Origin of the sequence: Streptomyces klenkii, from assembly GCF_003626645.1 — a bacterium.
Classification (GTDB): Bacteria; Actinomycetota; Actinomycetes; order Streptomycetales; family Streptomycetaceae; genus Streptomyces; species Streptomyces klenkii.
The window spans coordinates 461,374-519,044 of sequence record NZ_RBAM01000006.1 but is presented as its reverse complement, the minus strand read 5'-3'; the positions used below and the strand labels follow the sequence as shown (position 1 = coordinate 519,044).

46 protein-coding genes and 1 tRNA gene (2 of these 47 only partly in view) are annotated in these 57,671 nt (G+C 74.4%); 27 read left to right on the top strand and 20 right to left on the bottom strand.

What is annotated here, in order from left to right:
* The 7 genes from D7231_RS17535 to D7231_RS17505 all read left to right on the top strand — a co-directional run.
* Positions 1-1,034: the end of a non-ribosomal peptide synthetase gene (locus D7231_RS17535; RefSeq protein WP_120756385.1), read on the top strand. The gene continues 8,722 nt to the left of window position 1, outside the view; the window shows 1,034 of its 9,756 coding nt (coding positions 8,723-9,756); its start codon lies beyond the left edge, outside the window; its stop codon occupies positions 1,032-1,034.
* Between the two features lie 75 nt (positions 1,035-1,109).
* Complete coding sequence (locus tag D7231_RS17530; RefSeq protein ID WP_120756384.1) at positions 1,110-1,322, top strand: MbtH family protein; 213 nt, start codon at positions 1,110-1,112, stop codon at positions 1,320-1,322.
* Between the two features lie 104 nt (positions 1,323-1,426).
* The gene (locus D7231_RS17525) at positions 1,427-3,343 is read left to right on the top strand and encodes an ABC transporter ATP-binding protein (RefSeq protein ID WP_120756383.1); all 1,917 of its coding nucleotides are present in this window, start codon (positions 1,427-1,429) and stop codon (positions 3,341-3,343) included.
* Complete coding sequence (locus D7231_RS17520; RefSeq protein ID WP_120756382.1) at positions 3,336-5,078, top strand: ABC transporter ATP-binding protein; 1,743 nt, start codon at positions 3,336-3,338, stop codon at positions 5,076-5,078. The genes D7231_RS17525 and D7231_RS17520 overlap by 8 nt, the downstream gene beginning before the upstream one ends.
* Before the next feature lie 146 nt (positions 5,079-5,224).
* The gene (locus D7231_RS17515) at positions 5,225-6,058 is read left to right on the top strand and encodes a siderophore-interacting protein (protein ID WP_120756381.1); all 834 of its coding nucleotides are present in this window, start codon (positions 5,225-5,227) and stop codon (positions 6,056-6,058) included.
* On the top strand, positions 6,055-7,179 hold the full coding sequence (locus tag D7231_RS17510; RefSeq protein ID WP_120756380.1) for a FecCD family ABC transporter permease: 1,125 nt from the start codon (positions 6,055-6,057) through the stop codon (positions 7,177-7,179). Before D7231_RS17515 ends, D7231_RS17510 begins: the two co-directional genes overlap by 4 nt.
* Positions 7,176-8,303 (top strand): FecCD family ABC transporter permease, encoded by a 1,128-nt coding sequence (locus D7231_RS17505; protein ID WP_199739392.1) that lies wholly within the window; start codon positions 7,176-7,178, stop codon positions 8,301-8,303. The genes D7231_RS17510 and D7231_RS17505 overlap by 4 nt, the downstream gene beginning before the upstream one ends.
* Here the strand turns inward: D7231_RS17505 and D7231_RS17500 are convergent.
* A complete protein-coding gene (locus D7231_RS17500; protein ID WP_120756379.1) occupies positions 8,255-8,863 on the bottom strand; it encodes a GNAT family N-acetyltransferase in 609 nt (202 codons plus the stop codon). The genes D7231_RS17505 and D7231_RS17500 overlap by 49 nt on opposite strands.
* 213 nt (positions 8,864-9,076) lie before the next feature.
* Between D7231_RS17500 and D7231_RS17495 the strand changes: the two genes are divergently transcribed.
* The 4 genes from D7231_RS17495 (at position 9,077) to D7231_RS17480 (ending at position 11,363) form a co-directional block, all read left to right on the top strand.
* Positions 9,077-9,262, top strand: coding sequence for a hypothetical protein (locus tag D7231_RS17495; RefSeq protein ID WP_120756378.1), 186 nt, complete (start codon positions 9,077-9,079; stop codon positions 9,260-9,262).
* A 132-nt stretch (positions 9,263-9,394) separates the two neighbouring features.
* On the top strand, positions 9,395-10,279 hold the full coding sequence (locus tag D7231_RS17490) for a DUF2127 domain-containing protein (protein WP_120756377.1): 885 nt from the start codon (positions 9,395-9,397) through the stop codon (positions 10,277-10,279).
* Positions 10,276-11,085: a maleylpyruvate isomerase family mycothiol-dependent enzyme gene (locus tag D7231_RS17485; protein WP_120756376.1), complete on the top strand. Its 810-nt coding sequence runs from the start codon at positions 10,276-10,278 to the stop codon at positions 11,083-11,085. Before D7231_RS17490 ends, D7231_RS17485 begins: the two co-directional genes overlap by 4 nt.
* 107 nt (positions 11,086-11,192) lie before the next feature.
* Positions 11,193-11,363: a CsbD family protein gene (locus tag D7231_RS17480; protein WP_120756375.1), complete on the top strand. Its 171-nt coding sequence runs from the start codon at positions 11,193-11,195 to the stop codon at positions 11,361-11,363.
* Between the two features lie 91 nt (positions 11,364-11,454).
* On the opposite strand, the gene D7231_RS17475 is transcribed toward D7231_RS17480, so the two are convergent.
* Complete coding sequence (locus tag D7231_RS17475; RefSeq protein WP_391474372.1) at positions 11,455-14,055, bottom strand: SpoIIE family protein phosphatase; 2,601 nt, start codon at positions 14,053-14,055, stop codon at positions 11,455-11,457.
* Between the two features lie 373 nt (positions 14,056-14,428).
* Between D7231_RS17475 and D7231_RS17470 the strand changes: the two genes are divergently transcribed.
* Positions 14,429-15,871 carry an MFS transporter gene (locus tag D7231_RS17470; RefSeq protein ID WP_147449754.1) on the top strand — a complete coding sequence of 481 codons (1,443 nt, stop codon included), beginning with the start codon at positions 14,429-14,431 and terminating at the stop codon, positions 15,869-15,871.
* Here the strand turns inward: D7231_RS17470 and D7231_RS17465 are convergent.
* Positions 15,825-16,676 carry an enoyl-CoA hydratase/isomerase family protein gene (locus D7231_RS17465; protein WP_147449753.1) on the bottom strand — a complete coding sequence of 284 codons (852 nt, stop codon included), beginning with the start codon at positions 16,674-16,676 and terminating at the stop codon, positions 15,825-15,827. The genes D7231_RS17470 and D7231_RS17465 overlap by 47 nt on opposite strands.
* A 141-nt stretch (positions 16,677-16,817) precedes the next feature.
* Here D7231_RS17465 and fabG point away from each other — a divergent pair, with 141 nt between their 5' ends.
* The 9 genes from fabG (at position 16,818) to D7231_RS17420 (ending at position 25,985) form a co-directional block, all read left to right on the top strand.
* Positions 16,818-17,639 carry a 3-oxoacyl-ACP reductase FabG gene (gene fabG / locus D7231_RS17460; protein ID WP_120756371.1) on the top strand — a complete coding sequence of 274 codons (822 nt, stop codon included), beginning with the start codon at positions 16,818-16,820 and terminating at the stop codon, positions 17,637-17,639.
* A gap of 122 nt (positions 17,640-17,761) precedes the next feature.
* Positions 17,762-18,013: an acyl carrier protein gene (locus D7231_RS17455; RefSeq protein WP_120756370.1), complete on the top strand. Its 252-nt coding sequence runs from the start codon at positions 17,762-17,764 to the stop codon at positions 18,011-18,013.
* On the top strand, positions 18,013-19,236 hold the full coding sequence (locus D7231_RS17450; RefSeq protein WP_120756369.1) for a beta-ketoacyl-[acyl-carrier-protein] synthase family protein: 1,224 nt from the start codon (positions 18,013-18,015) through the stop codon (positions 19,234-19,236). The genes D7231_RS17455 and D7231_RS17450 overlap by 1 nt, the downstream gene beginning before the upstream one ends.
* Positions 19,233-20,117 carry an SDR family oxidoreductase gene (locus D7231_RS17445; RefSeq protein WP_120756368.1) on the top strand — a complete coding sequence of 295 codons (885 nt, stop codon included), beginning with the start codon at positions 19,233-19,235 and terminating at the stop codon, positions 20,115-20,117. Before D7231_RS17450 ends, D7231_RS17445 begins: the two co-directional genes overlap by 4 nt.
* Positions 20,114-21,175 (top strand): AfsA-related hotdog domain-containing protein, encoded by a 1,062-nt coding sequence (locus tag D7231_RS17440; protein ID WP_120756367.1) that lies wholly within the window; start codon positions 20,114-20,116, stop codon positions 21,173-21,175. The genes D7231_RS17445 and D7231_RS17440 overlap by 4 nt, the downstream gene beginning before the upstream one ends.
* On the top strand, positions 21,172-22,173 hold the full coding sequence (locus D7231_RS17435) for a beta-ketoacyl-ACP synthase III (RefSeq protein WP_120756366.1): 1,002 nt from the start codon (positions 21,172-21,174) through the stop codon (positions 22,171-22,173). The genes D7231_RS17440 and D7231_RS17435 overlap by 4 nt, the downstream gene beginning before the upstream one ends.
* Complete coding sequence (locus D7231_RS17430; RefSeq protein WP_120756365.1) at positions 22,161-23,666, top strand: coproporphyrinogen-III oxidase family protein; 1,506 nt, start codon at positions 22,161-22,163, stop codon at positions 23,664-23,666. The genes D7231_RS17435 and D7231_RS17430 overlap by 13 nt, the downstream gene beginning before the upstream one ends.
* A 5-nt stretch (positions 23,667-23,671) precedes the next feature.
* Positions 23,672-24,637, top strand: coding sequence for an alpha/beta hydrolase family protein (locus tag D7231_RS17425; RefSeq protein WP_147449752.1), 966 nt, complete (start codon positions 23,672-23,674; stop codon positions 24,635-24,637).
* Positions 24,627-25,985, top strand: coding sequence for an FAD-dependent oxidoreductase (locus D7231_RS17420; protein WP_120756363.1), 1,359 nt, complete (start codon positions 24,627-24,629; stop codon positions 25,983-25,985). Before D7231_RS17425 ends, D7231_RS17420 begins: the two co-directional genes overlap by 11 nt.
* On the opposite strand, the gene D7231_RS17415 is transcribed toward D7231_RS17420, so the two are convergent.
* The 4 genes from D7231_RS17415 to D7231_RS17400 form a co-directional block, all read right to left on the bottom strand.
* Positions 25,957-26,616, bottom strand: a complete 660-nt coding sequence (locus tag D7231_RS17415) for a 4'-phosphopantetheinyl transferase family protein (protein ID WP_120756362.1) — start codon at positions 26,614-26,616, stop codon at positions 25,957-25,959. The genes D7231_RS17420 and D7231_RS17415 overlap by 29 nt on opposite strands.
* Before the next feature lie 40 nt (positions 26,617-26,656).
* Positions 26,657-28,714 (bottom strand): phosphocholine-specific phospholipase C, encoded by a 2,058-nt coding sequence (locus D7231_RS17410; RefSeq protein WP_120756361.1) that lies wholly within the window; start codon positions 28,712-28,714, stop codon positions 26,657-26,659.
* Between the two features lie 184 nt (positions 28,715-28,898).
* The gene (locus D7231_RS17405) at positions 28,899-29,363 is read right to left on the bottom strand and encodes a hypothetical protein (protein WP_120756360.1); all 465 of its coding nucleotides are present in this window, start codon (positions 29,361-29,363) and stop codon (positions 28,899-28,901) included.
* A gap of 60 nt (positions 29,364-29,423) precedes the next feature.
* Complete coding sequence (locus tag D7231_RS17400) at positions 29,424-30,413, bottom strand: CapA family protein (protein ID WP_120756359.1); 990 nt, start codon at positions 30,411-30,413, stop codon at positions 29,424-29,426.
* Positions 30,414-30,532: 119 nt separating this feature from the next.
* Here D7231_RS17400 and polX point away from each other — a divergent pair, with 119 nt between their 5' ends.
* The 3 genes from polX (at position 30,533) to D7231_RS17385 (ending at position 32,870) form a co-directional block, all read left to right on the top strand.
* Entirely contained in the window at positions 30,533-32,257 is a 1,725-nt protein-coding gene (polX, locus tag D7231_RS17395) for a DNA polymerase/3'-5' exonuclease PolX (protein WP_120756358.1), read from the top strand.
* 121 nt (positions 32,258-32,378) lie between these two features.
* A complete protein-coding gene (locus D7231_RS17390) occupies positions 32,379-32,786 on the top strand; it encodes a septal ring lytic transglycosylase RlpA family protein (RefSeq protein WP_120756357.1) in 408 nt (135 codons plus the stop codon).
* A gap of 10 nt (positions 32,787-32,796) precedes the next feature.
* A tRNA-Lys gene (locus D7231_RS17385) sits at positions 32,797-32,870 on the top strand.
* Positions 32,871-32,929: 59 nt separating this feature from the next.
* On the opposite strand, the gene D7231_RS17380 is transcribed toward D7231_RS17385, so the two are convergent.
* Positions 32,930-33,916: a trypsin-like serine peptidase gene (locus D7231_RS17380; RefSeq protein ID WP_120756356.1), complete on the bottom strand. Its 987-nt coding sequence runs from the start codon at positions 33,914-33,916 to the stop codon at positions 32,930-32,932.
* A 221-nt stretch (positions 33,917-34,137) separates the two neighbouring features.
* On the opposite strand from D7231_RS17380, the gene D7231_RS17375 reads away from it, so the two are divergent.
* Both D7231_RS17375 and D7231_RS17370 read left to right on the top strand, forming a co-directional pair.
* Positions 34,138-36,114, top strand: coding sequence for an ABC transporter ATP-binding protein (locus D7231_RS17375; protein ID WP_120756355.1), 1,977 nt, complete (start codon positions 34,138-34,140; stop codon positions 36,112-36,114).
* 86 nt (positions 36,115-36,200) lie between these two features.
* Entirely contained in the window at positions 36,201-37,424 is a 1,224-nt protein-coding gene (locus tag D7231_RS17370) for a serine hydrolase domain-containing protein (protein ID WP_199739391.1), read from the top strand.
* Between the two features lie 18 nt (positions 37,425-37,442).
* Here D7231_RS17370 and D7231_RS17365 read toward each other — a convergent pair whose 3' ends face one another.
* The 4 genes from D7231_RS17365 to D7231_RS17350 all read right to left on the bottom strand — a co-directional run bounded on the left by D7231_RS17365 (position 37,443) and on the right by D7231_RS17350 (position 49,513).
* Positions 37,443-37,973, bottom strand: a complete 531-nt coding sequence (locus tag D7231_RS17365; protein WP_120756432.1) for a TerD family protein — start codon at positions 37,971-37,973, stop codon at positions 37,443-37,445.
* Positions 37,974-38,177: 204 nt separating this feature from the next.
* Positions 38,178-39,581 carry a condensation domain-containing protein gene (locus D7231_RS17360; protein WP_422396728.1) on the bottom strand — a complete coding sequence of 468 codons (1,404 nt, stop codon included), beginning with the start codon at positions 39,579-39,581 and terminating at the stop codon, positions 38,178-38,180.
* An 84-nt stretch (positions 39,582-39,665) separates the two neighbouring features.
* Positions 39,666-41,963 (bottom strand): MMPL family transporter, encoded by a 2,298-nt coding sequence (locus D7231_RS17355; protein WP_120756353.1) that lies wholly within the window; start codon positions 41,961-41,963, stop codon positions 39,666-39,668.
* Positions 41,957-49,513: a type I polyketide synthase gene (locus D7231_RS17350; RefSeq protein WP_241999771.1), complete on the bottom strand. Its 7,557-nt coding sequence runs from the start codon at positions 49,511-49,513 to the stop codon at positions 41,957-41,959. The genes D7231_RS17355 and D7231_RS17350 overlap by 7 nt, the downstream gene beginning before the upstream one ends.
* Positions 49,514-49,765: 252 nt before the next feature.
* Between D7231_RS17350 and D7231_RS17345 the strand changes: the two genes are divergently transcribed.
* Entirely contained in the window at positions 49,766-50,161 is a 396-nt protein-coding gene (locus D7231_RS17345; protein WP_194962682.1) for a rodlin, read from the top strand.
* A gap of 28 nt (positions 50,162-50,189) precedes the next feature.
* Here the strand turns inward: D7231_RS17345 and D7231_RS17340 are convergent, their stop codons facing one another.
* The 8 genes from D7231_RS17340 to lanKC all read right to left on the bottom strand — a co-directional run.
* On the bottom strand, positions 50,190-50,564 hold the full coding sequence (locus D7231_RS17340) for a hypothetical protein (RefSeq protein ID WP_120756352.1): 375 nt from the start codon (positions 50,562-50,564) through the stop codon (positions 50,190-50,192).
* Positions 50,561-51,049 (bottom strand): roadblock/LC7 domain-containing protein, encoded by a 489-nt coding sequence (locus tag D7231_RS17335; protein ID WP_120756351.1) that lies wholly within the window; start codon positions 51,047-51,049, stop codon positions 50,561-50,563. The genes D7231_RS17340 and D7231_RS17335 overlap by 4 nt, the downstream gene beginning before the upstream one ends.
* Positions 51,050-51,093: 44 nt before the next feature.
* Positions 51,094-51,903: a transcriptional regulator gene (locus tag D7231_RS17330; RefSeq protein ID WP_228775515.1), complete on the bottom strand. Its 810-nt coding sequence runs from the start codon at positions 51,901-51,903 to the stop codon at positions 51,094-51,096.
* Entirely contained in the window at positions 51,900-52,283 is a 384-nt protein-coding gene (locus D7231_RS17325; RefSeq protein ID WP_120756350.1) for a hypothetical protein, read from the bottom strand. The genes D7231_RS17330 and D7231_RS17325 overlap by 4 nt, the downstream gene beginning before the upstream one ends.
* A gap of 279 nt (positions 52,284-52,562) precedes the next feature.
* Positions 52,563-54,173, bottom strand: a complete 1,611-nt coding sequence (locus tag D7231_RS17320) for a M4 family metallopeptidase (RefSeq protein ID WP_120756349.1) — start codon at positions 54,171-54,173, stop codon at positions 52,563-52,565.
* A 230-nt stretch (positions 54,174-54,403) separates the two neighbouring features.
* Entirely contained in the window at positions 54,404-54,598 is a 195-nt protein-coding gene (iscX, locus tag D7231_RS17315) for a Fe-S cluster assembly protein IscX (protein ID WP_120756348.1), read from the bottom strand.
* The gene (locus D7231_RS17310; protein WP_120756347.1) at positions 54,585-55,868 is read right to left on the bottom strand and encodes an MFS transporter; all 1,284 of its coding nucleotides are present in this window, start codon (positions 55,866-55,868) and stop codon (positions 54,585-54,587) included. Before D7231_RS17310 ends, iscX begins: the two co-directional genes overlap by 14 nt.
* A gap of 7 nt (positions 55,869-55,875) precedes the next feature.
* A protein-coding gene (gene lanKC, locus D7231_RS17305; protein ID WP_120756346.1) for a class III lanthionine synthetase LanKC crosses the window boundary here: on the bottom strand, positions 55,876-57,671 show its 3' portion. 766 nt of this gene lie beyond the right edge of the window; only the last 1,796 of its 2,562 coding nucleotides appear in the window; the start codon falls outside the window, past its right edge — the gene reads right to left on this strand; it ends in the stop codon at positions 55,876-55,878.

Genomic DNA, 57,671 nt, shown 5'->3' with positions numbered 1-57,671 from the left:
AGTGCGGCCTGCTGGACGAGGGACGCCACCGCCCGGTGCTGGTCCTCCTCGGCGGCGAGGCTGTTCCCGAGTCGCTCTGGACCCGGCTCTGCGAGACGCCCGGCCTCATGGGCTACAACCTCTACGGTCCGACCGAGTACACCATCAACACCCTCGGCGGCGGCACGCTCGACAGCGACACCGCGACCGTAGGCCGCCCCATCTGGAACACCCGCGCCTACGTGCTCGACGCGCGGCTGCGCCCGGTGCCCGTCGGGGTTCCCGGCGAGCTGTACGTGTCCGGTGTCGGTCTGGCGCGCGGCTACCTCGGCCGCCCCGGGCTGACCGCCGGCCGGTTCCTCGCCGACCCCTTCGGCGCGGCGTTCGGCGATCCGGGCGCTCGCATGTACCGCACGGGCGATGTCGTGAGGTGGCGGCGGGACGGGCTGCTGGACTTCCTGGGCCGGGCCGACGACCAGGTGAAGATCCGTGGCTACCGCGTCGAGCCGGGCGAGATCGAGGACGCGCTGACGGGACGTCCGGCGGTCGCGCAGGCGGCGGTGGTGGTCCGTGAGGACACGCCGGGCGTCAAGCGGCTCGCCGCCTACCTCGTCCCCGCCTCCGCGGACGGCATCGATGCCGCTGTCATCCGCCGCTCGCTCGCCGAGTCCCTGCCGGAGTACATGGTCCCGTCGGCGTTCGTCGTGCTGGACGCGCTGCCGCTGACCGTCAACGGCAAGCTCGACCGCAAGGCCCTCCCCGCGCCGACCGCGGCCGACATGGCCGCCGGCGGCGCGGGCCGCGCCCCGCGCGACGTGACGGAGAAGACGCTGTGCGACGTCTTCGCCGACGTGCTCGGGCTGCCCGAGGTCACCCTCGACGACGGCTTCTTCGACCTCGGCGGCCACTCGCTGCTGGCGATGACGCTCGTGCTCCGCATCCGCGAGGCCTTCGGCACCGGCGAGGCCGGCCCGGGCATCGCGGACCTGCTGGCGGGGCCCACCGTCGCCGAACTCGCCGCCCGCATCCGGGAATCCGCACCCGCAACTTCCTGACTCGTATCACCTCATCCACTCACCTCATCCACCGATCCACTCATCCACTGATCCGCGTAAGAAGGAGCACTCACCATGAGCAACACCACCAACCCCTTCGAGGACAACGACGCCCGCTACTTCGTCCTCGTCAACGCCGAGAACCAGCACTCTCTGTGGCCCGCCTTCGCCGAGGTCCCCGGCGGCTGGACCACCGTCCACGGCGAGGACTCCCTTCAGGGCTGCACCGACTACGTCGACGCCCACTGGACCGACATGCGGCCGGCGAGCCTCGTCGCCCGGTCCTGACCGGACCCCTCCCGAAGACCCGCCGCCGCGGGCCCGGACCGGGCGCCCCGCCCGGTCCGCCCCGCGCGGCCGAGCCGACCTGCTGAGAGCGGATACCTGACGTCGTGAGCACCCAACACGCCAAGCCGGAGCACCATCCCGGCACTGCCGACGAGCCCCCGGGCCCGCCGCCCGCCGAGGACACCCCGGAGGAGGCCGGGGCCGCCGCGGAGGAGACGGAGCCCGGCCCGCGGGACCTCTCGCCCGAGCGGCGCGCCCGGGCCCGCGCCCTGCTGCGCGGCGCCCTGCGGCCGCACTGGGCGACGGTCGGCGCGGCCATGGCCGCCGCCGGCATCCGGCAGGTCGCCTTCCTCGCCGTCCCGTGGTGCATCCAGAAGGCGCTGGACGACGGCGTCACGGCCGAGGACGGCAACGCGCTGCTGGGGTGGGCCGCCGCCGCGCTGGCCGCCGCCGCCGTCCAGTTCGCCGGGCTGTACGGCTGGCAGTACTGGGCCGGCTCCGCCGACGCCAAGGTGGGCGCCGACCTGCGCTCCCGGCTGCTGCGGCACCTGGCCGGCCTGGACCGCGCCGCGCTCGCCTCGCGCGGCCACGGCGACCTGGCCATGCGCGCCGGCCGGGACACCGACCTGGTGCGCGAGTGGGTGCACGGCCTGGCGATCTGGGTCGTGCTCGGCACGACGTTCGTGGGCGTCCTGACCGGCATGGGCGTGCTCGACGTGTCGCTGCTGCTGGTGACGCTGGGCATGCTGCCGTTCCTGGTCTGGGTCAACCTGTACTTCCCGCGCCGCTTCGGCGCGGCCAGCGGCGAGCTGGCCGAGGCGCACGGCGTCCGCGCCGAGGCCGTCGCGGACCTGCTCCAGCTCGGCACCGGCCTGCGCGGCACGGGCGGCCACCGGCCGCTGGTGGACCGGCACGCCGCGGCCAGCGCCACCGTCACCGACCGGACCGTCAAGGCGGCCCGGATCGAGGCCTCCTGGGCGTCCGTCGCGCCCTTCGTGCCGCGCATGGCCGTGGCGATCGGCGTGGGCGTCGGCGGGCTCGCGGTCCTCGACGGCCGGCTGACCGTCGGCGGGCTGGTCGCCTTCACGTCCTGGATGGCGAGCATCACCCTCGCCACCCGGGTCCTCGTCGACCGGCTCCTCGCCCGCGGGCAGGCCGACGTGGCCGCCGCCCGCATCGACGAGGCGCTGTCCATCGAGGCCACCGTCGCCGACCCGGCCGAGCCGGTCGCACTCACCTCCGGCGGCGACCTGGAGCTGACCGGCGTCAGCGCGGTCCGCGACGGCGTCACCGTCCTCGCGCCGCTCGACCTGACCGTCCGGAAGGGCGAGTTCGTCGCCGTGGACGGCGCCACCGGCTCCGGCAAGAGCACACTGCTGCGGCTGCCCGTACGGCTCGACGACCCCGGCACCGGCACCGTCCGCTACGGCGGCACCGACCTGCGCGACGCCGCCCTCGACGACATCCGCGGGCGGATCGCGTACGTCGCCCAGCGGCCGATGCTGCTGTCCGGCACCGTCGCCGAAAACCTGCGGCTCGGCCGCGACCTGCCTGACGAGGCCCTGCACGACGCGTGCCGCACGGCCGGCATCCACGACCAGATCGCCGCGATGCCCGACGGCTACGCCACCGAACTCGGCGAGAGCGGCACGGCCCTGTCGGGCGGTCAGGTGCAGCGGCTGGCCATCGCCCGCGCGCTCCTCGGCGAACCGGAAGTGCTGATCCTGGACGACTCCACTTCCGCCCTGGACACCACCACGGAGCGGGCGGTCCTGGACCGCCTGCGCACGTGGGCAGCGGGCCGCACGATCGTCTTCGCCACGCACCGCACGGCGGTACTGGAAGCGGCCGACCGCGTCGTGACGCTGACGGCCACGGGCCGCGGGGGTGACGCCGGCGAGGCCCCGGGCAAGGGCCTCGACCCGGCAGGCGCCGACGCCGGCCCCGCCGCGTCCGAACCCGCATCCGCGGGCGTACCCGCATCCGTTCCCACCCCCACCCCGGAGGGTCCCCGTGGCTGAGACGGTTCTGCTCAACGAGCAGCCCGACGAGCGGCGCGTGCTGCGGCGGGCCGCCCCGTACTTGCGCCCGCACCGGCGGGCCCTCCTCGTCGCCGTCGTGGTCGGGCTGGCCGACTCCGCCGCGCTCGTGGCCGTCGCCCCGCTGATCGGGCGGGCGACGGACGCGCTGCTCGGCAAGGACCGCGGCGGGCTGCTGTCCGCCGCCGCGGTCCTCGTCCTCCTCGCCGTCCTCCAGCTCGGCCTGGCCCGCGCCGGCGAGCTGCTGCTGGCGAAGGCCGGCGAGAACGTGGTGCGCAGCCTGCGCGAGAAGTGCGTGGAGAACCTGGCGTCGGCGCCGCTGCGGTTCCTGGAGTCGCACCGCAGCGGCGACCTGCTGCGCCGCACGACGGGCGAAGTGGCCGCGCTGGCCTCGTTCGTCCGCATGCACCTGCGCAACCTGGTGTCGGCGACGGCGACGCTCCTCTTCACCCTCGTCGTCCTCTTCGGCTACTCGTGGCAGCTCGCGCTCGTGCAGCTCGCCGTCTTCGTGCCGCTGACGCTGCTGGTGATGCGCTGGTTCCAGCGGTCCGCGCCGCGCGCGTTCGGCGGGAAGGCTGCGGCGGAGGCGACGGTCGCGGCGACGTTCACCGAGACCCTGAACGTACGGGAGGCGCTCCAGAGCGCGCGCGGCCTGCCCGGCTGGCTGCGCCGCTTCGACCGGGAGAACACCGCGGCCGTCGGCGCCGCGCGCCGCGCGATCCGGGTGGAGAACCGCATCGACCTGGTGGGCCTCATCGAGGGGTTCGCGCTGGTCGTGCTGCTGCTGGTGGGCGGCTGGTCCGTCTCGCGCGGGGCGATGGGCGTCGGCACCGTCGTCGTGTTCGTCCTGGCGAGCCGCAACCTCTTCGACTCCTTCTCGGACATCTCGCAGCTCGTCGGCGAAGTGCAGACGGCCCGTACGGGCCTGGCCCGGCTGCTGGACCTGCTGGCGGCCACCGACCGGGCCGCGGCGCAGACCCCCGGAGCGGCCGGGACAGCCGCGGAGCCGCCCCTGCGCGGCGAACTCGTCTGCGAGGACCTCGGCTACTCCTACCGCGACGGTACGGAGGTGCTGCGCGGCGTCTCGCTGACCTTCCCGGTGGGCGACCGCACCGGCGTGGTCGGCGAGACCGGCTCGGGCAAGACGACGCTGTCGAAGCTGCTGTGCGGCCTGTACGCGCCCGACCGCGGCGTGGTGCGGTTCGCGGGCGTCGACCTGCGGGACATCCCGGAGGCGGAGCTGCGCCGGCGCGTCGTCCTGGTGCCGCAGGAGGTCCGCATGGTGACCGGCACGGTGGCGGCGAACCTGGAGCTGGTGCACACCACCCCGGACCGGGCCGCCATGGAACGGGCCGTCGCCGAACTGGGCCTGGAGGACTGGCTCCGTGACCTCGGCGGCCTCGACGCCGAGGTGGGCGTGCGCGGCTCCCGGCTGTCGGCGGGGGAGCGGCAGATCGTCGGGCTGCTGCGGGCCGCGCTCGCCGACCCCGCGGTGCTCGTCCTGGACGAGGCGACCGCGGACATCGACCCGGTGACGGCGGGCCGGCTGGAGCACGCGCTGGACGGGATGCGCGGCGACCGCACGATCGTCGTCGTCGCGCACCGGCCGGCGACCATCGCCCGCCTGCCGCGGGTGATCGCGCTGGACGGCGGCCGGGTGGCCGGAACGACGGCCGACGCAACGATGGCCCGTACAACGATGGTCAATGCATCATGAGTTAGGTTAGGGTTGCCTAAGTTCGGCCCGGGGGGTGTTCTCCGGCCGTACACGTGAAGCCCGGTGGCCCCCGCACGCCCGTGCGCGGGGGCCACCGCAACGCGGTGCCGGTCCCGCGGCACACCCCCGCCAGATTGGGATGATCGATGACCATTGAGACGCTCCCGCCGCGCGTGCGCATCGTCCGCCACCCCCTCAAGTACCGCCTGCTGGAGGTGCGCAGGGTCGACCGCATCACCCCCTCCACGGTCCGGGTGACGCTCGCCGGACCGGCTCTGGAGGGGTTCTGCGAACAGGCGCCCACCGACCACGTGAAGCTCTGCTTCGCCGAGGCCGGCACCGAACTGCCCGTCGAGCCGGTCATCCGCGACGACACCTGGATGGACGCCCCCGTGGAGCCCATCACCCGCGACTACACCGTCCGTCACTACCGCCCCGAAGCGCAGGAGCTGGACGTCGACATGGTCCTGCACGGCGACGGCGTGGGCTCCGCGTGGGCCGCGCGCGCGGAGCCCGGCATGCGGCTCGGCGTCCTCGGCCCGCGCGGCTCCGAGATCCTGCCGATGGTCCACGACTGGTACCTGCTGGCCGCCGAGGAGACCGCCCTGCCCGCGCTCGGCCGCTGGCTGGAGGTGCTGCCCGCCGGCGCCCGCGTCCTCGCCTTCGCCGAAGTGCCCGGCCCCGAGGACGAGCAGCACTTCACCACCGCCGCCGACTGCACCCTGACCTGGCTGCACCGCGGCGACGCCCCGCCCGGCACGAGCGACCTGCTGGAGCGGGCCGTGCGCGCCGCCGAACTGCCCGCCGCCGGGCTCGGCTACGCGTGGATCGCCGGCGAGGCCGGCACCCTCAAGCCCATCCGCCGCTACCTGCGCCGCGAGCTCGGCATGGCCAAGGAGCAGGTCGACATCGACGGCTACTGGAAGCGCGGCGTGGAGAACCACGACCACCACGCGGACGACGAGCACGAGCACGCGTGACCAACACCGCCCCTCCCGCCCGGACCGCCTCTCCCGACACGACCGCCGCTCCGGCCGCGGCGGACGGCCCCCGTCCCGCGCAGCACGCCGCGGGCGAGGGGCCGTCCCCGGCCCGCCGCGCTCAGCACGCGCGGCGGGCCGCCGGGCTGCTCGCCTGCACCGCCCTCGTCGCCGTCCTCGCCGTGCTGAGCATCGGCATCGGCGCCAAGACGATCCCGCCCGGCGACGTCCTGCACGCCCTCCTGCACCACGACCCCGGCAACGACGACTGGATCGTCGTGCGCACCTCCCGGCTGCCGCGCAGCCTCCTGGGCATCGGCGTCGGCATCGCCCTCGGCCTGTCGGGCGCCCTCATGCAGGCCCTCACCCGCAACCCGCTCGCCGACCCCGGCCTGCTCGGCGTCAACGCCGGCGCCGCGGCCGCCGTCGCCGCCGCGACCGCCCTCCTCGACCTCGGCGCCTTCACCTCCTACGTGTGGTGCGCGCTGCTGGGCGCGGCCGTCGCCGCGGCGGCCGTCCACCTCCTGGGCACCCGCGGCCGGTCCCGGGCCACCCCCGTCCGGCTCGCGCTTGCGGGCACGGCCGTCACCGCCGTCCTCACCGCCGTCGTCAACGGCCTGATCCTGCTCGACCCGCTCGCCCTCAACCGCTTCCGGTTCTGGCAGATCGGCACCCTCGGCGCCGCCGACGGCGCCCTCGCCCGCCAAGTGCTGCCGTTCCTCGCCGCCGGCACCCTGCTGGCCGCCCTGCTGGCCCGGCCGCTCAACGCCCTGGCCCTCGGCGACGACACTGCCCGCGCGCTCGGCGCCCACCCGGGCCGTACGCAGTTCGCGACCATGGCGGCGATCACCCTGCTGTGCGGGGCCGCCACCGCGGCCGTCGGCCCGATCGCCTTCGTCGGACTCGCCGTTCCGCACGTGGCCCGCCTGATCGCCGGCCCCGACCAGCGGTGGGTCCTGCCCTACAGCGCCGTCCTTGCGGCGGCCCTGCTGCTCGCCTCCGACATCCTCGGCCGCGTCGTGCTGCGCCCGCAGGAACTGGAGGCCGGCGTCGTCACCGCGTTCCTCGGAGCGCCCCTGTTCATCGCACTCGTCCGCCGCAAGAGGATCAGCGAACTGTGACCAGCCGTACCCCCCTTGCGCGCCCGCGCCCCGGCCGGGCGCGGCGGCCGGGCGGGCCCCCGCGGGCCGCGCGCACGCGCACCCTGCGCCTGGCCCTGCCCGGCCGCCCCGGCCGACCTGCCTTGTCCCTGCGCTGGGACCCGCGCACCGCCGCCGTCTGCGCCGCCCTGCTCCTGGCCGCGGCCGCGACCGGCGTATGGACGCTGACCACCGGCGACTTCCGCATCCCCGTCCCCGACGTGCTGCGCGTCCTCGCCGGAGACGGCAACCCGGCCTATGCGTACATCGTCGAAGAGCTGCGGCTGCCCCGGCTCCTGACGGCCCTTCTGACGGGCGCCGCGCTCGGCCTGTCCGGGGCGCTCTTCCAGAGCGTCGCCCGCAACCCCCTCGGCAGCCCCGACGTCATCGGCTTCACCGTCGGCTCCGCGACCGGCGCCCTCGTCGCCCTCCTCGTGCTGGGCGCGGGGGCCGCCTCGGTCGCCGCCGGGTCCGTCGCCGGCTGCGCGGTCACCAGCGCCGCCGTCTACCTGCTCGCGTGGCGGCGCGGCGCGGCCGCGTTCCGGCTCGTCCTCGTCGGCATCGGGGTGAGCGCCCTGCTCTCCTCGGCCAACGCCTACCTGATCGCCAAGGCGTCGTTCACCGACGCGCAGAGCGCCCAGGTCTGGCTCACCGGCAGCCTCAACGGCCGCGGCTGGCAGCACGTGACGACGATGGCGGCCGCGCTCGCCGTCCTCGCCCCCGCCGCCCTGCTCCTCGGCCGGCCCCTGCGCATGCTGGAGATGGGCGAGGACACGGCGTCGGCGCTGGGCGTACGGACCGAGCGGGCCAAGGCCGGTGCGCTCGTCACGGGCGTGGGGCTCACGGCGCTCGCCACCGCGGTCGCCGGCCCCGTCCCGTTCGTGGCCCTGGTGGCCCCGCAGGTCGCGCGCCGGCTCACCCGCTCCCCGGGCCCGGGCCTCCTGCCGTCCGCCGTGCTCGGCGCCCTGGTGCTCGCCGTCAGCGACATCACCGCGCAGCGGATGCTGGCCCCCACGCAGCTTCCCGTGGGGGTCCTGACCGGCGTTGTCGGAGGCTGCTACCTCGTGTGGGTGCTCGCCCGCCAGTGGCGAGCAGGCCTGGGCTGAGCGGGGGCGCTCCCCTCGGGGAGCGGGGCCCCGGGCAGGGGCCGGGAGAAGACGCGGGAGCCGCGGCCGGGATCCAGGGCCGCCACCCAGGTGCGCGGCGCCCGCGAAGTGCCGGTCTCGCGGAAGCCGCTGCGGAGGAAGGCCTCGCCGTCGCCGGTCGTCGCCGCGAACACCTCGGTCACCGACCGGTCGGAGGCGTGCAGCAGCAGCGCCGTCAGCAGCCGTGACCCGACGCCGCGGCGCTGGCGGCCCTGCCGTACGCAGAAGTTGTGCAGCACGCCCGCCTTGCCGGCGGCGGCCGGCAGCCCGTCGGCGGGGAACGTGCGCAGGGCGACGCAGCCTTCGAGGAGCCCGTCGGCGTCCTCCGCGACGAAGAACTCCGCGAACCCGGCCGCGTACACGTGCGGCGTCCGGCGGCGCAGCGCGCCCGTCCGCATGAAGGGTTCCGACAGGGCGTGGAGCGCGGGGGCGTCGGCGGCGCGTGCCACCCGTACGCCGCCCGGCTCGGGCAGGGCCGGCAGGCCCTCGCGTGTGCGGACCAACAGCGGACCCAGCCTCATAGAGGGCTCCTGATTCTCACGTTCACCTGGGGCGTTCACCCAGTAAAGTGAGGTAAGCCTAACCTAACTAAATCTTGAGCTCGGGGAGGGGCCGACGACCGGCTCAGCAGGGAGTCGGCGGTGGTCCAGCAGGGAGACGGCGGCTGGTTTAACACGGAAAGGTCCGGGCACCCGACGGGTTCCAGCACCTGTGGCAATCAGGAGGACCGCACGATGGACCGGGGAAGCAGCAAGCACGGAGCCAAGCGGGACGACGAGCTGAAGAAGGAGGTGGCGGAGCTGACCCGCTCGGGCCGGCCCACCCGGACCGAGGAGTGGCGCGACGCCGAACCCCTGATGCCCGAGGAGCCGGAGGCGGAGCCCGGCACCGGCGCACCGGCGCGCCGGGAACGCCCGTAGGCGCGGCGGTACAAGGATGCTGAAAACCCTCCCCGAATCCCGGCCGGCTGCGGCCCGACCGGCCATACTCGTGCCCTGAAGCGGCCCGCAGGGCCACGACGGCCGGGCCGGTGTCGGAGGGACGGTGGACGCGTGAGCGACGGGCCGGGACTGACAGCCGCTCCGGGCGCGCGCCCCGAACGCCGCCGCCTCCGCTACGAGCTCGCCGAGTGCGCCCTGCACGGCCACCGCCTCGTCGGCACGGACGCCGCGGCCGTGCGCCCCGCCGACGCCCTGATCGTCCGCGAAGAACCCGGCGGCCCGCGCTGGCACCGCTGCCTGCGCTGCGACGCGTGGCTGCCCCTCCCGCCGCCCGAACGGCCCGGGCGGGAGACGCCCCCCGGCCGCGACGGCATCGAGCTGCCCCTGCGCGGCCGCCCCCTGCGCGACCGCTACGTCCTGCGCCTGATCGCCCTCGACCGGATGCTGCACTGCGCGGTCCTGACCGTCCTCGCCGTCGCCGTCCTCGTCTTCGCCCGCGAGCGGGAACGCCTCAGGGACCCCTTCTACCGCTTCGCCGACGCCCTCCAGACCGGCGTCGGCGGCCCCACCGGCGCCCACGGCCACGGCCTGCTCGGCGACGCCGAACGGGCCTTCGCCGCCCACGGCCGCACCCTGTGGGTCATCGGCGCCGTCCTCGCCGCGTACGCGCTCCTCGAAGGCGTGGAGGCCGTCGGCCTGTGGCGGGCGCGCCGGTGGGCCGAGTACCTCACCTTCGTCGCGACCGCCGTGCTCCTCGTCCCCGAGCTCTACGAACTCACCGGGCACATCAGCGTCCTGAAGGTCCTCACCCTCGCCATCAACCTCGCCGTCGTGGCGTATCTGCTGTACGCGAAGCGCCTGTTCGGGCTGCGCGGCGGCGGCCGGGCCGAGGCCGCCGTCCGCGCCCACGACAGCGGCTGGGAGGCCCTGGAACGGGTCTACCCCGGCCCCGGCGGCGGCAGCGCTCCCGCCCCGGACCGTACCGTGGCCCCATGAGTACCCTCAGCTTCGACCGCTGCTGCGCCGAAGTCACGGCGCAGACCGACCTGTTGAGGTCGCACGCCAAGGGCGCCGGCATGCGGGCCCCCGTGCCCTCCTGCCCCGGCTGGAACCTCGGACAGCTGCTGCGTCACGTCGGCGGCACCCACCGCTGGGCCGAGGAGGTCGTCCGCACCCGGGCCGCCGGGCCCGTCCCCGACGACCTCGTCGGCGACGCCGCCCTCGCCCGCCACACCGACGAGGACGGCGCCTTCCTCGGCACCTGGCTCGCCGAAGGAGCCGAACGGCTCGCCCGGACGCTGCGCGAAGCCGGCCCCGGCGCGCGGGTGTGGACGCCCTCCGAGGAGCGCTCGGCGGCCTTCTGGGCCCGCCGCATGACCCACGAGACGGCCGTCCACCGGGCCGACGCCGCGCTCGCCGCCGGCGCGGACTACCGGCTGGACGAAGAGGTCGCCCTCGACGCCCTCGACGAATGGATGACGTTCGCCTCGTACGCCGAAGCCGCCCGGACCCCGCCGGGCGGCCCCGCACTGCTCGGCCCCGGCCGCACGCTCCACTTCCACGCCACCGGCCCCGCGCCCGGCACGACCGCGGGGGAGTGGCTGGTCGACCTCACCGGCGGCACCGCCCGCTGGAGCCACGCGCACGCGAAGGCCGCCGTCGCCGTGCGCGGCACGCTCACCGACCTCGTGCTGTTCGTCTACCGGCGCCCCACGCCCAGCGGCACCGGCGGCGTCGAGATCCTCGGCGACGAACCCCTCCTCGACCTGTGGCTGGAGCGCTCGGGGTTCTGGCTGAACTGAAGCCGCCGAAGGGGTGCGTCCGGCCCTGCGGTTGCGGGCCCGGGGGACCGGCCGGAGGGTGGAATCCGGCAGAACCCCCTTCATCGCACACACAGGGAGGCCCCGTCATGGGCAAGGCGAAGGCAAAGGCGAAGCAGGTCAAGGGCAAGCTCAAGGAGAGCGCGGGCAGCGCGACCGGCGACAAGCGGATGGAGGCGGAGGGCCGGGCCGAGAAGCTGACGGGCAAGATCCAGGAGTCCGCGGAGAAGGCCAGGAAGAACCTGAGCGGCGGCCGCTGAGCCGCACCTCGCCGGATACACGCCGCCGGGGCCTCCTGCGAGGCCCCGGCGGCGCCGCATGTCCCGCCGGGGCCGGGCTGTTCCCGCCGTCTCACGGCAACGGCTGTTCCGCCCAGATCACCTTGCCCTCCGGCGTGTACCGCGTCCCCCACCGCTCCGCCAGCTGGGCGACGAGGAACAGGCCCCGGCCGCCCTCGTCCTCCGCCGCGGCGTAGCGCAGGTGGGGAGAGGTGCTGCTGCCGTCGGCGACCTCGCAGATCAGGGCGCGGTCGCGCAGCAGGCGGACGCGGACCGGGCCCGAGGCGTGGCGGATGGCGTTGGTGATGAGCTCGCTGAGGATCAGCTCGGTGGTGAACGCGGCCTCGTCCATGCCCCAGTCGGAGAGCTGCTGCGTGACGTCGGCGCGGGCGCGCGAGACCACGGCCGGGTCGGAGGGCAGCTCCCACTCCGCCGACCGGTCGGCGGCGAGGCGGCGGGTCCGGGCGACGAGGAGGGCGATGTCGTCGCGCTGCCGGGCCGGGAGCAGCGCGCTGATCACCGCGTCGCAGGCCTCCTCGGGCGTCCGGCCGGGGTGGGCCAGCGTGTCGCGGAGGATCGCGAGGCCCGCGTCGATGTCCCGCTTGCGGTCCTCGACGAGGCCGTCGGTGTAGAGCACGAGGCTGCTGCCCTCGGCCAGCTCCAGCTCCCCGGCCTCGAAGGGCAGCCCGCCGAGGCCCAGCGGCGGCCCCGCGGGCAGCTCGGGGAACTCGACCGAGCCGTCGGGGTGGACGAGCGCCGGCAGGGGGTGCCCGGCCCGGGCCATGGCGCACACGCCGGTGGCCGGATCGTAGATCGCGTACAGGCACGTGGCGCCCGCGATCGCGGCCTCCTCGTCCGGGCCCGCGGACTCCTGGTCGATGCGGCCGACGAGCTCGTCGAGGTGCCCGAGGAGCTCGTCCGGCGGCAGGTCGAGGGCGGAGAAGTTCTGCACGGCCGTACGGAGCCGGCCCATCGTCGCGGCGGCGTGCAGCCCGTGGCCGACGACGTCGCCGACGACCATGGCGACGCGCGCCCCCGGCAGCGGGATGACGTCGAACCAGTCGCCGCCCACCCCCGCCTGGGCCGGCAGGTAGCGGTAGGCGATGTCGAGGGCGTTCTGCTCGGGCAGGCCGCGCGGCAGCAGGCTGTGCTGGAGCGTGACGGCCATGGCGTGCTCGCGCGTGAAGCGCCGGGCGTTGTCGATGCACACCGCGGCCCGCGCCGCCAGCTCCTCGGCCAGGGACAGGTCGTCCTCCTCGAAGGTGTCGTTGCCCTCGGTCCGCCAGAAGTTGGCGATGCCCATCAGCACGCCGCGCGCCTTGAGCGGCACGGTGATCAGGGAGTGGAAGCCGTAGTCCAGTATTTCCTGCGTCCGCTCGACGTCCTGGGTGCGCCAGCCCGCGGACGCCGAGAGGTCCGGCACGAGGATGGCCTTCCCGCTGACGAAGCCCGTGGCCTGGGGCGTGGGCGCGGCGAAGCGGTGCACCTCGCCCGCCCGGTAGAGCGGGTGGTCGTCGCGGGCGCCGCTGAGCGCCACCCGGCGCAGCTCGGGCGCCTCGCCGCCCACCCCCACCATCCGGGGCTCGTCGCCGCGCAGGACGGGCTCGGCGAGGTCGACGGTGGCGTAGTCGGTGAACCGGGGGGAGGCCACCTGCGTGAGCTCCTCGGCGGTGCGCTGTACGTCGAGCGTCGTGCCGATGGCCACGCTCGCGTCGTACAGCAGCTTGAGCCGTTCGCGCGCCGCCTCGGCCTTTCCCGCCAGCGCACGCAGCTCGGTGGAGTCACGCAGGGTAGCCACGCTGCCGGGCGGCCCGCCCCGGCGGTCCGTGGGCCGGTTGTTCACCGCGATCAGCCGGTCCCCCACGGGCAGCACCTCGTCGTTGGCGACGCGCCGGGACGCCAGCAGCTCCGCCATCCGGGGGTCGAGGCCGAGGCCCGTGACGGGCCGCCCCTCCACGTCCTGCGGCAGGTCCAGGAGCCGGCGCGCCTCGTCATTGGCGAGCAGGACCCGGCCGTCCCCGCCGACGATGACGACGCCCTCGCGCACCGCGTGCAGGACCGCGTCGTGGTGTTCGTACATCCGGGTCATCTCGGACGGGCCGAGGCCGTGCGTCTGGCGCCGCAGCCGCCGGCTGACCAGGGCCGCGCCGCCCGTGGCCAGGGCGAGCGCTGCGCCGCCGGCGGCGAGGACGAGCGGCAGCTGCCGGTCGACGGCGCTGCTCACCGAGCTGACCTTCAGCCCGGACGAGACGAGGCCGACGACGTTGCCGTGGTCGTCCTCCACGGGGACGACGGCCTGCACCTCCTCGCCGAGGGGGCCGTTGACGCTCTCGACGGTGACGTGCCCGGCCTGCGAGGGCGCGATGGTGCCGATGAAGCGCTTGCCGATGAGCTCGGGGCGCGGATGGGTGTAGCGCACGCCCTCCCGGTCGGTGACGACGATGAAGTCGACGCCGGCCTCCTTGCGGGCGGCCTCGGTCAGCGGCTGGAGCACCTTGCTGGGGTCCGGGCCGCGCAGGGTCTCTACCAGGCCGGGGGCGTGGGCGAACGCCTGTGCGGCGGCGAGCGATCGGTCGCGCGCCGCCTGGAACCTGTCACTCCGCGCCTGGAGTACCAGCGTGACCACCGCGGCGACGACGAGCAGCAGAACGATCAGCAGCTGCAGCAGGAACATCTGACCGGCGACACTGCGGCTGCGCACCATCGACCGGAGACGTCCGGCCGACGGCACCCGCGAGCCGTGGTGCGACTGCCCCGGCTCACGCCTGCTGTCTCGGCGCCGACCGGTGAACCTGCGGCCCGAGGGCCCCGAGGAGCGGTCCCGGATTCGGGCCATATCCCATGTCTACCCCGCCCTCTTCCGCCGCGCGAACGGGAAGCCTCCCGCCGTCACCCTCGGTAGCGGCCGGGGGGACCGGAGAGCCGCGGGCGGCGGCGCGCATCTCCTTGTCCGGCCCGGCCGCGGCGGCATACAGTGCCCGGGCTCCACCAGGGGCCGAAATTCCCGGCCTGTGCCCGACGTCGACGTCCCGTTGGTGAGGTCACCCGTGAGCAGCCGGCCGCCGTTGCGCCGCAGGTCCGTCACCGCCGTCACCCTGGCCGGGGCGTTCATGGCCTTCCTCGACGCGACGATCGTCAACATCGCGGTCCCCGACATGGAGACCTCCTTCCCGCACGCCTCCCTGGGCGACCTCTCCTGGGTCCTCAACGGCTACAACATCGCCTTCGCCGCCTTCCTCGTCCCCTTCGGGCGGCTCGCCGACCGCTGGGGCCGCAAGCGCTCCTTCCTGCTCGGCCTCGCCCTGTTCACCGCGGCCTCGGGGCTGTGCGCCCTGGCCGGGAGCGTGCCGGTGCTCGTGGCGGCCCGGGTCGCGCAGGCGACGGGCGGCGCCCTGCTCGTCCCGACGTCGCTCGCGCTGCTCCTGGAGGTCTTCCCCGCCGCCCGCCGGGCCGCCGCCGTCGCCGCGTACGGGGCGGCCTCGGCGGTCGCCGCCGGGATCGGCCCGTCCGTGGGCGGGGTGCTCGTCGCCCTCCGCGGCTGGGAGCTGGTCTTCCTGGTCAACCTGCCGCTGGGCGCCGTGACGGCCGCGGCCGGGTGGCGGGTGCTGACCGAGAGCCGCGAGCCCCGCGGCCTGCCCCTGCCCGACCTGCCCGGGGCCGGCGTCCTCGGCGTCGCCGTCGGCGCCCTGGCCCTCGCCGCGGTCAAGGGCCAGGACTGGGGCTGGGGGTCATGGCCCACGCTCGGCTTCCTGGCGCTCGCCGCCCTGGCGCTGCTCGCCGTCGCCCTGCGCTCCGTACGCCACGCCGCCCCGGTCGTCGACCCGGCCCTGCTACGGCTGCGGTCCTTCTCTGTGGCCAACGCGGCGTCCCTGCTCTTCGCGGTCGCGTTCTTCGCGACCCTGCTGTGCAACGTCCTCTACCTGACCGCGGTGTGGGACTACTCCACGCTGCGGGCGGGCCTCGCCGTCACGCCCGCGCCCATCGCCGCGTCCCTGGTCGCCCTGCCCGCCGAGCGGCTGGCCCGCCGCTACGGGGTCCGGGCGGTCTGCGTCGCCGGGATGCTCGTGTTCGCGGCCGGCGCCTGCCTGTACGGGACGTGGATCGGGCCGCACCCCGACTTCGCCGGCCGGTGGCTGCCCGTCAGCGCGCTCACCGGCATCGGGGCCGGGGCGAGCCTGCCCGGCCTGGGCGCGGCGGCGCTCGCCGACGTGCCCGCGGCCCGGTTCGCGGTGGGCACCGCCGCCAACTCCGCGGCCCGCCAGACCGGCGCCGTGCTCGGGGTCGCCCTGCTGGTCGCGGCCGTCGGCACGCCCGCCCCGGACGCCCTGCGCCACGCCCTCCAGCGGGGCTGGCTCCTCGCCGCCGCGAGCACGGTGCCGGCCGTCCTCCTCACCCTCTGCCTCAGGGGCGGCTCCGGCCGTGCCCCCGCTGCGGAGAAGGAGGTCAGCGCCCCTGGAAGCGCGGCCACTCTCCGTCGAGCAGAGCCGTGACCCCGTGCCGCATGTCCTGCGAGGCCACGCCCTCCGCGAAGTCCTTGCGCTCCAGCTCCAGATGCTCGGCGAGATCCGTCGACAGGCTCCGGTCGAGCAGCCGCTTCGCGCTGCGAACGGCGTGCGGCGCGGCCTCCGCCAGCTCCCGCAGGCGCGCAAGACCCGCCCCGACCAGCTCCTCCGGCTCCACCACCGCACTCACCAGCCCTTCGCGCTGCGCCTGCGCGGCCCGTAGCACCGGCTGCTCCAGCAGCAGCTCCAGCGCGCGCGGATAGCCCACCACCCGGGGCAGGAACCACGCCATGCCCGCGTCGGTGGACGCACCGATCGCCCCGTACGCGAAGTGGAACGACGCGCGCCGCGACGCCAGCCGCAGGTCGCAGGCGAGGGCCAGCGAGAAGCCGGCGCCCGCCGCCTGGCCGTTCACCGCGGCCAGCACCGGGCAGCCGATGGACCGTACGGTGAGCACGACCTCCGAGAGCAGCGACGTCAGACGATCGCCGTAGGCAGCGGCGTCGAAGGAGTCGCTCGACAGGGCCCGGTGGTACGCGCGGACGTCCCCGCCGAGCGAGAACGCCTTCCCGGCGCCGGTGATGAGCACCCCGCGCAGTGCGGTTTGCGCCGCCAACTCGCGCAATGCGGAACGCAGGTCCGCGAGCAGCTCGGCATTCATGGAATTACCCGTAGCCGGGCGGTTCAGGGTGAGCAGGGCGATCCCGTCCCGCGTTTGCACTTGCACGCACGGCGATTCCACTCGTCCCGTACATGTCGAATCCACCGTCTCGGCCGCCGAATTCTCTTCCATGGACGCGAGGTTAGACACGACACCTGTAACCGACAAGCAGTCAAGAACGACTAGTGACTTTCCAAGATCACCGTTCTATGGTCCAGACAGCAGCGACCGCGAGGTCCTGGCGAACAGCGCCGCTCGCTACGGGGGAAATGCATGTCGCGCAACGCTCAGTCCTGTCCGGATTCACCGACCGAGCACCACCCCGCCTCCCGCCCCGGCGGATCGGCCCTGGTGACAGGGGCCTCCCGCGGCATCGGCGCCGCGATCGCCCGCGCCCTGGCCGCCGACGGCTGGCCGGTCACCCTCTGCTACCGGCAGGACGAGGCGGCGGCCAAGGAGGTCGTGGCGGCGATCGAGCAGGCGGGCGGCACGGCCCTGGCCGTCCGCGCCGACGTCACCGACCCCGCGGCCGTCGAAGCGCTGTTCACGGCCGCCGAGGCCCGCCACGGCCCGGTCCTCGTCCTCGTCAACAACGCGGGCATCCGCGCTGACCAGGTCTTCGCGGCCATGGAGGAGTCCGACTGGCAGCCGGTGCTCGACACCAACCTCGGAGCCGTCTACCGCACCACGCGCCGGGCCCTGCCCGGCATGGCGCAGGCCCGCTTCGGGCGCATCGTCAACATCGGCTCCGTGCTCGGCCGGCAGTCCCTGCCCGGCGTGGCCAACTACGCCGCCGCCAAAGCCGGGCTCGAAGGGCTCACCCGGTCCGTCGCGATCGAGACCGCACGGCGCGGCATCACCGTGAACGCCGTCGCACCCGGCCTCGTCGACACCGGGCTCGTCCGCGACGTCGAGTTCCTCAGACGCTCCGCGCGCACCGCGATCCCCCTGCGGAGGGCGGCCCACCCCGATGAAATCGCGGCCTGCGTCCGCTTCCTGGCCTCGCCCGAGGCCGGATACGTGACCGGCACCATCCTGACGGTCGACGGCGGGCTCTCCGCGGCGGCGTTCGTCCCGCAGCCGCCCCACGGCTGATTCCTCTGTTCCGCTACTTTCCGTTCCCTGCCGTTTCCTTCCCGTCACCGATTTTCCCCACCCCATTTCCCTAACGCCCGTGCGTATACATGCCCGTGCGAAAGCGAATCGGAGAGTTCCGTATGACCACTGCGCCCGACCGCGCCTCCCTGACGGCATTCGTCACCGCATCTCTGGCCGATTTCGGCGCGGAAGAGGACCTCATCACTCCGGATGCCACATTCGAGGATCTGGAGATCGACTCCCTCGACCTCGTGGAACTCGGCCAGGCCGTGAAGCGCCGTTTCGGCATACAGGTGCGCCCCAAGGACATGGACGGCGTCAAGACCGTCGGAGAGGCCCTCGACGCCATCTTCCGCACCGCGGGCATCTGATGGCCGCTCGCGCCGTGGCCGTCACCGGGGCGGGCGCGGTCACCTCCCTCGGCACCGGCGCCGGCCCGCTCCACCAACGGGCCGCGGCCGGCGAGAGCGCCTTCGCCGGGGGAGAGGGCCGCTGCACGGACTTCGACCCCGTCCCCGCCCTTTCACGGCGCGAGGCGCGCCGCACCGACCGGTTCTGCCAGTTCGCCCTGGTCGCCGCCGAGGAGGCGCTGACCGGGGCCGGCTGGAGCGGCGGACTCCCCTACGAGCCCGAGCGCGTGGCCTGCCTCGTCGGCTCGGGCGTCGGCGGCCTGGAGACCTTCGAGATCCAGCAGACCGTCCTGGCCGCCGACGGCCCCGAGGCCGTCTCCCCGCTCATGGTCCCGATGATGATGGCCAACGCCGCGGCCGCCCAGATCGCCCTGCGCCACGGACTGCGCGGCGAGAGCCACTGCGTGATCGCCGCCTGCTCCGCCGGCGCCCAGGCCATCGGCGCCGGGCTGCGCCTGATCCGGTCCGGCGAGGCGGACGCGGTCGTGGTGGGCGGCGCCGAGGCCGCGACCTCGCCCATCGTCCGCGCCGCCTTCCTCAACGCCGGCGCCCTCTCGCCGACCGGCGACTCCGTGCCGTTCGACCGCGGCCGCGACGGCTTCCGGCTGGGCGAAGGCGCCGGCATCCTCGTCCTGGAGGACGCCGAGGCCGCCCGCGAGCGCGGCGCGCCCGTCCTCGCCGAACTCGCCGGGTACGCCGCCACCACCGACGCCCACCACCTCACGGCGCCCGACCCGGCCGGCGAGAGCGCCGCCCGGGCCGTCCGCGGCGCCCTCGCGGACGCCGGCATCACCCCCGCGGACCTGCACTACATCAACGCCCACGGCACCGGCACCGTCCTCAACGACCGGGCCGAGGCGGCCGCGCTCCGCCGCAGCCTCGGCGACGCCCTCGCCGGCATCCCGCTCTCCTCCACCAAGTCCTCCGTCGGGCACCTGCTGGGCGCGGCCGGCGCCGTGGAGGCGGTCGCCACCGTCATGGCCCTGCACCACCGGACCGCCCCGCCGACCGTGGGCCTGCGCGACCCCGACCCGGAGCTCGGCGCGCTCGACCACGTCACCACCGCCCGCCCCCTCACGGCACCCGGGCCGGGCCCGCTGACCGCGCTGTCCACCTCCTTCGGCTTCGGCGGCCATAACGCCGTCCTCGTCCTGCGGGCGGCCTCCGGCGGGAGGGCGGCGTGATCCGGCTCCCCGGCCGGCGCTACGTGGTCACCGGCGTCCTCACCAGCGACTCCATCGCCTGGCACATCGCCAGGGAACTCCAGCTGGCGGGCGCCGACGTGCTCCTGACGGGCCACGGCCGCAGCCGCCGGATCACCGAACTCGCCGCAGCCGACCTGCCGAAGCCCGCCGAGGTGCTCTACCTCGACGCGACCCGCCCCGCCGACTTCACCGCCCTGGCCGCGGCAGTGGAGGAGCGCTGGCCCGCGCTCGACGGCGCCGTCCACGCCATCGCGGGCGCCCCGCCCGGCGCGCTCGGCGGCGCCTTCCTCACCACGCCGCCCGAGAGCGCCGAGGCGGCCTTCCGCACCAGCGCGGCCTCCCTCCACGCCCTGGTCACCGCACTCGCCCCGCTCCTGCACCGCGGCGCCGGGCACGGCAGCGTCGTCGGCCTCGACTTCGACGGCTCCCGCGCCTGGCCCGGCTACGACTGGATGGGCGTGGCCAAGGCCGCCCTGGAGTCCGTGTGCCGCTACCTCGCCCTCTACCTCGGCCCCCGGGGCACCCGCGTCAACCTCGTGGCGACCGGGCCCGTCGACACCGTCTCCGGCCGCGGCGTCGCCACCTTCGACGCGCTCGACGCCCACTGGGCCCGCAACGCGCCCCTGGGCTGGGACAGCGCCACGGCGGCGGCCGACGTGGTGCCCGGCCCGGTGCTGTTCCTGCTCTCCGAGCTGGCCCGCGGCATCACCGGCGAAGTGCTCCACGCGGACGGCGGAATGCGGGCCGCCGGTATGGGGATGCCCCCAGGCATGGGGCTTCCTGCTGGTAAGGAGCTGCCCGCCGATGCAAGGCAGCCTGCCGATACGGGACTTCCCGCCGGCGGACGGAGGCCGATGTGAACACCGGAACGACGAGCCCTGCCGGGGCCGCTCCCGCACTGACCGCCGACCGGACCGTCCACCGCAGCCTCGTCCACAAGCGCGCCGTGGAACAGGTCCTGACCACGGCCGTCGCGGAGAGCGGCGGACGCCTCCTCGGCACGGCCCAGCTGCCCCGGCTGCACCGCCACTACAACGACACCTCCGCCCCGTACCACGACCTCCTCCTCGTCGCGGAGGCCGCGCGCCAGACCGTCGAGGCCATCGTCCACGAACTGCTGCACGTGCCCCTCGACCGCCGCTTCGTGATCGGCGACCTGGGCATCGCCTTCACGGGCCTGGACGCGGTCCGCACCGGCCCCGCCCCCGCCGACCTCCTCGTCGAGCTGGACATCGACCGGCTGCGCCGCCGCCGCGACGGCTCCGTGCGCAGCCTGCGCGGCACCGCGGCCTGCCGCATCGACGGCCGAGACGCCGCCCTCTTCACCGGAACCCTGCGCTTCCTGGAGGGCGACTCCTACGACGACCTGCGCGCCGGCAGCACCGGGACCGCGGCCCCCGGCGCCGGGGAGGCGCCGCCGCGGTGCGACCCCTCCGCCGTGGGCCGCACGGACCCCCGCAACGTCGTCATCGGCGGCCTGCGCACCGAGCAATCCGGGGAAGGCGAGCGGCCCCGAGCGACCGAAGCCGCCAACGAAACCGCCGCCGACTTCGTGGCCGACGTCGTGGCCGACCCGCAGGACCCCGTGTTCTACGACCACCCCCTCGACCACCTCCCCGGCATGCTGCTGATGGAGGCCGCCCGGCAGACCGCCCTGGCCGCCTGCGCGCGCACCCGTTCCGTACCGGCCGGCGCCCTCCTCGCGACCGCCTGCCGGGCGCGGTTCCTGGCCTTCGCCGAGCAGTCCGCACCCGTCCGCTGCCGGGCCCGCCCCACCGCCCCCGGCACGGTCGCCGTGACGGTGGAACAGCGCGGGGAACCCGCCGCCGAGCTGGAGATCACGATCGAGGCCGTACCGGGCTCGGAGCTCCTGGCCCGTGCGCCCACGCCCACCGCCCCTCCCGGGGGCGCGCGATGACGACCGCCACGATCGCCGGCGTCGGCGCGGCCCTGCCCGCCACCGTCCTCGGCAACGACCACTTCACCCCCCTCGGCACCTCGCACGAGTGGATCGTCAAGCGCACCGGCATCCACAGCCGCCGCCGGCTGGGCCCGGGCGAATCACTGACCGGCCTGGCCGAGCGGGCCTGCCGGGAAGCGCTCGCCGACGCCGGGCGCGACGCCCGCGACGTCGACCACGTGGTGGTCGCCACCATCACTCCCGACCGCATCACCCCGGGCATCGCCCCCGGGCTCGCCACCCGCCTCGGCGCACCCCACCCGCCCGCGCTGGACCTCAACGCCGCCTGCGCCGGCTTCCTCTACGCCCTGGACCACGCCTGCGCACAGATCGAGTCCGGCCGGGCCCGCTGCGTCCTGGTGTGCGCCGCCGAGGCGCTCTCCCGCATCACCGACACCACCGACCGCTCCACCGCCGTCCTCTTCGGCGACGCGGCCGGCGCCGTCGTCGTCACCCCCGCCGGTCCGGGCGCCGGCGAGCGGCCCGCCTTCCGCCTCGGCTCGGACGGCCGCCACGAGGACCTGCTGTACACCGACCCGGACGACCGCCTGCTGCGCATGAGCGGCCGCGAGGTCTACGAGTTCGCCGTCGCCACCATGGCCGAGCAGACCCGCGCCGTCCTCACCGGCTGCGGCCTCACCCTCGCCGACGTCGGGCTCTTCATCGGCCACCAGGCGAACGCACGGATCCTGCACGCCGTCGCCGCGGAGCTCGGCGTCCCGCCGTCCCGCACCGAGATCAGCATCGAGAACGTGGGCAACACCTCGTCGGCGTCCATCCCCTTCGCCCTGCGGCAGGCCAGGAACCGCGGCCGCCTGCACCCCGGCGACCGGATCGTGATGGCGGCGGTCGGCGCCGGCTTCGTCTGGGGAGCCGGCGTCATCCGCTGGCGGGCGCCGTCCCCGGCACACCCCGAGCACGCACCGCACGAGCAGGAGGAACCGTGTCACCGCTGACCGCGCACCAGGAGCCGTACTACCTGGGGGACAACGCCTCGCGCCCCGTCCCCTTCGACGGCGTCATGACCGTCTCGCACTACATCATGCCGAACTTCGCCACGATGGACTGGCACCAGGTCCCGCGCGAGAAGGTCGTCGAGAACATCCGCAGCCTGACCGACCCGGGCGGCAACCTGAACGACCGGATCATGATGTACATCCACGTGCCGTACTGCAAGTCGTTCTGCCACTACTGCAACTTCAACCGGTACCACTACCCGAAGCAGGACTCCGAGCGGCTGGAGCGCTACACCGACTACCTCATCAAGGAGATCGACTGGTACATGCGCCAGCCCTACGTGCAGGCGCGCGAGTTCACCGGCATCTACATAGGAGGCGGCAGCCCGTCCACCCTCCCGGTGACCGCCGTCGAGCGGCTGAGCGCCCACCTCCGCAAGGTCGTCCCGAACTTCGACGGCATCGAGAAGTCCTTCACCGGCGAGCCCCGCACCCTGCGCCGCCCCGGGCTCCTCGACGTCCTCAAGGACCACGGCTGGGACCGCATCACCTTCGGCATCGAGACCCTCAACGCCAAGATCCATCGCAAGATCGGCCGCCTGGACACCCGCGACGACGTCGACGCGGTCTTCAACCGCATGCGCGACCTCGACTACAAGGCCGACACCTGCGTCGACATGATGTACGACCTGCCCGGCCAGACCCTGGAGGGCTTCCAGGCCGAACTCGCCGAGCTCCTCGACTGCTACGACCCGGCCGAGATCGACCTGTTCACCACCATCTACCTGCCCTACCGCCCCCTGCACAAGCTCATCATGGACGGCAGGGTCGAACAGCCCGGCAGCCCCTGGCAGCTGCTCTCCATGCGCGAGCACCTCTACGACACGCTCAGCGCGGCCGGCTACCACAACACCATCGCCGAGACCTGGTCCAAGCGCCCCGAGCGCTCCCAGTACCAGACCGCGCACTGCGCCCGGCAGGACATCATCGGCGTCGGCTGCGCCGCCCGCGGCAACCTCCGCGACATGGTGTCGATCAACCCGGAGAAGGTCGACCAGTGGCAGGCCAACGTCGACGAACAGGGCGCCTCCACCGAGACCCTCCAGTCCATCGGCCCCGACGGCGTCCTCGACCGGATCATGGTGATGTTCCCCCGCTACAAGTCCCTCGACAAGGCGCTGCTGAACAGCTACGCCGACCGGGTCGGCGAAGCCGCCCTCGCCCGCGTGCAGCACGTCATCGACGGACACCTGGCGGCGGGCGTCATCGACGAGCACGACGACCGCTACACCGTCAACAAGCTCGGCGTCATCTGGCACGGCAACCTCCAGACCGACTACCTGCGCCACACCCTCAACACCAAGGGCGAGGTGCTGATGAACCACCTCACCGAGTCCCGCGCGGACTTCGACAACGAGGACCGCTTCGAGGTGACGCCCGAGACCGTCTACATCAAGGAGCATGACGCCGAGTACCCGAGGCTGATGAAGTAGTGCCCATGAAACAGCCCCCCGAGCCGCCGCCGGTCCTCGCCCGGATCGAGCCCGCGGACGGCGTCACCCTCGTCGCCCGCGTGCTCGAGCACCCGGAACCGGGCCGGCCGGTGGCCGTGGTCCTGCCCGCCATGGGCGCCGCCGCCCGCTTCTACCTGCCGTTCGCCCGCGCCCTGCACAAAGAGGGCCTCACGGTCGTCACGGCCGACCTGCGCGGGCAGGGCGAGGCGACCCCGGCGGCGGCCCGGGGCGTCCGGTTCGGCTACCGCGAGCTGGCCGAGGAGGACCTGCCCGCCCTCGTCGCGGCCGTCCGCTCCGCCCTCCCGGGCCGCCCGCTCGTCCTCGTCGGCCACAGCCTCGGCGGACAGCTGGCCCTGCTGTACGCGGCGGCCGGCCGCGAGCCCGTCGACGCGGTCGTCCTGGTCGCCGCCGGATCCGTCTGGTACCGCAGCTTCGGCGGCCTGCGCGGGCTGCGCAACCTCGCCGCCGGCCAGCTCTTCGCCGCCCTGGCCACCGCCCTGGGCTACTGGCCCGGCGAGCGCCTCGGCTTCGGCGGCACCCAGGCGACCGGCGTCATGCGCGACTGGGCCCGCCAGGGACGCACCGGCCGCTACCGCGTCACCGGCAGCACCACCGACTACGAGCGGGCCCTCGGCACGCTCGGCCTGCCGCTGCTCGCCATCGGCGTGGACAACGACACCCTCGCCCCGCCCGGCTCGCGCGAACACCTGCTGTCCAAAGCGCCCCGGGCCGCACTGGACCGCTGGCAGTACACCACGGACGCCGCCGGCGGAAAGCGCATCGACCACTTCCGCTGGGTCCGCCACAACGCGGCGCTGTGCGCACACCTCGCGCAGTGGGTGCTCAAAGCCACCGCCGCACCGGAGGACACCGGGGCGTTGAAAGACACCGCCGCACCACCACAGAAGGACGGGCCGCAACCGGGAAAGGACGGGCCGCATGACGCCTGACGACAACAGCGCCCCGGCGCCCGCCGAGCCCACCGCCCCCCGCGTGATCGTCGTGGGCGGCGGCTGGTCGGGCATCGCCGCCGCCTGGAACCTGCACCGCGCAGGCGCCCGCCCCGTCCTCCTCGACGAACAGCCCACCCTCGGCGGCCGCTCCGCAGCCGCCCCGCTCGGCTCGCGCACCGTGACCCTCGGCGGCAAGAACATCGGCCGCAAGTACGCCTCCTTCCGCGCGTTCGCCGCCGCGATGGGCGCCCGCGACGCCGACTGGGAGCACTTCGGCATCAACTCCTCCCGGATCGAGAACGGCCGCGTCCGCACCGTCGACAGCACCAGCCGGGCCGCTAGCCTGACCGGCCTGCTGGCCGGCGTCCCCCCGCGCGACCTGGTCAGGATCCTGCGCCTCGCCCGCTACGTCCGCGCCGACCGCGCCAACGCCTTCCTCGCCGGCCCCGAGTTCGACCGCCTCGCCGCCCGCACCGGCGACCCCGCCCTCTCGGCGTACTTCGGGCCCGTCCTGCAAGAGCGGCTGCTGCGCCCGGCCGTCGTCCGCATGAACGGCGCCGAGCCCGACGAGACCCACCTGGGCACCTTCGGCACCAACCTCGGCATGCTCCTCGACAGCTTCGACCAGCTCACCGGCGGCTTCGACGGCATCCTCGACCGGTTCGCGGACACCGTCGAGACCCGCACCCGCACCCGCGTCACGGGGCTCGCCGTCGAGGGCGGCCGCGTCACCGGCGTCCACACCGCCACCGGCGGCGAGGCCTCCGAGCTCGCGGCCGACGCCGTCGTCCTCGCCCTGCCCGCCCCCGCGGCTGCGGCGCTGCTGCGGCCCCACCACCCGCAGCAGGCCCGGCTGCTGGGCCGCGTACGGTACTTCCCCGTCACCGTCGTCGTCGCCGCGTACGACCGGCCGGTCTTCGACGAGCGCGTCCGCGCCCTGACCTTCCCGCCCGGCAGCCCCCTGAGCAACGCGGGCGCGTACGGGGTGGGGGACCGGCACCTCGTCCGCTACACCTTCAGCGGCCGGGCGGCCCGCGCCCTGCCCCACGGCCGGGACGACCTGACCGCCCTCGCCGAGAAGGAGCTCGGCGCCCACGTCGACCTCTCGGCCCCGCGCCGCACCGCCGCCGTGTCCGCCCGCTGGGAGCACGGCCTGTGCGCCTACTCCGCCTTCCACTCCACGACGCTCAAGGCCCTCGCCGAACTCGCCGCGGACCTGCCCGGACTGGCCCTGACCGGCGACTACGTACGGGGCGCGTCCGTCGAAGCGTGCTTCCGGGGCGCGTACGCGTGCACGGACGACCTCGTCCGCACGCTCATGCCCGGCCCGCGCCCCCTGACATGACCACCACCCGGGCGGCGGGCGCCCGGACGGCCACCGCCGCCCGGTAGCCGTCCGGCGCCCCCAGATCGCGCACCGTCCACAGCCCCACCGGGCCCAGCGCGGCAGGCAGCGCCAGCACGGCCGGCTCGCCGGGCCGCGCGCCCGGACCCGTCACGACCTCGGCGAGGGAGCCCGGGAAGCCGCGCCCCCAGGCCTTCAGCACGGCCTCCTTACGGGTCCACAACCGGGCGAACTCGTACGCCTCCCGCCCCGGAGCCGCCTCCCGCCACGCGGCGGACTCCGCGGGAGCCAGGCACTCCGCGGCGAGCTCGGACAGGTGCGGCCGGGGAACGACGCGCTCCACGTCGACGCCCACCGGGCCGCCCGCGCACACGGCCAGCACCACAGCACCGCCCGAGTGGCTGTAGCTCACGTACAGGCCCGGGTCGTGGGCGAGCCGCGGCTTCCCGGCCCGGCTCCGCTCCCACCGCACCCCCGCGGCAGGGGCCCGGAGCCGCTCGGCGAGCCGGTCGCCGGCCCACGCCCGGGCCTCCGCACGCAGCCGCCGCTTGCCGGCCGTGTCCCGGGGAACGTCCGCGCCGGTGCGCAGCACCACGGCCCACACCGTGACGAGCACACCGCGCGGCTCCACCCCGTCCTCCGCCTTTCCGCGTCCTGCTACGCCGTGCCTGCTACGCCGCGCGGATCGCGGGGTCGCTCACCCCGGTCCCGCCGGTCTCGACGTGCCCCGCGAAGCGGCGCAGGTACGTGCCGTCCGTGTCGGAGACGACGGTCAGGTCGTACCAGCGCTTGCTGCGGTGCAGGTCCACAGCATGGACCAGTTGCCCTCCCGCGGGCACCTGGAAGGTCTGCTTCCCCCCGCTGTAGGCGTCGGTGACGGTCAGCTTGCAGGCCTTGGCGCCCGCGTTCGTCATCGTCAGCGTGAGCCCGCCGGTGCGGCCGTTGTGACGGGCGGTCACCTCCGGGCCCGCGGCCTTGCCCGGCCCGCGGAAGGTGCGCAGGAAGCCGTTCGGGCCGAACACCGACAGGTCGTACGTGCCCTTGGAGTAGGCGGTGTTCCAGGTGTCCGAGAGCTGCCGGCCGGCGCCCGCCGTGTACGTCCACGGGCCGTCCGTCCGGTTGCCCGAGGTGACGGTGAAGCACACGCCGGCCTTGTCGCCGCCGCCGAACGTGAGCGTGAACCGCCCGGTGGACGGGGTCGCGGAGCCGTCCACCAGCGGCGCGTACGGCAGCGGGCGGGTGGGCCGCGAGCCCTTCTCCTGCACGGGAAGGGAGGGGGCCGCGGGCGGCTTCGGCACGTAGTCGGGGTGGCGCTTGCGGTCCGGCGGCTCGTAGGCCGCGGTGTCCGGCAGGGAGGCCGGGTGCGGGTCGCGGAGGCCGAAGTCGAAGGCCGACGTGAGGTCGCCGCAGATCGCGCGGCGCCACGGCGAGATGTTGGGCTCGCGCACGCCGAAGCGCTGCTCCATGAAGCGGATGACCGAGGTGTGGTCGAAGACCTCCGAGCACACGAAGCCGCCGGTGCTCCACGGCGAGACCACGAGCATGGGCACGCGCTGCCCCAGCCCGTAGGGGCCCGCGCCGTAGCGGGCGTTGCCGCCGAAGACGTCGAGAGAGGCATCCACCGTGGAGGCGCCCCGGTCGGCGCCGGCGGGCGGGAACGGCGGCAGGACGTGGTCGAAGTAGCCGTCGTTCTCGTCGTACGTGATGAACAGGGCCGTCCTGCTCCACACCTCGGGGTTCGAGGTGAGCGCGTCCAGCACCTGGGCGATGTACCAGGCGCCGTAGTTGACCGGCCAGTTCGGGTGCTCGGAGAAGGCCTCCGGCGCGGCGATCCAGGAGATCTGCGGCAGCTTGCCCGCCTTGACGTCCGCCTTGAGGACGTCGAAGTAGCCGCCGCCCTTCTTCACGTTCGTGCCGGTGCGGGCCTTCTCGTAGAGGGGCTCACCGGGCTTGGCGTTGCGGAAGTTGTTGAAGTAGAGGAGCGAGTTGTCGCCGTAGTTGCCGCGGTACGCGTCCTCGATCCAGCCCCAGGAGCCCGCCTTGTCGAGGCCGTCGCCCTCGTCCTGGTAGATCTTCCAGGAGACGCCGGCCTTCTCCAGCCGCTCCGGGTACGTCGTCCAGTCGTAGCCCGCCTCCTCGTTGCCGAGGACGGGGCCGCCGCCCTTGCCGTCGTTGCCGGTGTGCCCCGTCCACATGTAGTAGCGGTTGGGGTCGGTGGCCCCGATGAACGAGCAGTGGTACGCGTCGCACACGGTGAACGCGTCGGCCAGCGCGTAGTGGAACGGGATGTCCTTGCGCGTCAGGTAGGCCATCGTGCCGGTGCCCTTGGCGGGCAGCCACTGGTCGTACCGGCCCTGGTTCCAGGCCTTGTGGCCGCCCTGCCAGTCGTGGTTGAGGCCCGCGATGAACTGCATGCCGAGGTTCTCGGCGTCCGGGTGGTAGGGCGGCACCTCCTTGGAACCGTCCGACTGGTACCACACCGGCTTGCCGCTGGGCAGGGACACCGGGCGCGGGTCGCCGAAGCCGCGCACGCCCTTCAGGGTGCCGAAGTAGTGGTCGAAGGAACGATTCTCCTGCATCAGGACGACGATGTGCTCGACGTCCTGGATGGTGCCGGCACGGCGGCGGGCGGGGATGGCTGCGGCGCGCTCGATGCTGCCCGACAGGGCCGCGAAGCCCGCGGTCGCGCCGGCGATCTGGAGAAACCGCCGCCGGTTGAGTTCTGGCATGTGTGTGAGGACCTCTTGGGAGTCGGGACGAGAACCGGTAGTTCCAAGAGCAGCGAGCGCCGGGGAAGGGGCCGTGTCGCCGGCGTGACGGAGGGCGGTACGCGAGGCGAACGTAGCGGACGGGGGCCGAGAAAGGGAGGGGTGGGGCGGGATGGGCGCGTGCGGCCGGCCCCGCGGCCCGGCCTCAGTGCCAGCGGCCCCGCGTCCGGTCGTAGGACAGTGTCCGGCCCTCGCAGGAGCCCAGGTCCAGCTCCAGGAGCTGCTGGTACGCGGCCACCGGCAGGTCCGCGTCGATGACGATCCGGGCGCCCGAGCGCTCGTCCTCCAGCAGGAGCGGCGGCGGCACGGGAGGCGCGGCCGGCACGGGAGGTTCGCCGCGGGAGTGGCGCAACGCGCCGCCGAGCACCCGCTTCAGCGCCGTGCAGGCGTCCTGGGCGAGGATCTGCCCGACGTTCTGGAGGAAGCCGCTGAGCGGCAGCACGACGAGGACCAGCCAGGTGAGCGCCTCGCTCCGGAGGGCGTCCAGCGTCGCGCTGTACGGGGTGACTCCCAGCCCCGTCAGGCCGTCGGTCAGCGCCGCGCGCTGCTCCTCAGCGGTCTCGGCGGTGAAGTAGACGCGGGCGGCCAGCGGGGGCGGGGGAGCGCTCACCCGCCCGATGGTAGGGCGCGGGCTCCGGCGGAAGCAGGAACTCTGCCAAGTCGCTCCGCGTCACTCCGCCCCGCGCCACTCCACCACGAGACGGCCGTCCTCCTCCGTCACCTCCGTACCGAAGGCGGCGCAGGCCTCGCGGAACCTGCGGGCGATCCACCGGGCTTCGGCCGCGTCCGCGAGCCGCGTGCGGCAGAAGTCGAGCGCCAGCGGCACCGCCTCCACGCGGACGGGGCGGGCGCCGTCGAAAGTGACGAGGAAGAGCAGGCCCAGGTCGTTGCGGAGCTCGTCGTCCGTCGCGTAGTCGTCGACGAAGTCCCCGAGGTCGTAGAGCACCCGGTCCGCGACCCCGTGGAAGACGTGTGCGGAGTGCCCGGCGACGAGGGTGGCGCCCGCGGCGAGGAACTCCTGCGCGGCGCGGCGGATGTACGCGGCGGGCCCCCGGGTCATGTTCGGGCCCCAGTGCGGGGTGACGAGCGTGACGTCCGCGGCGTCTGTGGCGTCAGTGGCATCCGTGGCGAGGCCCGTGATGGTCCGGAGCAGCCAGGCCGGGGCGCCGGTCTCCAAGTCCACGTGGGCGACGCCCGGCCGGTCCGGGCCCGCGGCGAAGTCGCGCGGGTGGTCGGTGACCCCGACGACGCCCAGCCGCAGCCCGCCGCGCTCGACGACCGCGGGCCGCCGCGCGGCCTCCCCGTCCCGGCCGGCCCCGGTCCAGGCGATTCCCGCGTCGGCGAGGTGGCGGACGGTGTCGAGCAGGGCCTCGGGCCCGTAGTCCAGGGCGTGGTTGTTGGCCAGGTTCACGCAGGTCACCCCGAGGTGCTGGAGGGCCCGCACGGCCACGGGCGGCGCCCGGAAGAAGAACGGCTTGAACGGGTCCCGCCACCGCTCGCCGCGCGCGGAGACCGCGCACTCCAGGTTGAGGACGAAGACGTCGGCCTCGCGCGCGACGGCCACCACGCCGTCGTCGAACAGGCTCTCCGGCGGGTCGGTGGCGAGCCGCCGGGCGACCTCCCGGCCCAGCATGGTGTCACCGGCGAGTGCGAGTTTCACGGTTCAACCACCTCCCGCGGGCCCGGCCGCGCCCCCTGTCTCTCCTGCTCCCCATTGTAGAAATAGTGGTATTTCCTGAGGAATGTGTGGGCTGGGGCCTCAGGGGGAACAGCAGACCCATGGCCCGGCCCAACGAAGAGGTCGAGGCGCTGCTACAGGAGTACGCCGACCTCGTCACCATCTCCGGCGGCGACGCCTACAAGGCGCGCGCCTACGAGAAGGCCGCCCGCGCGATCGGCGGCCACCACGCCGACGTCTCCCGCCTCGACCTCAAGGGCCTCCTCGACATCCCCGGCGTCGGCAAGTCCATCGCCGAGAAGGTCCTCGAATACCTGAGCACCGGCCGCGTCTCCATGATCGAAGAGGCCCGGACGGTCATCCCCGCCGGCGTGCGCGAGCTGATCTCCATCCCCATGCTCGGCCCCAAGAAGGCCATGGTCCTCTACGAGGAACTGCACATCTCCTCCGTCGACCAGCTCCTCGACGCCCTCCACGAGCACAAGCTCCGCGACCTCAAGGGCTTCGGCGCCCGCACCGAGGAGAACATCCTGCACGGCATCGCGCTGTTGCAGCAGGCCGGCGGCCGCATCCTCATCGACGCCGCCACGGACGCCGCCGAACAGATCACCGCCGAGCTCTCCGGCGTGGCCGGGTGCGAGCGGTGCGCCTACGCCGGATCGCTGCGCCGGATGCGCGAGACCATCGGCGACGTCGACATCCTCGTCGCCGCCGACCGCTCCGCCCCGCTGATGGAGGCCTTCACCGCGCTCCCGGTCACCGCCGAGGTCATCGCCCACGGCGAGAAGAAGACCTCCATCCGCACGACGAAGGGCCTCCAAGTCGACCTGCGCGTCCTGCCGCCGGACGCGTGGGGAGCGGGCCTGCTGTACTTCACCGGCTCCAAAGCGCACAACATCCGCATCCGCGAGCTCGCCGTCCGCCACAAGTACAAGCTGTCCGAGTACGGCCTCTTCCACGTCAAGAGCGGCAAGAAGATCGTCTCGGCGACCGAGGAGGAGATCTACGCCCGCCTCGGCCTGCCCTGGATCCCGCCCACCCTGCGGGAGGACCGCGGCGAGATCGCCGCCGGGCTGCGCGACGAGCTGCCGGAGCTCGTGACCGAGGACGACATCCGCGGCGACCTGCACACCCACACCGACCTCACGGACGGCGTCGCCCCGCTGGAGGAGATGGTCGCCGCCGCGGCCCGCCGGGGCTACACGTACTACGCCGTCACGGACCACGCCCCGAACCTGTACATGCAGCGCATGACGGACGCCAAGATCCTCGCCCAGCGGGAGCAGGTCCGGGCCCTGGACGGCAAGCACCGGCGGATGCGGCTCCTGCACGGCACGGAGCTGAACATCGGCCCCGGCGGCGACCTGGACTGGCCGGACGACTTCCTGGCCGGCTTCGACCTGTGCGTGGCCTCCGTCCACTCCCACTTCAACCAGAGCCGCGAGGAACTGACCCGCCGGCTGATCCGCGCCTGCGAGAACCCGCACGTGGCGGTCATCGGCCACCCCACCACCCGTCAGATCGGCAAGCGCCCCGGCATCGACGCCGACTTCGACGCGGTCTTCGAGGCCTGCGCCCGCACCGGCACGGCCCTGGAGATCAACTCCCACCCGCAGCGGCTGGACCTGTGCGACGAGGACGTCCTGCGCGCCAAGCGCTACGGCGTGAAGTTTGCGATCAGCACGGACGCCCACTCGGTGACCCACCTGCCGTACATGCGCTACGGCGTGGGCACGGCCCAGCGCGGCTGGCTGACGAAGGACGACGTCATCAACACCTGGCCCTTGCAGAAACTACGCCGCTTCCTGCGCCCGGGAACCCACTGATTCGCGCTCCACCACTGTGGGGCCCCTGCGGCCGATCGGCTGTTCCGGTGCGTGGTGAGGAGTGGAATCCGCCGGGAACGGTCACGATTCACCACACCCGCGAGCGGCAGGAGCGCAGGCCATGACGCACCCCCGGTCGCCCGGCCGCGCGACGGCCGTTGTCGCGCTGGCCGCGGCCCTGGCCCCCTCGGCCGCCCTGCCGGCCCGCGCCGACGGCGGCGGGGCTCCGCGCAGCTGCATCGCGTCGTGGTACGGCGCGCCGGAGGAGCAGCTCGACGGCTGGCCCACCGCCAGCGGCGAGCCGTTCGACCCGGAGGCGATGACGGCCGCGAGCCGCGACCTGCCGTTCGGTACCCGCGTACGCGTCACGAACGCCGGGACGGGCGACTCGGTCCTGGTGCGGATTAACGACAGGGGGCCGCGGGACGTGCGCCGCTGCATCGACCTGACCCGGGGAGCCTTCGGCGAGATCGCCGCCCTCAGAGCGGGACTCCTACGGGTGAACCTGACACCTTCACTCGTAAGGTAGTATTTCTTTCGCGCCGCTAGCTCAGTTGGTTAGAGCGGCTGACTCTTAATCAGCAGGTCCGGGGTTCGAGTCCCTGGTGGCGCACTGGAGAGCAGGGCCTCCGCCGGACGGCGGGGGCCCTGTCCGCTGTCCGGGTGCACCCGTCAGCTCGTCTGCGCCTGTTCGTAGAGGGCCTTGACCTCGTCGCCGAAGTACGGGCCGAACATCGTGTTCGGCAGGAACGTGTACCCGAAGCTGTTCACCGACGCTTGCAGGCCGGTGCCGGTGGCCTCGTCGAACGACGCGAACCAGGGGCCGCCGCTGGAGCCGCCGGTCATGTTGCAGCTCAGCCCGTGGTCCTTGGTGAGCAGGAAGTCCTTGGTGGAGTTCCCGCTGCAGTGGATGAGCTTGGTGCCGTCGTACGGGGCCGCCGCGGGGAACCCGAAGGAGTACATGGGCTTGTTGTAGGGGCCGTTGAACTGCACGCCCTGACCGCCCACGGTGTCGCCGAGCCGCTTGCCGCCGAGCGGGGCGACGACCGCGATGCCGACGTCGTAGTTCATGTCTTCGCTTGCCACCCACTGGGGCGTGGAGAGCGTCTTGGTGGCGGCCCAGGTGCCGTAGGGCGTCTGACCGTCGTGGTAGCCGGGGACGAAGGTCCAGTTGGTGTGCCAGTTGCCCTGGTACTTGACGCAGTGCCCGGCCGTGATCACGGTGCTGCCGTTGCTGCTGGTGACGGCGTCGCCCGAGCAGGAGGCGTTGCGGCCCTGCATGGTGAAGAACACCCGGCCCGAGGTCTTCACGACGGCGCCTCCGCCGGTCCACGGCCCGCCCTGCTGCGGGAAGGCGGCGGGGGACCCGGCTGCCGGGGCGGTGGCGGCGACCGTACGGACCTCACCCCGGGCGACCGGCGCGGCGGGCGCGCCGGGGGCCGCGGCGGGCAGGTCGAGCGGTGCGGCGGCGCGCATCCGCTCGGGGGTCCAGTAGTCGCTGACGGCCTGCCGGTCCGCGGGTGCGGCGGCCGCGGTGTGCACGGCGGGCGCCGCGGCCCGGCCCGGGGCGGTTCCGGCCGCCGCGGCCTGCGTGCCCGCGGTGACCAGGGCGCAGGCGGCCAGCAGCACACCTGCGGTCGTACGTCGGGATCGTCTCACTCGTACTCCTTCCACATGCTCGTTCCGCGTGCTCCTTCTGCGGTACGGATAAGGCGAGTTGACGGCGAGCGGACGGACTGGGGGTGCGTGGGCAGGGTGCCACGAGAACCCGACTATTGACAGGGGCGCGTCAAGCGTGAGGCGCCGACGATGCATGACGGGGAGTCAGAAGGACCCCGTTCGAGTGGATTAAGGGCGTTCACCCGTATCGCGTGCGCGCCATGCGCCATCGTGCACACGATCACCTTCGGAAACCAGGCCGTCACCACCCGCGACCAAGGGGATTCACGTTGTCCGCCGAAACCACCGAGACCTCCGAGGTACACGAGGAATTACGCTTCCGCTCCCCGACCCTGACCGCCTTCCAGAAGAGCCCGCTCACCGCCCGCGCGATGGGCCGGCGCCTGCCCCGGCTCGTCCGCAAGGCACTCGGCCTCGCCTGGCACGTGGACAGACGCGCCGTCCTGGCCCTCCTCGCCTGCCAGCTGCTGTCCGGCGCCTTCGAGGCCTTCGGCCTGCTCGCCACCAGCAGCACCATCACGGCCCTCATCACCTCGGGCCACATGCAGGACCGGCTCATGGACGCCCTGCCCTCCATCTGCCTCCTCGCCGGCGCCGCCGGGACCCGGGCCCTGCTCGCCATCGCCGTCAGCAACATCTCCAGCCGGCTGGCACCCCGCATCTCCCGCGAAGCCGAGCTGCACATGCTCGACGCGGCCATCAACGCCGAGCTCGCGGCCTACGACCACCCCGGCTTCAACGACAAGCGCGAGGCCGCGGACCGCGGCGCCGACGTCGCCCAGGACCTGCTGACCGAGTCCCAGGACCTCATGGCCTGCCTCGCCTCGCTCGTCGCCGCCGCCGGCGTGGTCACGCTCCTGCACCCGGCCCTGCTGCCGCTCCTGCTGCTCGCCACCCTCCCCCAGGGCATCGCGAGCGTGAAGGCCGCGCGCGTCCACTACCAGACCTCCCGCGCGCTGAGCGCGGACCGCCGGGTGCTCAGCCACCTGCGCTGGCACGTCACCGACAAGGTCTTCGCCGACCAGCTGCGCTCGGGCACCATGGCCGGCTTCCTTCTCGGCCGCTACCGCTCCATCAGCGACCGCATCCACACCGCCACCGACCTGGCCGTCCACCAGGGCGCCCGGTACGCCCTCGCGGGCGCCGTGGCCGGCGGGATCGCCTCCGGCCTGGTCTGGGCGGCACTGGCCCTCCTGCTCGGCACGGGACACATGTCGCTCGCCTCGGCCGGCACGGCGGTCTTCGCCCTGCGCTCGGTCGGCTCGTCCCTGCGGGGCATGGTCAGCTACGGCGCGCGCCTGTTCCGCACCGGTCTCTACCTCGACGACTGGGCCGAGTTCATCGACGAGGCCGGCGGCCACCGGATGCGGCGCGGCACGCTCGCACCCCCGTCCCCCCTGGCTGTCCGGGCCGAGTCCCTCACCTTCTGCTATCCCGGCTCGGAACGCCCGGCGCTGCACGACGTCAGCCTGGAGGTGCGGCGCGGCGAGGTGCTGGCCCTGGTGGGGGAGAACGGCTCGGGCAAGACCACCCTCAGCAAGCTCCTGGCCGGGCTGTACCTGCCCACCGGCGGCAAGGTCACGTGGGACGGCGCCGGCACGGGCGAGTTCGACCCGCAGGCGCTGTGGCGGCAGACCGCCGTCGTCCCGCAGGACTTCGCCCGCTGGCCCCTGTCCGCCCGCGACAACATCACCCTCGGGCAGGCCCGCGAAGGGGACGGCGCCGTCCACGAAGCCGCCGCGCACGCCGGCGCCGACGAAGTCGTCAAGGAGCTCCGCAGCGGGCTCGACACCCTCCTCGCCCGCGAGTGGTTCGGCGGCGTGGAGCTCTCCGGCGGCCAGTGGCAGCGCATCGCCATCGCCCGCGCCTTCTACCGCCCGGCCGGCCTGCTCGTCATGGACGAACCCACCAGCGCCCTGGACGCCCGGGCCGAGCACCGCATCTTCGCGGGGCTGCGCAAGGTCGCCCAGGAGCGGGCCGTCGTCCTCGTCACCCACCGCCTGGCCAACGTGGCCGTCGCCGACCGCATCGTGGTCCTCGACCACGGGCGCGTCATCCAGCGGGGCACCTTCGCCGAACTGGTCGAGGCACCCGGCCTCTTCCGGGAGCTGTGGGCCCTGCAAGCCGACCGCGGCGTTCCCGCGGCGCACGAGGAGGCGGGCCGCGCCGTGCTCTGACCGCGCCCTGTTCGCGCACACACCGCATCCCGCCTCCGATCCGTATCCGTACCGCATCCGCCGACCCCGTAAGAAGGAGGGCTGTCATGACGAAGCGTCCGACGAAGCGTCCGCTGAAGGCGGTCCGTGCGGCGAGAGCCGCACTGGCTGCGCTCCTGACCGCCGCCGCGGTGGCAGGGGCCGCCCTGACGGCTCCCGCTCCGGCAGGCGCCGCCACCCAAGCCCTCCCCGCCGGGCCCGCCGCGCGCGGCAGCGGGCACGAACACACCCAGGCCGCCCTGGACGCCGCCGTCAAGGCCGGCGTCCCCGGCGTCATCGCCCTCGCCCGCGGCCCGCGCGGCACCTGGCACGGCACCGCGGGCGTCGCCGACCTGCACACCCACCGCCCCAGGCTGTCCGGAGAGCACTTCCGTGCCGGCAGCATCGTCAAGCCCTTCATCTCGACCGTCATCCTCCAACTGGAGGCCGAGCACCGGCTCACACTGGGCGACACCGTCGAGAAGTGGCTGCCGGGCCTGGTGCGCGGGCACGGCAACGACGGCCGCAGGATCACCCTGCGCCAGCTCCTCAACCACACCAGCGGGCTCTACGACTACACCGGCGACCCGGAAATCCTGCGGAACCTCACCACCACCGCGTTCCTCCAGCACCGCTACGACAACTGGACGCCCGAACAGATCGTGCGGACCGCGACGGCCCACGCCCCGGACTTCCCACCGGGCACCCGCTACTCCTACAGCCCCACCGGCTACGTCCTCGCCGCCCTCGTGATGGAGAAGGCGACCGGCCGGTCCTACGAGGAGGAGGTGGAGCGCCGCATCATCAGGCCGCTCGGCCTGCGCTCCACCCGCCTGCCGGGCCACGAGCGCACGCTCCCGGCCCCCGCAGGACGCGGCTACACCCGGTTCACCGACGACCCGGACCACAAGATGTACGACGTCACCGACCTCGACCCGTCCCTGATCCGGGGTACGGGCGACCTGGTCACCAGCCCCGCCGACCTCGACCGCTTCCTCACCGCCCTGCTGCGGGGCAGGCTGCTGCCGCCGGCCCAGCAGCGGGAGCTGAAGTCGACCGTCCCGACCGGCGAGGACCCGGGCGTGGAATACGGCCTGGGGCTGTTCCACTTCACGCTCTGCGGCATCGAACTGTGGGGGCACACCGGCTTCTTCATCGGCACGCAGAGCGTCGCCTACATCTCCGCGGACACCCGGCGCAGCCTCGTCTACAACTTCAACACCGACGCCCTGGGCGACACCAGTGCCGCCGGTGACGTGATCAAAGCGGAGTTCTGCCCGGCCGTGAAGTAGCCGGGCAGAACTCCGGGGTCACGCGCCGCCCATCACCGCGGCGAACTCCTCCGGATCCGCGTCGAATCCCCGGACGGCGCGGTGGCACTCCCACACGCCCCTGCTGTCGCGGACGAACTCCACCACCGTCGCCGCCGTGGCCCCGGCGACACCGGCGAAGTCGTCCACGACCAGCTCGGTGTAGCCCTCCACGACCCGCACCCCGGTGTTCGGCACGTCCCCGAAGGTCTTGCGCCCGCCGTTCTGCTGGATGGCCACCCCCACGACGACCCGCGTGTACGAGGGCGAGAGCCGGTCGAGCTCCAGCGTCATGACCTCGTCGGCGCCGAAGCCCGCGCCCGTGCGGCTGTCACGGTTGAGGTTGATGGTGCCGTCGGGCGACAGCCGGCTGTCGAAGTGCACGAGATAGGCGGCCTTTCCGTGCGGGGCCTCCGCGTTGTACGTCCCCGCGATGATGTCGAGGTCGTTGTCGGGCATCCCCATTGGGCTCGGATCCCACTTCAGCGACACCTGCACCTTGCCCAGCCCCTTGCTGAGGCTGCCGCTCATCTCCTTGTTGAGTCCGCTCACCGGACGTCCCCTCCCGTTCCTTCGTCCTCGTGCTCCTCCACCTTGCCGCCGGAACCGTCCGCGCCGCTACCCCGGATGAAGAAGCGAAGGCCGGGCCGACGGGACGCGGGCCTCGATCCGCGGAACGGCCGGAAATCCCTCCTTGCACCAACTCCTCTACAGGACAGAGGGTTCAGGTACTACTTAGACGCGCGTGACCAGCTCCTGCCGGGCCACGGTCACGATGAATTCCCGCAGCCGCTCGATGCACAGCCGCATGTTCTTGTGCGCGACATCGGTGTCCGGATAGCGGCAGGCGAACTGCATGCCCTCGTGGAGCCTGGTGATCCACGCGCACACCTGGTCGCCGTAGGACACCCGGATCAGCCCGTACGCCTTGAGGCCCTGCCAGCGCTCCGAGCCCGGGATGCCGCGCGCGTCGACGAACGACACGATCGAGTACAGGTCCGGCGAGGTGGGCCGGAAGTCGGCGCCCAGCAGCTGGAGGACGCGGGCGATGGGCATCCGCGCCATCAGCCTGTTCTCCCGCAGCGCGGCACGGACCAGCTCCAGGGCGCCGTCGAAGTCCGCCGCCTGCGCCACGGGCACCTCGATCGGCGCGCCGCCCACGTACCAGCCCACCGAGTCCGACCACTGGGACTTCACCCTGGTGTGGAACGGCACCACCGTGCGGTACACCTGCACCCCGCCGATCTCGCGGACGATGAGCCCGACGGCCGCGAGGACGCCCACGAGGCTTCCGCCGTAAGGGCGGCAGTACGCCTCGAAGGCCGCGGCGTCGGCCTCGTCCACGAGCATCTCGTGCAGGAACGTCTGGGTCGGCAGCGGCCCTTCGGGGTCGAGGCCGAGGTCGACGGGGAAGTCCGGCAGCTTCCCGTCGCACCGCGCGATGAACTCCCGCCAGCGGGACACGATCGCGTGCGTGTCGTCGATCCGGTCGGCCTCGGTGCGCTCGGACACGCAGAAGTCGATGTAGCTGGCGGGCGGCGCCGCGTTCACGGCGCGGCCTTCCAGGGCGGCGGCGTAGAGCTCGTGGATCTCGGCGGTGATGCGCTGGATCGAGTACGAGTCGACGTTGCTGTGGTCGAAGGCCATGTACACGCTCGTGCCGTCGTCCCTGACGACGGCCGCGAAGATGAAGTTCGGCCAGCTGAGGGCGTCCGCAGCGGTGTCGAAACGATCCTGTAGGTAGCGGGTCAGCGTCTCCGCTTCGGAGAAGTGACCGACATCGTTGCGGTGCAGCGCGACGGCGTCGGCGTCCAGCGTGAAGCGCCGCATCTCGTCGCCGGCCCAGCGGAAGCCGCTGCGCAGCGTCTCGTGCCGAAGTGTCCAGGCTCTCAGGGCGACTTGGAGGACGTCGAGGTCGACCTCCCCGGGGATGTCGAAGGCCGTGCCGAGCCAGGTCGGCATGAACAGGCCGTCCTGGCGCACCGATCGCGCCGTCCGCACGTGGGACTCCTGCACGTAGGCGGGCGGACGGTGGTCGTCCGGCAGGCTCAGCGCGGCCTCGACAGCCGTCGGGTGCAGCGTCCACTCCACGAGCCGGCCGGGCCGGATTTCGCAACGCTGGATGTCGGTCATTCGCACGGGACTCTCCGTTCGCATGCCCCCGGATTGCTCAATGTGGGATCAACGATCGGACGAACGCAAGGAAACGCCGGCGGACCGGGATCAGGAGAGCTCCTCGCCGGGAGAGGTGCCGAGGTGGGGGCCGTCGGACGCCGTGGCGGAGCGGCGGGGGAACGACGGCAGCCACCAGTTGGCGCGGCCGGCCAGGCGCATGACGGCGGGTACGAGGAGCGGGCGGATCGTCACCGTGTCCAGGACGACCGACAGGGCCGTCGTGACGGCGAGGAGCTTGACGAAGGCGACCTCGGCCGTGGCCAGGGCGAGCAGCACGACCAGCACGAGCGCGGCGGAGGCCGTGAACAGCGGGCCCGCCGCCTGGAGTCCCGCGGCCGTGGCCCGCACGGTGTCGCCGGTGCGGGCGTGGGCCTCGCCGATCCGGGCCAGCAGCAGGATCTCGTAGTCCAGGGACAGGCCGAACGCGAGGCAGAACGTGATCACGGGCACGACGACGCTGATCGTGCCCGTGGGCGTGAAGTCGCCGACCAGCCACATCAGGTGGCCCTGCTGGAAGATGAACACCATGGCGCCGAACGACGCGGTCAGGCTGAGGAGGTTGACCGCGAGCGCCTTCAGAGGCAGGAACACGCTCCGGGTGAACGCGAGGAGGAGCAGGAACGTGGCGGCGGCCATCGCTCCCAGCGTCCACGGCAACCGCCGGGCGAGGGTGTCGCGGGCGTCCTGGAACTGTGCCGTCGGCCCGCCGGCGAGCACCGGGGCGGGCGCGCGGGCCGCGCGCAGCCGGTCGGCGAGGGCGGCGGACTCCGGGGCGTACGGGTCGGCCGTGCCGCTGACCGCCAGCCAGGTGCCGGCAGGGGAGGTGAAGTTCCGCAGGGCCGGGCAGCGCGGCAGGGTGCCGGGCGCGGAGGGCGCCTCGGCCGCGCAGGCGAGCGGGACATCCTGGCCCTGGACGTAGGAACCGGTCGCGGTCCGCACGCCCAGGACGCCCGGGAGGACCGACAGGCGCCGGGCGTACGCGTCGAGCTCGCCGGCCCGGCCGCGGTCGTCGGGCCGCCATCCCGGCAGGACCACCTCGACGGGATTGCGCAGTTGCGGGAAGCCGTCGCGCAGTTCCTGGGTGGCGCGCACTTCGGGGGCGTCGCGGGGCAGCACCCGGTCGTCGCTGAAGCCGAAGGCGACCTGGCGGAAGGGGAGCGCGAGGACGAGCAGGGCCCCGGTGGCGACCACGGTGACCAGCACGGGGCGGCGCATCACCCGCAGGGCCAGCCGCCGCCAGCCGTCCCGCGGCCGGTCCGGCGGGCGGCGCAGGCGGGCGAAAAGGTCGCCCCGGCCGATCGCCCGGGGGAAGCAGGACAGCGCCGCGGGGACGAGCAGCAGGGCCGCGACGGCCGCCAGCAGCACCACGCCGGCCCCCGCGTAGGCCATCGAGCGCAGGAGGTACAGCGGGAACAGCAGCAGACCGAGCAGGCACAGCGTCACGGCGGCCGCCGAGACGGCCACGATCCGCCCGGCCGTGCGGACCGCGCTGAGCACGGCCTCCTCCTGGGGCAGGCCCGCGGCGATCTCCTCGCGGTAGCGCGCCACCAGGTAGAGGCTGTAGTCGATGGCGAGGGCGAGCCCCATCGCGGCCGTGATGTTCAGCGCGAACGCCGACACCTCCGTCACGGCGGTCAGGGCGCGCAGCACGGCGAGCGTGCCGGCCACCGCGACCGCGCCCACGGCCAGCGGCAGGCAGGCCGCGGCCACGCTCCCGAAGACGAACAGCAGGAGCAGCAAGGTGGCGGGGACGGCGAGGAGTTCGGTCCGCAGCAGGTCGCGTTCGCTGTAGCGCTCCAGGGCCCGGTCGAGGACGGCGTGCCCGGTGACCTGCACCCGCAGGGGAGCGCGGGGCGCGGTGGCGGCCGGCAGCAGGCGCTCGACGGTCGCCCGTGCGGCCCGCCCGCCGCCTTCCAGGCGCACCGACACGAGCGCCGTGCGGGCGTCGGCCGAGCGCAGCGCGAGGTCGTCCACGGTGCTGCCGGCTCCGGCCGTGCGGCACGCGCCGCGGGGGACGGGGCCGGTCCAGTAGGAGTCCACGCCGGTGACCCCGGGCTCGTGGCACAGGCGGCCGACGAGGGCGAGGCCCGCGGCGCGGGCGGCGGGCGCGTCGACCGAGTCCGGGGCGCGGGCGAGCAGGACGACGTCGGGCGCGCCCGCGTGGAACCGGCCGGTCAGCAGGGCCTCGGCGCGGGCCGAGGGCGAGCCGGGCGCCGTCCAGCCGCCGCTCGCCAGCCGGGCCGCCACACCGTGGCCGAGCAGCCCGCAGGCCACGGCGGTCAGCGCGGCCAGGACGAGGACCGTACGGCAGTGGCGCGTGCTGAAGCGGGCCAGGGACGTCAGCACGGCGGCGCCTGCCCGGCCGGGTCGGCGGCGGGTCCGTGCTGCGGGGGGACGCCCGGGAACTCCGAGACCTCCGGGAGGGGTGCGGCGGCCGGTGCGGCTTGCGAGCCCGGTGCGGTGCCGGGTCCCAGCCGGAGGTGGACGATGCGCGCGATGTCGGAGGCCGTGCCGCCGCCGCGCATCAGCTCCATGGGCGGAACCCGGACGTCGAAGCGCCGGTGCAGCGCGGCGAGGAACTCGGCGGCCATGAGGGAGTCCACGCCGTACTCCTCGATGCGCCGCCCCGGGTCGATCCGCGCGGGGTCGAGGTGGAGGACGTCGGCGAGGATCCGTACCAGCTGGCCGGTGATGGTGCGCAGCGCGTCCGCGGGCGTCATCGCCGCGAGCGCCCGGACGATCTCCGCGTGGGTGTGGCCGGTCTCCTCGTCGGGCTCGGGCACGAGCTGTTCGTACCGGGGCGCGGCGAGCGCGGGCAGGCAGCCGCGCAGCCGCGCCCAGTCGTACCGGCCGACCCCCGCGACCTCCGTGCCGTCGCCCAGCAGCACGCCGGCCGCGTCGAACACCTCGCGCGGGGAGAGCGTCTCCATGCCGCCGCTCTCCATGGCGGGGGCGAGGCCGTTGCGTGCCACGTAGCCGGTGCCGCCGAGGGCACCCCAGCCCACGGCCAGGCCCGCCTCGCCGTCCCGCCGGCGCCGGCGGACGAGTGCTTCGAGGAAGAGGTTGCCCGCGGCGTAGGGGGCCTGGGTGACCTGCCCGACGCGTGCGGCGACGGAGGAGAACACCAGGAAGAGGTCCAGGTCCTCCCGGCCGCGCGTGAGCGCGTCGAGGACGGCACCGCCGGCGGCCTTGGGGGCCAGGACGGCGCGGAAGCGGTCGTCGGTGAGCGACTCCAGCGGGGCGTCGTCCAGGTGCATCGCGCAGTGCACCACGCCGCGCAGCCGGTGCCCGCCCGTGTCGATCTCCTCCACGATCCGCCGCATGCCCGGCAGGTCGGCGACGTCCGCGGCGTAGGGCACGGCGTGCACGCCGCGCTGCTCCAGGCCGGCGAGCAGCGTCTCGCAGCCGGGGGTGCGCGCCCCCCTGCGGCCGGTGAGGGCCAGGTGGCGCGCGCCGTGGTCGGCGAGCCAGTGCGCGGTGGCCGCGCCGTAGCCGCCGAGGCCTCCGGTGACGAGGTACGTGGCCTCGGGGTCGAAGCGCGGAGCGCGGGCCCGGGGTTCGATCAGGGCGGGCTCGTCGAGCGGGTCGAAGGAGACGACGACCTTGCCGGTGTGCCGGGAGTGCTGGAGCAGCCGGAAGGCCTCCTCGGCGCGTGCGGCGGGGAAGACCGTGTGCGGCAGCGGCCGGTAATCCCCGGCCCGGATGTGCTCGCCGACCTCGGCGAACAGGCGGGCCGCCCGCTGCCGGTCGGCCAGCAGCGCGAGGAGGTTGACGCCGAAGAACGCCAGGTCGCGCTCGAAGGGGCGCAGCAGCAGCCGGTTGTTGTCCAGGATGTCGCGCTTGCCGAGCTCGACGAAGCGGCCCCCGGGCCGCAGCAGCTCCAGGCTGCGGGAGACGGCCTCGCCCGCGAGGGAGTTGAGGACGACGTCGACGCCGCGCCCGCCGGTGAGCTCCCGCACCCGGGCGGCGAAGGCCAGGCTGCGCGAGTCCAGGACGTGCTCGACGCCCAGGGCGCGCAGCAGGTCGCGTTTGGCGGGGCTGCCGGCGGTGGCGATGACGTGTGCTCCCCGCAGCCGCGCGAATTGCAGCGCCGCGAGGCCCACGCCGCCCGCCCCGCCGTGCACGAGCACGGTCTCCCCGGCCGCGAGCCGGGCCTGCCGGCCGAGGCCGTAGTGGACGGTCAGGAACACCGCGGGCAGGGTGGCCGCCTCGGCGAAGCCCGTCGCGTCGGGCATCCGGGCCACGGCGTCGGCGGCGGTGACCACGTGCGAGGCCAGGCAGCCGGAGCCGCTGGCGAACACCCGCTCGCCCACGGCGACCCCGGTGACGCCCGGTCCGACGGCCGCGACCGTACCCGCGCACTCCAGCCCGTACACCGCTTCGAACCGCCCGTCGGCGGAGTCCTCGCCGGCCATGGCACCGGTGGCCAGGACCACGTCGCGGTAGTTCAGCGCGGCCGCCCGCACGGCGACCAGGACCTGCCCGGGGCCCGGCGCCGGCCGCTCCGTCTCCACCCAGGCCGGCCGGAAGGACAGCCCGGGATCGCGGACTTCCAGGGCGAACGCGCCGACGGCGGAGGCGGGCACGAGGGGCCGGGGGAAGTCCCGGTCGCGCGGGACGAACCGGCCGCCGCAGCGCGTCAGGACGACCTCGGTCTCCTCCGAGGGGGCGAGGAGCTCGCGGGCGAGGCGGTCGGCGTCGGCCGCCGTGTCGCCGCTGCGCGCCAGGGACACGCGGCGCGTCGTCAGCGCGGCCTGCTCGTTGCCCAGGCACTGCACCACGCCCCACGCGGCGGCATCCACGGGATCGAGGACGTCAGCGGCCCTGGGCTCGTCCGGTCCGGGCTCCGGCACCGCGCCGCAGGGCCGCGTCACGAGCCACAGCGCGACGCTCTGACCGCCCGTCAGCCGCCCGCACGCCACGGCCAGGGCGCGCAGCACCGCGCCGCGCCGCGTCGTCCGCTCCACCGCGTCGTCGGCGCCGGCCGGGGCGAGCACGAGGACGATCACCGTCTCCCGGGACAGCAGCGGGGCCCACGCGCCGGGGTCCTCGCCGGCCACGGCGGTGTGCACCTCCACGGCGTCGGCCGCGTGCAGGAGGCCCGCCGTCGCGCCCGCGAGCCCGTTCTCCTCCGGGGTCTCGGCCACCACGACCCAGGAGGTGCCGATGCCGGCGGCGGGCGGCGCCGGAGCCCGCACCGGCAGGTCGGCGCGGGCGGCCAGGAACACCGAGAAGTCCTCGCAGGCCGGTTCGGCGTCGTCGCCGGTCCGTACCGTGCCCGTGAAGCCGCAGCGCGCGAGGAGCGCGGCCCACTCCTCGCGGCCGAGCAGCGGGGAGCGGGGCCGCAGCCCGGTGTCCGTGCGGTTCCAGAAGCTCTCCAGCGTGCCGAAGAACGGCACCAGGCACAGCGGGTCGTGGCTCTCCAGCACCAGCAGCCGGCCGCCCGGGGCGGTCAGCGACGCCACCCGCCGCACGGCCGCTTCCAGGTCCGCGGCGGCGTGCAGGGAGTTCGCCGCGACGACCAGGTCGAATCCGCCCTCGGGCAGGTCCTGGCCCGCCGGGTCGGCATCCACGTCGAAGGTGCGGTAGTCCACGAAGTCGTACGCGGCGAAGCGCTGCCGGGCCCGTGCGAAGTACGACGGCGAGACGTCCGTGAAGAGATAGCGGGTGCGGTCGGGCGGCAGCAGCGGCAGCAGGGCCGCGGCGGCCCCGCCGGTGCCCGCGCCGACCTCCAGCACCCGCAGCGGCCGCCCGGCCGGCAGCGCCGCCACGATCTCCCGCACCAGCGCCTGCGCGACGCGGTTGTGGAAGCGCAGCACCGGCGCCACGTCGTGGAACTGTTCGAGGGTCGAGGTCGCGCCCTCGGCCCCGAGCAGGTCCAGCGGGTCGCGCGCGCCCTTCAGGACCTCACCCAGGTGCAGGAACTGGCGTACGAGCAGGGAGAGTTCGGTGGAGAAGGCGGGCTGCTCGAGCAGGCCCTCGCGCAGCATCCCGACCGCGCACCGGGGCTCGTCCCGGCGCAGCCAGCGGCCGTCCGGCTCCTGCCGCACCAGCCCGTACTCCGTCATCGCGGTCAGCATGAGCTCCATCGCCTGCCGGTGCCTCGGCAGCATCCCGCCCGCGACCAGGTCCCCCACCGTGAACGAGCCGCTCCCTTCCGGCAGGAGACCGCCGAGCGCGGCGGCGTAGGCGTGGGCCGCCGCCTCCTGCAAACGGGCGGCGAAGCGCGGGTAGCCGGCCGTGCGCCAGTCGCGGCGCAGGGCCAGGATCCGGCCCGCCGCCCGCTCGGCGACCTCCCGGGGCCCCGGCCCGGCGAGGGGCTCCTGCGGGTCTCCGGGCCGCGGGGCCGCACGCAGCACCGTCTCCTGGCGGGTCACCGGCGTGCGCCGCATCCCCGTCAGGCGCCGCATCCGGCACCCCTCCAGCTCCACCGCGACGGTGCCGTCCGCGTCGGTGAGGGCGATGTCCCAGCACACCTCCGTCGCCGTCCGGCCGCGCTCGCGCACGTGAACCGCCCCCTCGGCCGCCGGAGCGCGCCAGACGCGGACCCCGTCCATCGCCGTCGGCAAGTACGTGTGCCCCACGAGGATCTCGTCGTCCAGCAGCGGGGCCCCCGCCTGCACCGCGCCGTCCAGCAGGGCCGGGCTGATCTCCAGCCCCTCCAGGGGGCCGTGGCCGGCGTAGGCCGCGACGACCTCGCCCTCGCCCGCCCACAGCTCCGTCAGTACCCGGAAGGACGGCCCGTAGCCGAGCCCGGCCTCGCCGACCCGCCGGTAGTGCTCCTCGCCGGTCACCCGGCGGCCGCAGCGGGCCCGCGCACCGGCCAGGTCCGCCGGCGCCGGAGGCTGCCCCCACCGGGCACGCACGCGCCCGCGCGCGTGCCGGCTCTGCCCCGTCGTCTGGTCGTCCGTGCTGCTGATCAGCACCACCCCGTCCTCGGGGTCGAACGACACCTGCGTGTGCACCGTGCCCGGCTCGCCCCACGGCACGAACAGCGGTCGTACGAACTCCAGGTGGTCGGCCTCCACCGCCGTGTCCAGCACCCGGCGGCCCGCCGCCAGCGCCATCTCCACGTAGGCCGTCGCGGGCATCACGACCGACCCGCCGAGCCGGTGGTCGGCGGCCCACGGCAGCCGCGCCGGCTCGACCGCGCCGTGCCACACCGGCAGCGGCGCCGGCATGCGCTCACCCAGCAGGGGGTGTTCCGTGCGGCCGTCCCCGCTGCTGCGCACCCACGACTCCGGCCCGCCGCTCCAGTGCCGTTCGCGCTGCCAGGGGTAGGCCGGCAGGGACGCCACCCGGCCCGGGCGCGGGAAGAGCGCGCCCCAGTCGGCCCGGGCCCCGGCCGCGAGCAGCCCGGCCACCGCGGTGCGCAGCGCGCGCACACCGTCGTCGCCCTTGCGCAGCGTACGGGCCACGGCCCGCAGCCCGGGCGCCGGGTGACCCGCGGTGACGCGGCGCAGGTAGCTCTGGAGGACCGGCTGCGGGCCGATCTCCAGGAAGATGTCGGCGCCCTGCTCCAAGGCCCCTTCGACGGCGTCCGAGAACAGCACCGGCTCGCGGACGTTGCGCCACCAGTAGTCCGCGTCCAGCTCGGGCCCCTCCAGGGGCTTGCCCGTGACGGTCGACAGCAGCGGCACCCGCGCGGGGGAGGGGCTCAGCGCGGCGAGGGCGCCGTGCAGGGGAGCGCGCAGCGGATCCATGGCCGCGCTGTGGAACGCGTGGTCCAGGTCGAGCTCCGCACACACCACGCCCCGCCCCGCCAGATCGCCCAGCAGCCGGTACAGCTGCTTCTGCGGGCCGGCGACCGTCACGTCCCGGCGGGAGTTGACCCCCGCCACCTCCAGCCCCGGGTACCCGGCCAGCAACTCCCCGGCCTGCTCGCGGGACATGCCCACGGCCGCCATCCGCCCGCACCCGGCCAGCGGCGCCTGCGCGCGGCTGCGCTCGGCGATCACCCACGCCGCCTCGCCGAGCCCGAGCGCCCCCGCCGCGTGCGCGGCCGCCACCTCGCCGACGCTGTGGCCCAGCACGACCGACGGCGTGATGCCGTGGGCGCGCAGCACGGCCACCAGGCCCGTCTGGAGCGCGAACAGCAGCGGCTGGGCCACCTCCGTGGCCCTCAGGCGCTCGGGCGACGCCTCGGCCAGCTCCTTGACCACCGACCACCCGACGTGCGGCGCGAGCTCCTCGTCCACGGCCTCGACCGCGGACCGGAAGACAGGGTCCGCCAGCAAGTCCGCCCCCATGCCCGCCCACTGCGATCCGTTGCCGCAGAACGCGAACGCGATCCGGCCGTCCCGGACCGCCTCCCCCGTCACGGCCTCCACGGCCGGCACCTCCGCCGGCGACTGAGGAGGGAGCGCCGCGCGCGGGGCGAGCCGCGCCAGCGCCTGCGCGGCCTCCCGCGGCCCGCCGGCCAGCACCGCCGCGCGCAGGGGATGCTTCCCGCGGCGCGCGCAACTGGTGTGCGCGAGGTCGTAGAAGTCGTCCGGCCGGGCCTGCGCCAGCTGCTCGGCGGCCCGCGCCGCCGCCTGCGCCAGCGCCTCGGGCGTCCGCGCGGAGACCATGAACGGCAGCGACCGCGCACGGGCCGCCCCCCGCCGGGCCCGCGGCGGTGGCGGCGGGGCGGCCGTGACCACGGCGTGGGCGTTCGCGCCCCCGAAGCCGAAGGAGTTGACGCCCACCACCGGCCGCCCCGCGTCGCCGTCGACCGGCCGCGCCTCCGTGGCCGGGGCCAGCCCCAGGCCCGCGAAGTCGATCCCCGGATGGAGCGGCAGGGCGTGCAGCGTGGCCGGGATCCTGCGGTGCCGCAGCACCAGGAGCGCCTTCAGCAGCCCGGCCATCCCCGAAGCCGGCTCCAGATGCCCCAGGTTGGACTTCACCGAACCCACCGGCAACGCGCCCCGGCGCCGCCGCGTCCCCAGCGCCCGGCCGACCGCCTCGCACTCCGCCGGGTCCCCGGCGGGGGTTCCCGTCCCGTGCGCCTCCAGGTAGACGACCTCGTCGGGGTCCACGCCCGCCTGCGCGTACACCGACGTCAACAGGGCTTCCTGCGCACGCGGGTTCGGCAGCGACAGCCCCGCCGTCCGGCCGTCGCTGCCCACGGCCGTCGCCAGGATCACCCCGTGGATCCGGTCCCCGTCGGCCAGCGCGTCCCGCAGCAGCTTCAGCACCACGACCCCGCCGCCCTCCGCCCGCACATAGCCGTCTGCCGCCGCCGAGAACGGCGCGCACCTCCCGCGCGGCGACAGCATCGACGCCTGCGAGAACCCGACGAACGGATACGGGCTGAGTAGGACGTTGACGCCCGCGGACACGGCCGTGCGGCTGGTGCCCTCGCGCAGCGTGCGGCAGGCCCGGTCCAGCGCCACCAGCGCCGAGGAGCACGCGGTGTCGACGGCCATGCTCGGGCCGCGCAGGTCGAAGGCGTACGAGATCCGGTTCGCCGCGATCGACGCCGCGCCGCCCGCCATCGTGTAGGCGTCGACGCCCTCGATCCGCAGCATCTGCTGCGCGCCGTAGGAGGCGTCGGAGATCCCCACGTACACGGCGGTGTCCGAACCGGCCAGCGCCGCCGGGTCGATCGCGGCGTCGTCGAGGGCCTCGGCCGTCAGCTCCAGCAGCAGCCGCTGCTGGGGGTCCATCTGCGCCGCTTCCCTGGGCGAGATGCCGAAGTAGCCGGCGTCGAAGCCCGCGATGTCGTCCAGGAATCCGCCCGCCGCCGTACGGCTCTTGCCGGGGCGCGGCGCCGAGGGGTCCACGAAGCGAGCCGTCTCGAACCGGTCCTCCGGCACCCGCGTGATCAGGTCCCGGCCCCGCTCCAGGGCCTCCCACAGCGCCGCCATGCCGTCGATGCCGCCGGGCAGCCGGCAGGCCGCCCCGACGACGGCCACGGCCCGGTCGTCCCGCGCCGAATCCTCTGAGCTCTCCGGATGCACGCGTGTACGACCTTTCCTGGCGGACCGGGCTCATGGGTGAGCCCGCACGGCTGGTGACGCTCCGCATCTTGTCGGTGACGCATGGTGCGTGCAAGCGGCCCGCCGGGCAGCGGTCGAATGGGTGACAACCCGGAACATTTACGACATCGGGGAGTTGGTCAGTGTGCGTTCCCCCGGGGAACCGCGGACCCAGTGAAAGGTGCTGAAGTGCTGAAGAGGGTGATGGCCGCAACGGCCTTGACGGCCTCCGCCGTCGGCATGATCGCCGGCCCCGCCGCGGCCGTCGGCGACGGCCGGGACGTGGCCAACGCCAACGGCGCGCGGAACGGCTCCGGCGAGACCATCACCGGCGGCTACATGAGCCCGCAGATGACCGCGGTCCAGGACACGCTCAACAACCTGTGCATCGGCGTCGGCAAGCTCGGCGTGCAGTCGCTCCTGCTGCTCATCAACGTCGGCGTCCAGGACCTTCCGGTCCTCACGTCGCAGGAACAGCAGCAGTGCACCAACGGCTCGGTGACCGAGAACGGCAACAACCCGCTGTCGCACCTCGCCGAGCGCATCTCCCTGGCGGACCACAACGGCAGCGGCAACCGCCGCTAGACCGTTGCCGGACAGCCGCTGGACACCGCTAGACCTCCAGTTCCGCCTCTATCCGCTTCAGCTGGTGGCGCGCCATCGCGAGATTGGCGCGCCGCGAGTCCAGCACCAGGTAGAGGAAGAGGCCGTTGCCGCCGCGGCCGGTCAGCAGCCGGATCAGGTGGTACTGCCCGCCGAGGGTGATGAGGATGTCCTCGATGGCGTCCTGGATGTTCAGCATCTCCATCGTGCGCAGCTTCGCGCGGACCACGTCCGTGTTGCCCGCCGCGGCCACGTTGAGGTCGAGCGACTGGGATCCGCCGAGCGTGCCCAGCGCCATGCCGCTGCCGTAGTCGACGAGCGCCACGCCGAGGGCTCCCTCGATCGAGCCCATCGCGTCCTTGAGGGCGGTTTCGGTGTTCGTCATGAAGAGACTCCGTTCTCGTTGCCGGGGTTTGTGCTGCCGGGCCGGTGGCCGGGGCGTGAGGGCAGGGGCGACCGGGAGGGCGGCGGCGGGGCCGCGGCCCGTTCCCGGCGGTCGGCGGGCCCGCCGGTCAGCGGGGCGATCCGCGCCCCGGCCCGGCGGGCCTCCAGGTTCAGCCGGCCGACGTTGGCGTCGGCCGTGGCCAGGAGCGTGAGCACGGACGAGGGCCCGGCCGCGTACGTCGCGACGTAGCCGTGCTCGCCGCGGACGAGCAGTTCGCGGAAGCCGCCGTGGCCCACGGCGTCGGTCAGCCGCGCGCCGACGCCGAGCGCCGCCGCGGTCAGCGCGGCCACGCCGTCCGGCTCCATGCCGGTGACCAGATGGGCGATCACCAGCCCGTCCGTACTGGCCACCATCGCCCCGGTCAGGTGCGGAACCCGGGCCCGTAGCCCTTCGAGTTCGGCGAGCACCTCGGGTGCGGCGGTCATCTGCTGTCTCCTTCCGGCGAACGGTCTGAAAGCGCGCCTCACCGTCACAGGGCCTCCAGGGCGTCGCGGATCCGGTAGAGCAGGGAGAGCTCCGGAGCCGCGGGAGGCGGCGGCACCGGAGCGGTCGGGGTGTCCGCGCAGGGCGTGCGGACGAGGCCGGCGGCGGCCAGCCGCCGCACGTCGAGGAGGGTCGCGAAGGCCGGGCGCCCGAGGTCCCGCGCGATCTGCACGGGGGTGCGGACGCCGTCGGCGGCCGCCAGCACCGCCCGCCGCCCGGTCGCCTGGGCCGGGCCGGCCCCGCCGTCGGACGTGCGCACCACCGGCGCGGCGTCGACCTCCGGCCGCGGCCAGGCCCGTTCCAGCAGCCGCCGCCTGCGGACGACCTCCCGCCGCAGCAGCGGTACGGGCACGGGGCGGATGGGACCCAGCCAGTGCCGGGCCCCGCCGAGGAAGCGGTCGGGGGCGCGCAGGCCCGGGCCGAGCGGGGAGAGGACGAAGTAGGCCGCGTCGAACAGCGCGCTCAGGTGGCACAGTTCCAGCTCGCCGCGGCTCAGCCGGCCGCGCTCGACGAGGAGGCTGCCCGCACGGTAACCGGGCCCGCCCTCCGCGACCGCCTCCTCCCACGCCTGCGGCGACAGCCGTCCCCGGGCGGTCAGCCGCCGCCCCAGGTCGGGCACGGCGGGGCTCTCGGCGTGCACCACGGCGCCGTCGGCGAGGTAGAGCGCGCCGGCACAGCCGTGCAGGGCGCCGGTGGCCCGCTCGGAAGCGAGCCGGTCCAGGGTGCGTCCGGCCGTCTCGGACGCCGGTTCGGCGGTGTCCGGGGATAACGGTCCTGCCGGGGCGCGGGCGGTCATGCCAGGACCAGCCTGTCCGTCAGGCCCTTGAGCCGGAACAGGGCGACGGCGAGGTTCGCCTCGGCGCGGTCCAGCCACAGGTAGAGGAAGACGCTGCTGTCGAAGCCCGTCTCCACGAAGCGGACGAGGTGGTAGCTGCCGCGCGCGGTGACGATCAGGTCCTCGACGGGGCCGGTCCGCGCCGTGGCCCCGGTGAACGCGCTGTTCTCGAAGGCGAGCCGGGCCAGCTCCGCGGTGTCGGCGGCCGCGCTCTCGTGGTCGCGCCCGGGGCCCTCGCCCGCCTCGCCCAGCGCGAGCCCGCTCGTCCAGTCCACGAGGCTCGCGCCCCGCGCGCCCGGGATGGTCATGGCCTCGGCCAGGCACCCGTCGATACCGGTCACACGATCCTCTCCCGCCCCCCGTGCCCGATTTTCAGTGGTCCCGATCACCAGCGGCGTGTCCGCTGCGACGGAAGGTAATCGATGACAGAGCAGTGGGGCGAGAGTTTTGGCATTTTCTCTCGGCACATGTGGAGGCGGGTGTATGGCGGGATTTGGACGGTCTACGGGACGGCCCGGGAACGGCCATGGAGCGGACCGGGAGCGGACCGGGCACGCCGAGGGGCCCGCCCCCTGTGGAGGTGGGGGCGGGCCCGGAAGGGGCACCCGGGGATGCCGGCCTTACTTGACGTTGACGGCGCCCCAGGCCGCCGCAACGGTCTTGTACTCGGTGCTCGTGGTGCCGTACAGGGCGCCCGCGGCCGACAGCGTCGCGGTGCGCGCGGCCTTGTAGTTGGTGTTGGACGTCATGTACGTGGAGAGGGCCTTGTACCAGATCTTGACGGCCTTGTCCCGGCCGATTCCGGTGACCTTGGAGCCGTCGGCCGTCGGGCTGTCGTACTGCACGCCGTTGATCTTCTTCGCGCCGCTGCCCTCGGCCAGCAGGTAGAAGAAGTGGTTGGCGACGCCCGAGGAGTAGTGGACGTCCTTGCCGCCCACGCCGCTGGACCAGTTGTCGGCGGAGTTGCCGTCCTTCGACGGCTTGTCCATGTAGCGCAGCGGCTTGCCGTTGCCGAAGATGTCGATCTTCTCGCCGATGAGGTAGTCGCCGACGTCGGAGGAGTTGTTGGCGTAGAACTCCACCGCGGTGCCGAAGATGTCCGACGTCGCCTCGTTCAGGCCGCCCGACTCGCCGCTGTAGACCAGCTTCGCGGTCGCGGCCGTCACGCCGTGGCTCATCTCGTGGCCCGCGACGTCGATGGCCGTGAGCGGCTTCTTGTTGCCCTGCCCGTCGCCGTAGGTCATGCAGAAGCAGGCGTCGCTCCAGAACGCGTTGACGTAGCTGTTGCCGTAGTGGGCGCGGGAGTAGGCGCCCTTGCCGTCGTTGCGGATGCCGTTGCGGCCGAGGAAGTTCTTGTAGAAGTCCCAGGTGACGGCCGCGCCGTAGTGCGCGTCGACGCCCGCGGTCTGGCGGCCGCCGCCCCAGGTGTCGGTCGCGTTGGTGTAGAGCGTGCCCGTGCCGGACGTGCCCTGGTTGAGGTCGTACGTCTTGTGGCCGCCGCGCGCGCCGTCGGTGAGCTGGTAGCTGCTGCCGCTCTTGGTCGTGGTGAGCGGCACGGTGCCGCTGTACTGGCTGGTCCCGGTGCCCGTCTCGATCGCCTCGTGGCGGAAGAGCTCGGCGCCGGTGGCGGCGTCGGTGATGACGTGCAGCTCGCTCGGCGTGCCGTCGGGCCGGACGCCCTCGACGACGGTCTCGTACGCGAGGACCGGGGTACCGGCGGCGGCCCAGACGACCTTGCGCGGGGTGCCGGCGGAGGGCTTCGCGGTGTGCGCCGAGGAGGCGGCCGACAGGGCGGTCTTCGCCGCGGCCGATGCGGGCTGCCGCGCGTCGGTCGAGGCGAGGGCCAGGGTCGCCTCGGTGGCCTTGGTGACGGTGGTGCGGCCGGCCTTGTCCCGGTGGACGACGAGGTCGCCGCCGAGGACCGGGAGGCCGTCGTAGGTGCGCTCGTAGCGGGTGTGCACGGTGCCGTCCGCGTCCTTGATGACGTCGCGGACGACCAGCTTCTCCTTGGCGCCGAGGCCGATGCGCCCGGCGGTGGCACTCGCCTGGTCCTGGGCGGTGCGTATCTCGGAGGCCCGCTGGTCGGGGCTCAGTCGGACCGCCGTGGCGCCGGGGCCGCGGTCGGCCTGGGCACCGGCCACGCCGGTCTGCACGGCGACGGCGCACAGGGCGGCGGAGGCGAGGAGGGCGGTGGTGCGGACGGTGTGGCTGCGGGGGGTGATGCGTCTCAACTCTGTCTCCTAGCAGGGGCGCCGGGCCGCGGCCCGGCGAGGGATCGGACATCCCAGGGCGGACTGCCCGTTGATGCAGGAGTGAATCGAGAGGATGGTGCCAGCTACCGCCAAAAGTTGACAGGTGCGCAACAAGAATCTGGCGTGGAGTTTTCCGACGATGTCTTGTTCGAAACTGTCGGTGCCTCCGGTGCCGGAGGTAGGCCGGAAGCACCGACTCCGGCCTCGGGTCAGTCCCTTCTGTCACTCCAGGCGAGTTGTATGGACTCCAGGATGCGTACGTTGTAGCGGGCCGGGTCGTCGCTGAACGCCTCCAGCCCGACCACCAGGTCCCGGACTTCCGGGAATGCGACGGAGAGCGGCGTGCGGTCCGGGTGCTTCGCGGCGAGTTGTGCCGCAATCTGCTGGATGTCAGTCCATTGCATGCGCCCGAGTGTGTCCTACACCGTTCGAACGGTCCAGAGCGTCGGCGGAGGCGAACGCGGCCTCCCCGGGCGACGCGGCGGCGAGGAACGCCAGGACCGCCGCGAAGCACAAGAAGAGGGTCCAGCCCGGCAGTTCGTCCAGGAAGAGTCCGGTCAGCGACGAGCCGAGCGGGGGAGTGGCCATGAACAGCAGCCCGATCGCGCTGTTCGTCCTGCCTTGCAGCCCGGCCGGCGTGCGCAGCAGCCGGGCGACCGTCAGCACGGAACCGGCGACGGCCACGGCCGCCGCGCACCCCGCCAGCAGGACGGCCAGCACCAGCGCACTCGCCGTGAGCGCCATCGCCCCGACGAGCAGCGTGCACAGCACGCCGGTCACGAGCAGCACCACGGGCGGGGAGAGGAGCCTGCCCGCGCGCGGCGCGAGGACCACCCCGGTCATCGCCCCCACCGCCGACAGCGCGGTGAGCACCCCGACCGAGCCGCCCGGCGCCCCCTCGCGCGCGGCGGTCACCACGATCGCCAGGTACACCCCGTCGAAGACGAAGTTCTGCGCCGAGGCGATCAGCGTCAGCCGGCGCAGCACGCGTTCGCTCCACAGGAAGGCGATCCCCGTGGTGAACGACCGCCACCAGCCCTCGCGCCCGGCCCCTTCCGCCGGTGGCGGTCGCGTACGCGCACGGAGCGCGCGGATGCATGCGGCGGAGACCGCGTAGGACGCGCTGTCCAGCCAGAACGGCCAGCTCGGCGACGCCTCGAACAGCAGGCCCCCGATGACCGGTCCGATCAGGAATGCGAGCTGGCCCCGCACCTGGTTGACGGCCAGCGCCGTGGCCAGCTTGCTCTCCGGCACGACCTCCCGGACGGCCGGCAGCACCGCGGCGTTGAACGGCGCGGCGAGGAACCCCAGGACGACGCCCGCGGCCAGGAGCACCGGCAGCGGCGAGAAGCCGGCGAGGACCGCGCCCGCCAGGGCCGCGCTCGCCACCGCCCGGCCGGTCTCGCACACCAGCAGGACCGTACGGCGGTCGAAGCGGTCGGCGACCGGGCCCGCCGGAAGGCACGCGAGCGCCAGCGCACCCGTCCAGACCGCCTCCACGAGCCCTACCCGCAGCGGCGAGTGCGTGAGCTGGAGGACGAGCAGGGGCAGCGCGATCGCCGAGGCGCCCGAGCCCAGCAGGGACAGGCCCTGGCCGGCGCACAGGAGCTGGAAGTCCCGGTTCCTGCGGAGGCTGCCGGGCGGGGCGGCGCGCCCGCGGGCCCCGGGCTTCACGGAGCGCTCACGGCGAGGGCGGCGGCGAGCACGGGGTCAGGAATGGAAGCGGCGGGTGCGGGAGTCCGGCCGGGCCGCCGCGGAGCGCGGTGTGCACCGCCAGCAGCACGCCCGCGCTGCCGGTCGCCAGGTCCATGGACAGCCGCAGCAGCCCGTCCATGGCGAAGGCCCGCCGGCCCCTGAACCGTACGCAGTGGAGGCCCAGGCCCCGCAGGTGTGCAGCCCGTGCGGGACCTGGGCCGGCCAGGTGGGCGAGGCTGTACAGCAGCCCCGCCTGTCCGTCCAGGAGTCCGGGGGAGAGCAGGAGTTCGGTGCCCAGGCTGTCGCGCATCCGGTCGCGCAGCAGCGCGAAGTGCGCGTCCTCGCGCTGCTGCACGTACGCGTCGAGGGCGAGGGCGATCCCGGCGCTGCCGCGGTCGAGCGCCGACAGCCACCGCTGCCCTTCCTTGACGTGGATCAGCCCCTCCCGGGGCGCTCCGCAGCGGCCGAGGTCCCTGGCCAGCGCGGTCTGCGCGTGCCGCAGCCAGGACGCCTCTCCCGTCGCCGCGTACAGCCGCGTGAAGAGCAGCGCCGGCCCCGACCAGCCGTGCGTGAGTCCGGCCGCGTCCGCCTTGCCCGCGAGCCGCTCCGTGCCGGCGAGCGCGTCCGCCAGCCGGCCGCCGAGCCGCGCGGCCGCGTCCGCGTCCCCGAAGCGCAGCCGGGCCAGGCCGATCCCGGCCAGCCCGCCGAACAGCCCGGGGCCGCAGCCTTGCAGGTCGATGCCGTCCAGCCGGGCGAGCGCCTCGCGCGCCTCCTCGGGCCGCCCCAGCTCGTCCAGGACGTACGCGATGCCGGCGAGACCGTCGTACAGCCCGGGGCGCGGCCACGGCGTCCGCTCAGCTGCCCGCACCAGCCACGCGACGTGCTCGCCGAACGCCTCGTAGTCCGCGCGCCCGGTGACGTACAAGGCGTGCAGCACGCCGGCCGCGCCGAACGCCAGGGACGCGCCCTGCTGGTCGAACTGCCGCACGTCCCCGGGGAACAGCCGGTCGGTGCGCTCCGGCGTCGCGCTGAGCAGGATCCCCTCGCGGAGGGAGTCCAGCGCGGCCCGTCCGTCCGCCGTGCACTCCTCCGGCCAGCGGGAGCCGTCCGGCCGGTCGTCCGCGGCCGGTTCGCCGGGAGGCGGGGCGAGCTCCGTGCGCAGGCGCGCGGCGTAGCCGGGCGGCAGCGGGAACCGCCGCTCCGCCCACCCGGCCAGCTGCACGTGCTTCTCCCGGTCGAAGCGCAGGAGCGGCGTGAGCGGGCAGAACAGCGCGAGGGCCACGGCGGCGAGGGCGTACGTGTCGACCGCGGCACCCGACCGGGCCCACGCGGCGGTGAAGCCCGGCGTCCCCAGGGCGGGCCGGGACGCCCCGTCCTCGCCGCCCTCCGCGAACGCCGTCTCGAAGTCGACCAGGCAGACGCTGTCGTCAGGGCGCACGATGACGTTGCCCGGTTGCAGATCCCCGAAGACGACGCCCCGCGCGTGCAGTTCGGCCACGGCCTTCTCGATCCGGCCGAGGACATCGCAGGCCCATTGGGCGTACGCGGTGACCTCGTCCTCGCCCGGGCCGTGCCGGAAGAGCGGATGGCGCCGCCCGACCGCCTCGTGCAAGGGCTCGCCCTCGACCAGTTCCTCGACGAGGAAGTGGTGCTCCCAGTGGCGCGTCCGCGCGTAGACCCGGGGCACGCAGTCCAGGCCGGCCAGCCGCCGCAGCATCGCGTGCTCGCGGTCCAGCCGGGCGACGGCGTCCGCGCCGCTGTCGTCCAGTCCCGCGTGCGGCC

Bases quoted from the DNA above. Each gene is read 5' to 3' on its own strand.
- D7231_RS17455 (WP_120756370.1), top strand. From the start codon at position 17,762: ATGACCACTGCGCCCGACCGCGCCTCCCTGACGGCATTCGTCACCGCA.
- fabG (WP_120756371.1), top strand. From the start codon at position 16,818: ATGTCGCGCAACGCTCAGTCCTGTCCGGATTCACCGACCGAGCACCAC.
- iscX (WP_120756348.1), bottom strand. From the start codon at position 54,598: ATGCAATGGACTGACATCCAGCAGATTGCGGCACAACTCGCCGCGAAG.
- D7231_RS17365 (WP_120756432.1), bottom strand. From the start codon at position 37,973: ATGAGCGGCAGCCTCAGCAAGGGGCTGGGCAAGGTGCAGGTGTCGCTG.
- D7231_RS17475 (WP_391474372.1), bottom strand. From the start codon at position 14,055: ATGTTCCTGCTGCAGCTGCTGATCGTTCTGCTGCTCGTCGTCGCCGCG.
- D7231_RS17465 (WP_147449753.1), bottom strand. From the start codon at position 16,676: ATGGAAGAGAATTCGGCGGCCGAGACGGTGGATTCGACATGTACGGGA.
- D7231_RS17515 (WP_120756381.1), top strand. From the start codon at position 5,225: ATGACCATTGAGACGCTCCCGCCGCGCGTGCGCATCGTCCGCCACCCC.
- D7231_RS17330 (WP_228775515.1), bottom strand. From the start codon at position 51,903: ATGACCGCCCGCGCCCCGGCAGGACCGTTATCCCCGGACACCGCCGAA.
- D7231_RS17425 (WP_147449752.1), top strand. From the start codon at position 23,672: ATGAAACAGCCCCCCGAGCCGCCGCCGGTCCTCGCCCGGATCGAGCCC.
- D7231_RS17450 (WP_120756369.1), top strand. From the start codon at position 18,013: ATGGCCGCTCGCGCCGTGGCCGTCACCGGGGCGGGCGCGGTCACCTCC.
- D7231_RS17340 (WP_120756352.1), bottom strand. From the start codon at position 50,564: ATGACGAACACCGAAACCGCCCTCAAGGACGCGATGGGCTCGATCGAG.
- D7231_RS17485 (WP_120756376.1), top strand. From the start codon at position 10,276: ATGAGTACCCTCAGCTTCGACCGCTGCTGCGCCGAAGTCACGGCGCAG.
- D7231_RS17375 (WP_120756355.1), top strand. From the start codon at position 34,138: ATGCGCCATCGTGCACACGATCACCTTCGGAAACCAGGCCGTCACCAC.
- D7231_RS17370 (WP_199739391.1), top strand. From the start codon at position 36,201: ATGACGAAGCGTCCGACGAAGCGTCCGCTGAAGGCGGTCCGTGCGGCG.
- polX (WP_120756358.1), top strand. From the start codon at position 30,533: ATGGCCCGGCCCAACGAAGAGGTCGAGGCGCTGCTACAGGAGTACGCC.
- D7231_RS17435 (WP_120756366.1), top strand. From the start codon at position 21,172: ATGACGACCGCCACGATCGCCGGCGTCGGCGCGGCCCTGCCCGCCACC.
- D7231_RS17410 (WP_120756361.1), bottom strand. From the start codon at position 28,714: ATGCCAGAACTCAACCGGCGGCGGTTTCTCCAGATCGCCGGCGCGACC.
- D7231_RS17530 (WP_120756384.1), top strand. From the start codon at position 1,110: ATGAGCAACACCACCAACCCCTTCGAGGACAACGACGCCCGCTACTTC.
- D7231_RS17495 (WP_120756378.1), top strand. From the start codon at position 9,077: ATGGACCGGGGAAGCAGCAAGCACGGAGCCAAGCGGGACGACGAGCTG.
- D7231_RS17500 (WP_120756379.1), bottom strand. From the start codon at position 8,863: ATGAGGCTGGGTCCGCTGTTGGTCCGCACACGCGAGGGCCTGCCGGCC.
- D7231_RS17420 (WP_120756363.1), top strand. From the start codon at position 24,627: ATGACGCCTGACGACAACAGCGCCCCGGCGCCCGCCGAGCCCACCGCC.
- D7231_RS17480 (WP_120756375.1), top strand. From the start codon at position 11,193: ATGGGCAAGGCGAAGGCAAAGGCGAAGCAGGTCAAGGGCAAGCTCAAG.
- D7231_RS17390 (WP_120756357.1), top strand. From the start codon at position 32,379: ATGACGCACCCCCGGTCGCCCGGCCGCGCGACGGCCGTTGTCGCGCTG.
- D7231_RS17335 (WP_120756351.1), bottom strand. From the start codon at position 51,049: ATGACCGCCGCACCCGAGGTGCTCGCCGAACTCGAAGGGCTACGGGCC.